Source organism: Paenibacillus sp. S-12 (assembly GCF_030363895.1).
Taxonomy (GTDB): domain Bacteria; phylum Bacillota; class Bacilli; order Paenibacillales; family Paenibacillaceae; genus Paenibacillus_B; species Paenibacillus_B alvei.
Genome location: NZ_JASIUF010000022.1, coordinates 1 through 57,671 on the forward strand (window position 1 = coordinate 1; position 57,671 = coordinate 57,671).

At 48.9% G+C, this 57,671-nt stretch carries 55 protein-coding genes and 1 riboswitch (1 of these 56 running past the window's edge); of the genes, 3 read left to right on the top strand and 52 right to left on the bottom strand.

The window, feature by feature from the left end:
* The coding region (locus NO352_RS20030; protein WP_289356627.1) for a hypothetical protein at positions 1 to 235 on the top strand (235 nt) is incomplete at its 5' end.
* 224 nt (positions 236 to 459) lie between these two features.
* On the opposite strand, the gene murA is transcribed toward NO352_RS20030, so the two are convergent.
* From murA to NO352_RS20100, 14 genes are all read right to left on the bottom strand, one after another.
* On the bottom strand, positions 460 to 1,788 hold the full coding sequence (gene murA / locus NO352_RS20035; protein ID WP_289356764.1) for a UDP-N-acetylglucosamine 1-carboxyvinyltransferase: 1,329 nt from the start codon (positions 1,786 to 1,788) through the stop codon (positions 460 to 462).
* A 296-nt stretch (positions 1,789 to 2,084) separates the two neighbouring features.
* Positions 2,085 to 2,345: a DUF1146 family protein gene (locus tag NO352_RS20040; RefSeq protein ID WP_289356628.1), complete on the bottom strand. Its 261-nt coding sequence runs from the start codon at positions 2,343 to 2,345 to the stop codon at positions 2,085 to 2,087.
* 12 nt (positions 2,346 to 2,357) lie between these two features.
* Positions 2,358 to 5,240, bottom strand: a complete 2,883-nt coding sequence (locus tag NO352_RS20045; protein WP_289356629.1) for a S8 family serine peptidase — start codon at positions 5,238 to 5,240, stop codon at positions 2,358 to 2,360.
* A 383-nt stretch (positions 5,241 to 5,623) separates the two neighbouring features.
* Positions 5,624 to 7,177 carry an NADH-quinone oxidoreductase subunit N gene (locus tag NO352_RS20050; protein ID WP_289356630.1) on the bottom strand — a complete coding sequence of 518 codons (1,554 nt, stop codon included), beginning with the start codon at positions 7,175 to 7,177 and terminating at the stop codon, positions 5,624 to 5,626.
* 4 nt (positions 7,178 to 7,181) lie between these two features.
* Positions 7,182 to 8,792: a complex I subunit 4 family protein gene (locus NO352_RS20055; protein WP_005544801.1), complete on the bottom strand. Its 1,611-nt coding sequence runs from the start codon at positions 8,790 to 8,792 to the stop codon at positions 7,182 to 7,184.
* A complete protein-coding gene (nuoL, locus tag NO352_RS20060) occupies positions 8,793 to 10,691 on the bottom strand; it encodes an NADH-quinone oxidoreductase subunit L (RefSeq protein ID WP_289356631.1) in 1,899 nt (632 codons plus the stop codon).
* 20 nt (positions 10,692 to 10,711) lie between these two features.
* Positions 10,712 to 11,023, bottom strand: a complete 312-nt coding sequence (nuoK, locus tag NO352_RS20065; RefSeq protein ID WP_021257164.1) for an NADH-quinone oxidoreductase subunit NuoK — start codon at positions 11,021 to 11,023, stop codon at positions 10,712 to 10,714.
* Positions 11,020 to 11,547: an NADH-quinone oxidoreductase subunit J gene (locus tag NO352_RS20070; protein WP_005544805.1), complete on the bottom strand. Its 528-nt coding sequence runs from the start codon at positions 11,545 to 11,547 to the stop codon at positions 11,020 to 11,022. Before NO352_RS20070 ends, nuoK begins: the two co-directional genes overlap by 4 nt.
* Entirely contained in the window at positions 11,540 to 11,992 is a 453-nt protein-coding gene (nuoI, locus tag NO352_RS20075) for an NADH-quinone oxidoreductase subunit NuoI (RefSeq protein ID WP_005544806.1), read from the bottom strand. Before nuoI ends, NO352_RS20070 begins: the two co-directional genes overlap by 8 nt.
* Positions 11,993 to 12,008: 16 nt before the next feature.
* The gene (nuoH, locus tag NO352_RS20080; RefSeq protein WP_005544807.1) at positions 12,009 to 13,019 is read right to left on the bottom strand and encodes an NADH-quinone oxidoreductase subunit NuoH; all 1,011 of its coding nucleotides are present in this window, start codon (positions 13,017 to 13,019) and stop codon (positions 12,009 to 12,011) included.
* Positions 13,019 to 14,119 carry an NADH-quinone oxidoreductase subunit D gene (locus tag NO352_RS20085; protein ID WP_005544808.1) on the bottom strand — a complete coding sequence of 367 codons (1,101 nt, stop codon included), beginning with the start codon at positions 14,117 to 14,119 and terminating at the stop codon, positions 13,019 to 13,021. Before NO352_RS20085 ends, nuoH begins: the two co-directional genes overlap by 1 nt.
* Before the next feature lie 6 nt (positions 14,120 to 14,125).
* Positions 14,126 to 15,250: an NADH-quinone oxidoreductase subunit C gene (locus tag NO352_RS20090; RefSeq protein ID WP_289356632.1), complete on the bottom strand. Its 1,125-nt coding sequence runs from the start codon at positions 15,248 to 15,250 to the stop codon at positions 14,126 to 14,128.
* A complete protein-coding gene (locus NO352_RS20095; protein ID WP_005544815.1) occupies positions 15,247 to 15,765 on the bottom strand; it encodes a NuoB/complex I 20 kDa subunit family protein in 519 nt (172 codons plus the stop codon). The genes NO352_RS20090 and NO352_RS20095 overlap by 4 nt, the downstream gene beginning before the upstream one ends.
* Complete coding sequence (locus tag NO352_RS20100) at positions 15,750 to 16,121, bottom strand: NADH-quinone oxidoreductase subunit A (RefSeq protein WP_005544817.1); 372 nt, start codon at positions 16,119 to 16,121, stop codon at positions 15,750 to 15,752. The genes NO352_RS20095 and NO352_RS20100 overlap by 16 nt, the downstream gene beginning before the upstream one ends.
* 631 nt (positions 16,122 to 16,752) lie before the next feature.
* On the opposite strand from NO352_RS20100, the gene NO352_RS20105 reads away from it, so the two are divergent.
* The gene (locus NO352_RS20105) at positions 16,753 to 17,406 is read left to right on the top strand and encodes an SDR family NAD(P)-dependent oxidoreductase (protein WP_289356633.1); all 654 of its coding nucleotides are present in this window, start codon (positions 16,753 to 16,755) and stop codon (positions 17,404 to 17,406) included.
* A gap of 73 nt (positions 17,407 to 17,479) precedes the next feature.
* Here the strand turns inward: NO352_RS20105 and NO352_RS20110 are convergent, their stop codons facing one another.
* The 22 genes from NO352_RS20110 to ychF form a co-directional block, all read right to left on the bottom strand.
* Complete coding sequence (locus NO352_RS20110) at positions 17,480 to 17,896, bottom strand: F0F1 ATP synthase subunit epsilon (RefSeq protein ID WP_005544821.1); 417 nt, start codon at positions 17,894 to 17,896, stop codon at positions 17,480 to 17,482.
* Between the two features lie 66 nt (positions 17,897 to 17,962).
* A complete protein-coding gene (atpD, locus tag NO352_RS20115; RefSeq protein ID WP_163978466.1) occupies positions 17,963 to 19,369 on the bottom strand; it encodes a F0F1 ATP synthase subunit beta in 1,407 nt (468 codons plus the stop codon).
* 35 nt (positions 19,370 to 19,404) lie between these two features.
* Positions 19,405 to 20,265 carry an ATP synthase F1 subunit gamma gene (atpG, locus tag NO352_RS20120; protein WP_040735686.1) on the bottom strand — a complete coding sequence of 287 codons (861 nt, stop codon included), beginning with the start codon at positions 20,263 to 20,265 and terminating at the stop codon, positions 19,405 to 19,407.
* A gap of 103 nt (positions 20,266 to 20,368) precedes the next feature.
* Positions 20,369 to 21,883, bottom strand: coding sequence for a F0F1 ATP synthase subunit alpha (gene atpA, locus NO352_RS20125; RefSeq protein ID WP_005544827.1), 1,515 nt, complete (start codon positions 21,881 to 21,883; stop codon positions 20,369 to 20,371).
* Between the two features lie 78 nt (positions 21,884 to 21,961).
* Positions 21,962 to 22,510 (bottom strand): F0F1 ATP synthase subunit delta, encoded by a 549-nt coding sequence (locus NO352_RS20130; RefSeq protein ID WP_005544829.1) that lies wholly within the window; start codon positions 22,508 to 22,510, stop codon positions 21,962 to 21,964.
* Positions 22,507 to 22,992 carry a F0F1 ATP synthase subunit B gene (gene atpF, locus NO352_RS20135; RefSeq protein ID WP_005544831.1) on the bottom strand — a complete coding sequence of 162 codons (486 nt, stop codon included), beginning with the start codon at positions 22,990 to 22,992 and terminating at the stop codon, positions 22,507 to 22,509. The genes NO352_RS20130 and atpF overlap by 4 nt, the downstream gene beginning before the upstream one ends.
* Before the next feature lie 90 nt (positions 22,993 to 23,082).
* Complete coding sequence (gene atpE, locus NO352_RS20140) at positions 23,083 to 23,295, bottom strand: F0F1 ATP synthase subunit C (RefSeq protein WP_005544835.1); 213 nt, start codon at positions 23,293 to 23,295, stop codon at positions 23,083 to 23,085.
* A 100-nt stretch (positions 23,296 to 23,395) separates the two neighbouring features.
* The gene (gene atpB / locus NO352_RS20145; protein WP_005544837.1) at positions 23,396 to 24,181 is read right to left on the bottom strand and encodes a F0F1 ATP synthase subunit A; all 786 of its coding nucleotides are present in this window, start codon (positions 24,179 to 24,181) and stop codon (positions 23,396 to 23,398) included.
* Positions 24,182 to 24,211: 30 nt separating this feature from the next.
* A complete protein-coding gene (locus NO352_RS20150) occupies positions 24,212 to 24,592 on the bottom strand; it encodes an ATP synthase subunit I (RefSeq protein WP_005544840.1) in 381 nt (126 codons plus the stop codon).
* On the bottom strand, positions 24,585 to 24,818 hold the full coding sequence (locus NO352_RS20155; protein ID WP_005544842.1) for an AtpZ/AtpI family protein: 234 nt from the start codon (positions 24,816 to 24,818) through the stop codon (positions 24,585 to 24,587). Before NO352_RS20155 ends, NO352_RS20150 begins: the two co-directional genes overlap by 8 nt.
* Positions 24,819 to 24,993: 175 nt before the next feature.
* The gene (gene wecB / locus NO352_RS20160) at positions 24,994 to 26,148 is read right to left on the bottom strand and encodes a non-hydrolyzing UDP-N-acetylglucosamine 2-epimerase (protein WP_005544844.1); all 1,155 of its coding nucleotides are present in this window, start codon (positions 26,146 to 26,148) and stop codon (positions 24,994 to 24,996) included.
* A gap of 306 nt (positions 26,149 to 26,454) precedes the next feature.
* Positions 26,455 to 27,084 (bottom strand): uracil phosphoribosyltransferase, encoded by a 630-nt coding sequence (gene upp, locus NO352_RS20165; RefSeq protein WP_021258913.1) that lies wholly within the window; start codon positions 27,082 to 27,084, stop codon positions 26,455 to 26,457.
* 457 nt (positions 27,085 to 27,541) lie between these two features.
* Positions 27,542 to 28,792, bottom strand: a complete 1,251-nt coding sequence (locus NO352_RS20170; protein WP_289356634.1) for a serine hydroxymethyltransferase — start codon at positions 28,790 to 28,792, stop codon at positions 27,542 to 27,544.
* 153 nt (positions 28,793 to 28,945) lie between these two features.
* Positions 28,946 to 29,569 carry a TIGR01440 family protein gene (locus NO352_RS20175; protein WP_005544849.1) on the bottom strand — a complete coding sequence of 208 codons (624 nt, stop codon included), beginning with the start codon at positions 29,567 to 29,569 and terminating at the stop codon, positions 28,946 to 28,948.
* Positions 29,570 to 29,591: 22 nt separating this feature from the next.
* Positions 29,592 to 30,050, bottom strand: coding sequence for a ribose 5-phosphate isomerase B (gene rpiB, locus NO352_RS20180; protein WP_005544851.1), 459 nt, complete (start codon positions 30,048 to 30,050; stop codon positions 29,592 to 29,594).
* Positions 30,051 to 30,234: 184 nt separating this feature from the next.
* A riboswitch (ZMP/ZTP riboswitch) is annotated at positions 30,235 to 30,315 on the bottom strand.
* Positions 30,316 to 30,437: 122 nt separating this feature from the next.
* Entirely contained in the window at positions 30,438 to 31,016 is a 579-nt protein-coding gene (locus NO352_RS20185; RefSeq protein ID WP_268599085.1) for a low molecular weight protein arginine phosphatase, read from the bottom strand.
* An 85-nt stretch (positions 31,017 to 31,101) separates the two neighbouring features.
* Positions 31,102 to 31,668: a manganese efflux pump MntP gene (locus NO352_RS20190; RefSeq protein WP_005544858.1), complete on the bottom strand. Its 567-nt coding sequence runs from the start codon at positions 31,666 to 31,668 to the stop codon at positions 31,102 to 31,104.
* A gap of 201 nt (positions 31,669 to 31,869) precedes the next feature.
* Positions 31,870 to 33,192, bottom strand: a complete 1,323-nt coding sequence (locus tag NO352_RS20195) for an L-threonylcarbamoyladenylate synthase (RefSeq protein WP_289356635.1) — start codon at positions 33,190 to 33,192, stop codon at positions 31,870 to 31,872.
* Between the two features lie 294 nt (positions 33,193 to 33,486).
* On the bottom strand, positions 33,487 to 34,269 hold the full coding sequence (gene spoIIR, locus NO352_RS20200) for a stage II sporulation protein R (RefSeq protein ID WP_289356636.1): 783 nt from the start codon (positions 34,267 to 34,269) through the stop codon (positions 33,487 to 33,489).
* Positions 34,270 to 34,534: 265 nt separating this feature from the next.
* Positions 34,535 to 35,485, bottom strand: coding sequence for a peptide chain release factor N(5)-glutamine methyltransferase (gene prmC, locus NO352_RS20205; protein WP_268599083.1), 951 nt, complete (start codon positions 35,483 to 35,485; stop codon positions 34,535 to 34,537).
* Positions 35,482 to 36,555, bottom strand: coding sequence for a peptide chain release factor 1 (prfA, locus tag NO352_RS20210; protein ID WP_040735690.1), 1,074 nt, complete (start codon positions 36,553 to 36,555; stop codon positions 35,482 to 35,484). The genes prmC and prfA overlap by 4 nt, the downstream gene beginning before the upstream one ends.
* 190 nt (positions 36,556 to 36,745) lie before the next feature.
* Positions 36,746 to 37,846, bottom strand: coding sequence for a redox-regulated ATPase YchF (ychF, locus tag NO352_RS20215; protein WP_005544868.1), 1,101 nt, complete (start codon positions 37,844 to 37,846; stop codon positions 36,746 to 36,748).
* A gap of 345 nt (positions 37,847 to 38,191) precedes the next feature.
* Here ychF and NO352_RS20220 point away from each other — a divergent pair, with 345 nt between their 5' ends.
* Positions 38,192 to 38,335 carry a hypothetical protein gene (locus tag NO352_RS20220; protein WP_262866488.1) on the top strand — a complete coding sequence of 48 codons (144 nt, stop codon included), beginning with the start codon at positions 38,192 to 38,194 and terminating at the stop codon, positions 38,333 to 38,335.
* 122 nt (positions 38,336 to 38,457) lie between these two features.
* Here the strand turns inward: NO352_RS20220 and NO352_RS20225 are convergent, their stop codons facing one another.
* From NO352_RS20225 to cls, 16 genes are all read right to left on the bottom strand, one after another.
* Positions 38,458 to 39,636, bottom strand: a complete 1,179-nt coding sequence (locus NO352_RS20225; RefSeq protein ID WP_289356637.1) for a hypothetical protein — start codon at positions 39,634 to 39,636, stop codon at positions 38,458 to 38,460.
* A 352-nt stretch (positions 39,637 to 39,988) separates the two neighbouring features.
* On the bottom strand, positions 39,989 to 41,341 hold the full coding sequence (locus tag NO352_RS20230) for a sodium-dependent transporter (protein WP_005544875.1): 1,353 nt from the start codon (positions 41,339 to 41,341) through the stop codon (positions 39,989 to 39,991).
* A 249-nt stretch (positions 41,342 to 41,590) separates the two neighbouring features.
* Complete coding sequence (locus tag NO352_RS20235; protein ID WP_193372989.1) at positions 41,591 to 42,406, bottom strand: carbohydrate ABC transporter permease; 816 nt, start codon at positions 42,404 to 42,406, stop codon at positions 41,591 to 41,593.
* Positions 42,407 to 42,490: 84 nt separating this feature from the next.
* Positions 42,491 to 43,384 carry a carbohydrate ABC transporter permease gene (locus NO352_RS20240; RefSeq protein WP_289356638.1) on the bottom strand — a complete coding sequence of 298 codons (894 nt, stop codon included), beginning with the start codon at positions 43,382 to 43,384 and terminating at the stop codon, positions 42,491 to 42,493.
* 125 nt (positions 43,385 to 43,509) lie between these two features.
* Entirely contained in the window at positions 43,510 to 44,883 is a 1,374-nt protein-coding gene (locus tag NO352_RS20245; protein WP_289356639.1) for an ABC transporter substrate-binding protein, read from the bottom strand.
* Positions 44,884 to 45,143: 260 nt separating this feature from the next.
* On the bottom strand, positions 45,144 to 45,971 hold the full coding sequence (locus tag NO352_RS20250; protein WP_005544886.1) for an energy-coupling factor transporter transmembrane component T family protein: 828 nt from the start codon (positions 45,969 to 45,971) through the stop codon (positions 45,144 to 45,146).
* Positions 45,964 to 47,676 carry an ABC transporter ATP-binding protein gene (locus tag NO352_RS20255; RefSeq protein WP_289356640.1) on the bottom strand — a complete coding sequence of 571 codons (1,713 nt, stop codon included), beginning with the start codon at positions 47,674 to 47,676 and terminating at the stop codon, positions 45,964 to 45,966. Before NO352_RS20255 ends, NO352_RS20250 begins: the two co-directional genes overlap by 8 nt.
* Before the next feature lie 38 nt (positions 47,677 to 47,714).
* Complete coding sequence (locus tag NO352_RS20260) at positions 47,715 to 48,278, bottom strand: ECF-type riboflavin transporter substrate-binding protein (RefSeq protein ID WP_005544889.1); 564 nt, start codon at positions 48,276 to 48,278, stop codon at positions 47,715 to 47,717.
* A gap of 299 nt (positions 48,279 to 48,577) precedes the next feature.
* Positions 48,578 to 49,630, bottom strand: a complete 1,053-nt coding sequence (fni, locus tag NO352_RS20265) for a type 2 isopentenyl-diphosphate Delta-isomerase (protein WP_289356641.1) — start codon at positions 49,628 to 49,630, stop codon at positions 48,578 to 48,580.
* Positions 49,631 to 49,750: 120 nt separating this feature from the next.
* Positions 49,751 to 50,629 (bottom strand): L-serine ammonia-lyase, iron-sulfur-dependent, subunit alpha, encoded by an 879-nt coding sequence (gene sdaAA / locus NO352_RS20270; RefSeq protein WP_005544892.1) that lies wholly within the window; start codon positions 50,627 to 50,629, stop codon positions 49,751 to 49,753.
* 28 nt (positions 50,630 to 50,657) lie between these two features.
* Positions 50,658 to 51,320 carry an L-serine ammonia-lyase, iron-sulfur-dependent subunit beta gene (gene sdaAB / locus NO352_RS20275; protein WP_005544894.1) on the bottom strand — a complete coding sequence of 221 codons (663 nt, stop codon included), beginning with the start codon at positions 51,318 to 51,320 and terminating at the stop codon, positions 50,658 to 50,660.
* Between the two features lie 415 nt (positions 51,321 to 51,735).
* Positions 51,736 to 52,671, bottom strand: coding sequence for an arginase (rocF, locus tag NO352_RS20280; protein ID WP_289356642.1), 936 nt, complete (start codon positions 52,669 to 52,671; stop codon positions 51,736 to 51,738).
* A gap of 166 nt (positions 52,672 to 52,837) precedes the next feature.
* On the bottom strand, positions 52,838 to 54,046 hold the full coding sequence (locus NO352_RS20285) for an ornithine--oxo-acid transaminase (RefSeq protein ID WP_268599079.1): 1,209 nt from the start codon (positions 54,044 to 54,046) through the stop codon (positions 52,838 to 52,840).
* A gap of 158 nt (positions 54,047 to 54,204) precedes the next feature.
* Positions 54,205 to 55,422, bottom strand: a complete 1,218-nt coding sequence (locus NO352_RS20290) for an MFS transporter (RefSeq protein ID WP_289356643.1) — start codon at positions 55,420 to 55,422, stop codon at positions 54,205 to 54,207.
* 158 nt (positions 55,423 to 55,580) lie between these two features.
* On the bottom strand, positions 55,581 to 56,435 hold the full coding sequence (locus NO352_RS20295) for an ABC transporter ATP-binding protein (protein WP_171416117.1): 855 nt from the start codon (positions 56,433 to 56,435) through the stop codon (positions 55,581 to 55,583).
* Positions 56,436 to 56,557: 122 nt separating this feature from the next.
* Positions 56,558 to 57,671 carry the 3' portion of a cardiolipin synthase gene (gene cls / locus NO352_RS20300; protein WP_268599077.1) on the bottom strand. Its footprint extends 398 nt past the window's final position, so the window shows 1,114 of its 1,512 coding nt (coding positions 399-1,512); the start codon falls outside the window, past its right edge; it ends in the stop codon at positions 56,558 to 56,560.

Below are 57,671 nucleotides of genomic sequence, written 5' to 3' on the forward strand. Positions count from 1 at the left end.
CCTTTTTTATAATGGAAAAACTGAAGAGCAAGTGGGCATGCCCCATCGCCCCCTGCCGCGAAAGCCCAGGCGCGGCTTCAGCCAGCGGGCGAGCCGTCGCGCCTGCGCGTTCAACATCGGCTGCATTGCCATCCGACTCTCTCCTCCTCTCCTACGGAAGAACCCTCTCTTCATTTCTAGCATTTCACAAATAGAGCAGAGTCAATCCTCTTTCTTCTACCCTATGCTTTTTTGAGAGAGGACAGAACCGGATAACCATTTATCTATCGTTTGCATTTAGAAAGGATCCCAGACTTTAAGGGAAACAAACCTTTTCCTTTAGAATTATGTATCCTATATGCAAAAAAGCCTCCTCTTTATGAGGCGGCTTTTTGTCTAGTCGGTACACCATTTGTATCGATGCTATTGTCTATATATAATCCAGATGGAGGCTCCTTCTCTAGCCTTCTCGACATAGGCTTACGCCCAAGTTGGCTGAGTTTGGAAAACACCTTCTACCTTCTCTTCTTTCGTTTCTTGTGGCTTTTCCGTCATATTCACACGATAGATGTCCGCTCCAAGCGCAGACAATTTCTCCGCCAAGTGCACATAACCGCGATCAATATGCTGAACGCCCCCAACTTCTGTCGTGCCTTCAGCAATCAAGCCTGCACAGATCAGCGCTGCACCAGCACGTAGGTCAGTTGCCGTTACCTTAGCACCTTTCAGCTTCGCTGGTCCTGTTACCACAGAAGTACGTCCTTCAACCTTAATATTGGCATTCATCAGGTTGAACTCATCCACATGCATGAAGCGGTTTTCGAATACCGTTTCCGTAACAACAGATGTTCCTTCCGCTGCAAGCAGCAATGCCATCATCTGCGACTGCATGTCTGTTGGAAATCCAGGGTATGGAAGCGTCTTGACATCTACAGCCTTCAGCGGCTGTTCCGCGCGTACGCGAATGCCATTCTCATCCGGCTCGATTGTAATGCCCATCTCTTCCATCTTCGCAATAACGGGGCCAAGGTGATCCGCAATTGCACCTTCCACATACACATCTCCGCCTGTCATCGCAGCAGCAACCATATAAGTTCCCGCTTCGACGCGATCAGGGATTACTGTATGCTCAGCACCTTGCAGATGATCCACACCTTCAATGCGAATAACGCCTGTTCCTGCTCCGCGAACGACTGCTCCCATCTTGTTCAGATAGTTCGCCAAGTCGACGATTTCCGGCTCACGAGCTGCATTTTCAATAATTGTCGTACCTTCGGCCAATGTAGCCGCCATCATAATATTTTCCGTCGCACCGACACTCGCAACATCCAAGTAAATCTTAGCGCCCTTCAGTCGGCCGTCCACTTTCGCTTCAATATATCCTTGTCCGAGACCAATAACCGCACCCATGGCTTCAAAGCCTTTCAAATGCTGATCGATCGGACGAGTTCCAATAGCGCATCCGCCAGGCAAAGAAATACGCGCCTGTCCTGCGCGAGCCAGCAACGGGCCCATGACGAGGAACGATGCTCGCATCTTACGCACCAACTCATATGGAGCTTCATAGGAATGAAGGTTCTCCGCATTCACATGAATAGTTTCGTTGGAATATGTAAGGCTTGCACCTAATTTTTCCAGTACATTGTGTATCGTTTTCACATCGTCAAGTGGAGGTGCATCGCAAATAACGCTAACGCCTTTTTCTCCCAGTAACGAAGCAGCGATGATCGGAAGCACAGAATTCTTCGCGCCACTAACACGCACTGTACCCATCAATCGGTTGCCTCCGCGGACGATAAATTTGCTCATCATGTTTCCCTCCGCGCTTTATTTCGCCCCATTATCCATATTTCTGTAAAAAATGGTACGTTCTTTTGATTTCCAAACTACATCATACCACTGCATCACAGCTATGGACAAGCGATATTTTTCGATAGACCCTTCCACATTTTCCTTGGGGCTATCATCCAGTGTTGACATCTTCATTCGATGTTATTCGACAAGTGCTTAAACCCTTGTCGGACGGGGCCTCATCATGTAAACATAACGGTTTGAACCCCGTCGGTGTACCGCCGTCCATTTCCTCTTAACCATTCCTGAATGATTCAAAACAAAAAACGTAATGATTGTGTCCAACTCCAATAATCGACAAAAAAATGAGCCACTGCTCGGCCGACTATAATGGCTAATAGTAAATGAACCATTTTGCCTTGTGGGCTATGCGGGTGCCGAATGAACAAATCAATTTTTACGTTTTGCAGTGCCCACCATGCAAGTGCAATGCACAGCAATGTAATTATCATTTGAACAGCACCGCTCCAACCTACAGACGAGGTGACCTGTGTCCATGTTTCATTTCCGCCCACTTTAACCCCTCCTTACGTTTTCTTGTCCATGGCAACGAGGAGCATCGCTGCAAACTCAGCCCGTGTCGCTTCGCGATTTGGCTCGAACGTATTCCCTTTATAACCGCGAACATATCCCTTGCGTTTCATCTCAGCCAGCATAGGAGCTGCCCAATGCCCTACAGAGACATCTGCAAATGGAGGAGCACTAATCACCCCTGCCTTGAGGTGCAAGGCATTCCCTATCATCACCGCCATCTCTGAGCGTTTCACCTTTTGATCTGGTGCAAAGCGCTGGCCGCCGACGCCTCCAGCAATGCCTGCACTCGTAACCCGCGAAACTGCTGAATAAGCCCAATGCTTTGAAGTCACGTCCTTAAAAGATGGCGACTGCTTCCCCTTAGAGCTGAGCTTGAACGCATTTGCCATGATCGAAGCCGCCTCCGCTCGTGTGATAGGACGATCCGGTCCAAACTCCGCTTCAGGATAGCCGTTAATCCAGCCTGCCTTGACCGCACGAACGATCGAATCCTTAGCCCAATGTTGACCAATATCACGGAAGCCAGCTACTAGCGGCTCAGCCTTTACAGACAAGGAATAGAATTGCGTATCAAACTTATCACTGGTCGTCAATCGTACGTAGTACGTACTTGGTTCTAACTGAGTGCCTATCTCGAGAGAGGTCTCACCCAATCGATTGCGTGCGGAGGCAATCACCTTCTGTTCCCTTGAAAGAACAGACATTGTCACCACACGGTTAGAAGGTACATTCACTACCCGGAAACGGCCGTACGTCTGCTCCTTCACATTCCATTGGAACCAATCAACATCAGTATCCTCATGAAAGACCCCTTTATATTCCGTTCCTTCACTCATGGTGATAGCCTCATACACCTTATCATTCGGTTCATTTGAATCCGTAAATTGCGTCACATAATCGATATGCAGCTTATATTCTCCTGCTACGGCTTCCGGTCGTGCGGTTACCGCATTCTGTACCAAAATATAATACTTGCCCGCAGGTAAATCAGGAAGAACAACCGACTCAGCCTGACCTTCTTTCTGTTCATCTACCCAGCGTGTATCCATATGCGAGCCACGAATCTCCATTGCTGGATCAATACGAACAGTGTCCGTATCCAGTTTCAACCGAAGTGTTGCCTTCGTCGGCAGTTGAATCGAGTACCAATCGAAGTCAGATGCATGACTGAATGTGCCTACAATATCCTGTGTCCGAGCAGGAAGTGCAAAGGCTTGAAACTGCTTATCATTCGGCTCGAACGGATCCTCATAAATAAGGAAACATGACGATAATTTGTATGCGACCGCAGCACCCGCATCCTCTGCGTAAAATCGGAAGACATTCTTTCCCTTCTTCACGGGAACAGCTAGCGGCTTATTGCTAGAGTAGCTATAAGCCTTACCTGTACGGTTATTGCCAGCAAAATGTGTAATTCCGATTTTACTTGATCCTTGAATTCGCTGCAGATTCAGCTCTAGAGTTCCATCATAGGGAGCATCAACAACGAACCAATTATCCTTCTTCTTTCCGTTTATTTCTGCCGCCAGCGAAGTGTCTATCGGGAACACTCTCGCCTTTTCGCGACTCGTATTCGTTCCGAATGGATCTTGCTCTATTGGCGTTAATAAGGCTTGGTCTGCACGAAGCATTCCATAGCCGCTAAGCTCGTCCCAGCCTTTCGCCTCGATATCCTTCGCTGTTTTCCGCAAATGCTGGCGAATTTGATATGGTTTCAGCTCAGGGTATTGGCTCCACAGCAATGCCGCTACTCCTGCCACTTGAGGAGCAGCCATCGAGGTTCCTTCTTCAGCAGCATAGCCCCCGCCTAATGCGGTCGTAAACACATGCCACGGCGCAACAAGATCTACCTCCGGACCAGTGTTTGAACGCGGCTCCACCCGCTGGTGATTGTTATTGCCGCCGATGGCGAGCACCGTAGGATAAGCGGCTGGATATTTAACCGCAATTTTCTCTCCATAGCGAGTACCGTCGTTACCAGTAGCTGCAATGAGCAGAACCCCCTTCTGCTCAGCATAATTCACAATTTCCTCCATGTATTTCGAGTAGCGATAGAGTCCGACTGACATGACCACGATTTTGGCGCCATGATCAACAGCATATAAAATCCCGGCCCCTAATTTATCCTCATCGCCATATCCCCTAGCATCGAGTGCTTTGATCGGCATTATTTTAGCTGACCATACAATTCCGGTTGTACCTTTACTATTATTGCCGATAGCCGCAATAACCCCGGCAACACTGGTGCCATGACCGTTATCATCTTGAGGGATGCCCGAATCCAGCAGGTTAATCCCCTTCACTAAGTTTGGCTTCAAATCCGGGTGGTTAAAGTCGACCCCCGTGTCGACAAGCGCAATTGTCGTAGACAGATTGCTCCGTGTCCGTCCCCACGCCGCTTCGATCCCTATCTGCTGCAAATAATGCTGCTGGCTATATAAGGTATCATTCGGCTTTACAACTGACTGCAGCGTATGAACCGTGTGATTCGGTTCGATGTATTCAATATCATTCGATCGCTTCGCATCGCGCAGCCAAGCATCCGGCTGCTCTGATTCCTTAGGACGAACGACCATGATCCCTACTGATTTCTGCTCTGACTCCACAATACTACGACGCAAAATTGCGTCATCCTGTGATCCTTGCTTCCACTTCATAATCCATGAGACGGCTTTCTCGTCACGCTGTTCATTGATGACAAGATTCGCAGTTGGTACAAGTGCCGCAGCTTCCCAACTGTGCTGTGCTGCCTCATTCAATCCACTTACCTCGTACATCGGCGAGATCGCTTGACGCATGCCTGACGATTCTAGCAGCAGCATGCTGGAAAGTACTATGATGGTGCCGGTCACGACGACGCGAGGCAATCGTTTCATAATGAATCCCATCCTCTTCTTGTTCCGAAGGCCTGTGCTAGAGGTTTATGAACGTACGATTCACTGGAAGAAAGAAAATTGGAATCATTCCGCGATCATATCTCCTGACCTCTATCCTTGCTCTTTATTTACGACTATGAATGAGATAAAGACAGACATCGTTTGGCGTTGTCTCCATCCATACAGACACAATATAACTTTACACGTTAAACGTTATAAAGTTTCGCCGTGGGGGCATTCTTTCCTTTTCAGATCGGTCAATTTGAGTCCGTAGTCCTACATGTAATAAAAAAGAATCGAAGCCTCTTCATAAACAGAGGCTTCGATTCTTCAATAACATGGAAAGTCGCTTTGCCATCAACCCAATGAATCGTTGTTCCTGATCACATACGGATCAGCAAGTCTGCTCCAATGGAGAAGACTTGTTGAATCGCCTTAACTACAAAACCTGGGAACACGCCGAGCAGCAGCACGAAAAGTACGCACAATGCGATGACAACTCGTTGTGTCATTGAAATTCGTACCTCATCCTCATTCCCTGCCCGCATGTACATCTGGCGGATAAAGCCGAAGTAGAAGTAGAAAGAGATAACACCTGTAACCATCATCAATATAGCGAGCCATACCGTATGACCGGCGGCTGCGCCGAATATGATGTACAGCTTACCCATGAAACCAGCCGTAATTGGAATCCCTGCAAGGGACAGCACGAGCACTGTCATCGCTACGGCAAGCCATGGTGAACGATAATACAAGCCAGCATATCCCTTCATCTCGTCATGTCCTGCTGAACGTTCGATCACCGTATGGACTGCGAAGGCACCAATCGTCGTGAATAAGTATGCCAGCAAGTAGAATAGGAACTCCGAGAAATTCGACGAATGCCACGAACCATCCAGCATATCCAATCCGATTGGTACAAGCAAGTAACCTGCATTCGCAATACCAGACAAGGCAAGAAGCCGCTTTACATTCGACTGTTTGAGCGCCATTGTCGTTCCGATAACCATCGACACTGCTGCCAGAACTAAGAGAATAGTGGCAAAGTCGTGATAGATGATCATATCCTTGTTGACGCCCAAACCAAAGTACAGACTGTAGAAGATGCGGAATAGAATTGCCAAGCTGGCACCTTTGGAGACAACCGCCAAGAAGGCTGCAACCGGTGTTGGCGCACCTGCATATACATCCGGTGACCAGGCATGGAATGGAGCTGCTGCCACCTTAAACCCGAAGCCTACCAGCATAAGCAGAAAGCTCACATAAATAAGTGGCTCAAAGGCATGCACATGATCCGACAGCCCTCTGGCAATCGCTCCAAGCTGCGTGCTTCCGGTTATGCCATAAACGAATGACATGCCGTATAAAATAAATGCGGACGCAACACTTCCCAATACCGCATATTTGAATGCACCCTCTGATGACTTGCGGTCATTTTTCTTAATTCCAACAAGAATGTAGGATGTGATGCTTATGAGTTCAAGACCAACATAGAGCGTGATGAGATCCCCTGAAGAAGCCATCATCATCGCCCCAAGTGTAGCTGGCAGCAGCAAATAGTAATATTCGCCGCGATTTGAGATTTCATTTTCCCGTATATTTCCGATACTCATCAGCAGGATGAGTCCCGTTGCAGTAAGGAATACGATTTTAAGCAATAATGCAAAATCGTCTATGCGATAGCTTTGATTGAGCAGCTGCACAGCCCGGGCCGCTTCCTCTGAGAGATATACCCGTTGATACAGCTTCCATATAACTAAGCCGAGCGAAATCAGAACGCCCAGCAGGGACAGCCCCCCGATAATATCCCGATTTACACGACGGGGCAGCGCCAAATCAATGAGCGAGATCACAATCGCTGCAATAACAAGCGTCAGCTCAGGTGCAAGCAGTGCGAGATCGCCCAATTGCAGCAGTTTAACTGTAGTCGCATCCATGGGCCTACCCCCTCACCTTGAATAATTCGATGACGTGCTCGACGCCACTATCAATCGGTGCCGTAACGAACGACGGGAACAATCCGATTAAGATAATGCACGCTGTCAGTACCATAATCGGCACGGCTTCGACAAGCCTTGCATCCTTTAAGCCTGCATAGCGCTCATCTCTCGGACCATAAGAGATAGCCAGTACCCCGCGAAGCACATATACACTACTTAAAATAATGCCAAGCGCTGCGAGTATGGCAGCCCACTTCATCGTTTCGAACAGCCCAAGCAAGGAGAGAAGCTCCGCTACGAATCCGGACAAGCCTGGCAAACCAAGCGAAGCCAAGCCTGACAACAGAAGAATACCGCATAAGAACGGCATGCTCTTTGCTAAGCCACCCAACTCGTCGATTCTCGTAGTTCCCGTTCTTTCTAACAATGCACCAACAAGCAGGAAGAACAGCGCCGAGATGAATCCATGCGATACCATCTGTACTACAGCACCCTGCAGCCCGATATCATTCATTGCCGCAATACCAAGCAGGACGAAGCCCATATGGCTAATACTCGAGTAAGCCAAAATTAATCTAAATTCCTTTTGTACAAAGGCGAGTATAGCCCCATATAGCACATTGATAACGCCTAGCACAGCCAGAAGCACTGACCATGTTGCAGTCTCATGCGGAAGCAAGGCAGTTCCGAACTGTACAAGCCCGTATGCCCCCATCTTCAGCAATATTCCGGAGTGCAGCATGACAACTGGTGCCGGAGCTTCTGCGTGCACACGCAGCATCCAAGTATGGAATGGAAATATCGGGAGCTTTACGCCAAAAGCAACAATAAGTAAGAAAAAGACAAAGGTTCGCATACTTTCGGACAAGTATACCCCGCTCTGCTCCTGATTGATAAATGATGCTGCATCGTTAATGTTTTTCAAAATGACATCAAGATTGCCGGAATACACGTAATGGCCATTGATAGCCATATCCGGGTTAGGTGCAAAGCCTGCAGTCACCGTCAATATAATGAAAGCCACCAAGAGAAGCGCGGATCCGAGACCATTGTACAGCAGGAATTGGTTTGCGGCCTTCTCGCGATGCATATAGCCCCAAATCCCAATAAGGAAATAAGTCGGCACCAGTGTCCATTCAAAGAACATGAAAAATAAGAACAGATCGCGTGCCATAAAGACGCCAAGCATACCGACTTCAAGCAGCAGGAATAGAATAAAATACGACTTCCAGCGCTTCTTCACGTATAGGGATGCAAATGCTGCCATTGAAGCTACGATCGTTGTCATTACAACGAGTGGAAGCGATAGCGAATCAATTGATAAATGATACTGTATCGTGAATGCCCATGAGCTCAGTCCCTCAATCAATTCGGAATTGAGCGGGATGGAAATCCATGAATGTTGCTCCACCAAGCTCTTGCCTTGTTCCAGCGCATCATAATTGCCATAAATGACAAGCGCCAGCAAAAGCGGCACGAATGTCGTCACAATGCCCGTTACTTGAATCGAACGTGTTCGTTCTTGGGGAATGCACAATAATACGATTACCCCAAGCAAAGGCGAGAAGGTCAGCAGCGTTAGCAGCGGCATCGAAGAAAGAACATTCAGCATCTACCAGAACCTCCTTCCAAGTGCCAGTACGAGCAGAATCATTCCGACAAAGCCAAACAGGGACACTAATCCATAGGTTTGAAGCTGGCCACTTTGCAATCGCAGCGACGTTCTGCCGATACCGACCGTAAACCATGTGACCAAGCGAACCAAGCCATCAATGATCCATTTATCAATCGCCTTTAGGAATAGCCCTATGCCAGTAAGAGAACGTACAAATACAATGTGATACAGTTCATCCACATAATATTTGTTGGCAAGCAAACGATAGAGCGGTGCTGCCGTTTGCTCGAGCGTATCTTGACGCTTGCGGCCAGGGCCGTACATAACATAACCAAGTCCAATACCCAATACACCGATAAGCGCCGATACTATCATCACCATCACATTCGCGTGTTCAGCCGCTTCCTCCCCAGTCAACCATGAGCCGAAACTGCCGCCAAACGGAGTGTTAATGAAACCAGCAACGATAGCCAGTATACTGAGCACGATCAAAGGCATCGTCATGGATAATGGTGATTCATGAATCTTGGATGCATCGCTATCTGCCGATGTCTCACCTGTAAATACAAGGAAAAACAAACGTGCCATATAAAATGCAGTAAAGAATGCAGCTATTACACCAACAATAAATAATAGCCAATTATTTTGCTCCCAAGCTGCTGTCAAGATCGCATCCTTGGACCAAAAGCCGGACAATGGAGGAATACCGGACAGAGCCAGTGCTCCAATACCGAATGTCCAAGCGGTAACCTTCATGTTGCGGCCAATGCCGCCCATCTTGAAAATATCCTGTGTATGTACAGCATGAATGACGCTACCCGCTCCAAGGAACAGAAGCGCCTTGAAAAAGGCGTGCGTAAACAAGTGGAACATACCTGCCGTTACCGCTCCGAGACCGAGCGCCATCATCATGTAGCCAAGCTGGCTAACCGTCGAGTATGCCAGAATACGCTTCAAGTCTCGCTGCGCGATTGCAATCGTTGCTGCGAAGATCGCTGTAAAGCCCCCCACACTTGCAACAATCGTCATCGCCGTAGGAGACATGTGGAAAATATCAAATGTCCGTGCAACCAGATACACACCTGCTGCTACCATCGTAGCCGCATGGATAAGAGCTGAGATCGGTGTCGGCCCTTCCATCGCATCCGGAAGCCATGTATGCAGCGGGAACTGACCCGACTTACCTACCGCCCCAACAAATATGAGAGACGCAATCCAAGTCGTCAGGCCGGCAGAAATGCCGCTCTGTGCTAGCGAATCTGCATTGCTGAACACATTGCTTATGGATGTAAAATCAAGCGCGTGGTTTGGCATATGCCAGAACAGAAGCAGTAGCGCAATGAATAAACCAACATCCCCTATCCGTGTGACGATAAACGCCTTCTTTGCGGCCACACGTGCAGCCGGGCGCTCATACCAGAACCCAACGAGCAGGAATGAGCACACACCAACAAGCTCCCAAAAGATATAGAGCTGCAGCAGATTTGGAGACAGTACAAGCCCCAACATCGAGCTGGTAAAAAGCGCAATGTACGCATAGAACACCGTTTGCCGCTCATCACCATGCATATACCCTTTGGAATATATATTTACTAGCAAACTGACCAGCGTCACAATGACGAGCATAAGTGCGTTCAAGTTCGTCACATCGAATCCAAACTCTAGACGAAAGTCACCAAAGCGAATCCAATCGAAGCTTCGGGTGTAGTCTTCCATCGTGCTGGACACCCGCTCCCATAGGAGGAGCGCAGACAGTACGAACGCAGCAAGAGAGCTGATGACGCCGAGCAGAACGGCTGCGCCTTTCATCTGACGGCCAAATGCCGTCAGCATGAGGAACGCGAGCAGCGGAATGACCGGGATAGCCCATGCGAATTGCGAAAAGACGGATTCCATTGTCGTATCCTCCCTACCGATTATCTCTTCAAGTCGTCAAATTCGTCCACGTTGGCCGTTCCGCGATTCCGGTACAACGCGATAAGGATGGCGACACCGATTGCCGCTTCCGCAGCTGCAATCGCAATTGTAAAGAGAGAGAAAATTTGCCCCTTCAGGCTCGGTACGACCCCGTATTTCGAAAAGGCAATCAAATTCAGGTTCGCTGCATTAAGCATTAGCTCAATGGATAACAGTACGATAACCGCGTTGCGCTTGGTAAGTACCCCATATAAACCGATGCAGAACAAAATAGCGGCAAGTGTCAGAAAGGAAGCAAGCATCGTGCTCAAGATTCATCCGCCTCCTTTTTAGCCAGCACGATCGCCCCGATAAAGGCGACCGTCAGCAGAACCGACAGCAGCTCGAACGGAATGACATGCTCCGTAAACATCTGTTTCCCGATATTCAGCGTATTGTCCTGTGCAAGTTCAGCATCTTGGTGCACTGGGAATTCAGAGCTGCGAATGGAGAAGAACAACACTCCGAACAATGCAATACAGCCGATTGCTGCCAGCGTTTCCTTCCACGGCTTAACAAATGCCTCATCCTGCTTATCGTGCCGGGTCATCATAATACCAAATATCATTAGAATTGATATGGCGCCCGTATAGACGAGCACCTGCACGAAAGCAACAAACTCGGCATCAAGCAAAATATACATTCCTGCCAGTCCTAAGAAGGAAAAGGCAATGGATATCACCATATGTACAACCTTTGAAAAATTGAGCATCAACACAGCACCAGAAATAATGCAGATAGCCAGCACGAAGAAGACAACTGTCTCCCCTGTCCATTCCAAGGAAAAGTTAAACACTTTTCTTCGCGCCCCCCTTCGGCATGGCGGAGTTGTTCTCTTGACGAATGTTGACATTGTTGTCGTTCAGCCAATTCAAATTTTTGAACAGATCATCACGGCTGTATGTCGCCAATTCAAAATTGTTCGTCATGACTATCGCTTCAGTCGGACATACTTCCGTGCATAGATCACACAAAATGCAAATTTCAAAGTTAATATCGTATGTGTCGATCACTTTGCCCTTCTTCTCCGGATCCGGATTCGGTTTACCTATCAACGAAATGCATTCCGTTGGACAGATACGGGCACATTGATTGCATACGATACACTTATCAGGATCGAAATGCTGTATGCCGCGAAACCGATCGGGCATCTCTAGCGGAACATCCGGGTATTTGTAGGTGACCTTCTTCGACGTCATCGCCTTCCAAGTAACGCCCAGACCCTTCAACAGTCCTTTCACGGATCTCACCCCTAGCCTATTTGTTGAAAATTTCGATGTATATCGCCGTCAAGAAGACGTTAAGCAGGGCAAGCGGCAGCAGCACCTTCCACCCAAAGCCCATCAATTGATCCACGCGTATGCGAGGCATCGTTGCACGTAGCCAGAATAGGAAGAAGACGCAGAACGAGAATTTCAGGATGAACCACAGCAGCCCCGGTATGAAGTCGAGGAACGGGAGCGGTGGATGCCAGCCGCCTAAAAACAAGACCGTCGTCAGTGCTGAAAGTGCGAATACATACACATATTCCGCCAACATGAAGAAGGCGAATCGGAAACCGCTATATTCAACGTGGTAACCCGCAACAAGCTCTGATTCTGCCTCAGGCAAATCAAATGGGGTACGATTCAACTCAGATACCCCAGCGATAATAAAGACAATGAATCCGATGATTTGCGGGATAAAGTTCCATTCCCAAAAATAGTTGCCTTGCCCTTCTACTATGGTACGCAAGCTGAGCGATCCGTTCAACATGATAATACCAGCTACTGAAATAACGAGAGGTATTTCATAGCTTATCATTTGCGCCGCTGAGCGCATACCGCCGAGCAGAGAGTATTTGTTGTTGGACGCCCATCCTCCTAAAATAATACCAATCGTAGAGATGCTGGACAATGCAGCATAATATAACAATCCGACATTCAGATCGGCAAAGCCTAAGTTAGCGGCATAAGGAATTGTCGCTATAACGGCAAATGCCGGTACATACGTGATGACTGGAGCCATGATGAATAGTGCTTTATCAGCCTTGCGAGGTATTGTGTCTTCCTTAAGCAGTAGTTTCAAAATATCAGCAACCGTCTGCAGCAATCCAAGCGGACCTACTCGTGTAGGGCCATGACGCAGCTGCATCCAGCCTATGACTTTGCGTTCGAAGTAAATCGCATAGGTTACGAAGCCTAGGACAACGAGTAGAAGAACAACTCCCCATGCGATGAAAATTAGTCCATTCTGCCACGTGAGTGTTTGATTCAACAAGTCCCCCACTAGCAATCCACCTCCCCGACGACGATGTCAATCCCGCCCAATATGGTAATCAGGTTCGTCATCGTTTCGCCTACGAGCAGCTTCGGCAGTATTTGCAAATTCACAAAAGACGGACGTCGGAACTTCAGCCGGAATGGCTCCGCCTTGCCCTTAGATACGATGTAGCAGCCAATTTCTCCGCGCGGCGATTCGATCCGTGCATATACCTCACCCGCAGGCGGCCGTATGACACGAGGGACTTTGCCCATTGTTTCTCCTTCGCTCGGAAATTGCTCTACAGCCTGCTCCAGAATACGCAAGCTCTGCTTCAGCTCTTCCAGACGGATGACATAGCGATCATAGCAGTCTCCTACTTTGCCCAGCGGGACATCGAATTCGAAGCGATCGTACAGGCTGTAAGGCTCATTTTTGCGCAAATCCCAGTTTACGCCCGTACAGCGCAGATTGGCGCCGCTAAGCCCGTAGGCGATCGCGGTCTCTGCATCGTAAGTGCCGACTCCCTTAATACGGGATAAAAATATTTCATTGCCGCTTACAAGCCGATCGTATTCATCCATGCGCTTTTTCATATAAGGCAGAAACTCACGTACTTTATCGATCCAGCCCGGAGGAGCATCCCACTTTACCCCGCCGACACGCATATAGTTGTACGTAAGTCTAGCACCGCACAATTCATTGAATAGATCGATGATGATCTCACGATCACGGAATGCGTACAGGAATGGGCTCATCGCACCGATATCAAGCAAATACGTGCCCCACCACACAAGATGACTGGCTACACGCTGAAGCTCCATCACGATAAGACGCATAAATTCGGCCTTCTCAGGAATCTCCAACTGCATCATCTTCTCTACCGCATGAACCAGTACATAATTGTTGGTCATGGCAGAGACATAATCCATACGGTCTGTATAAGGAATAATCTGTGTATAATTCAAGCTTTCCGCAAGCTTCTCCGTACCGCGATGCAGGTAACCCATTACTGGAGTTGCTTCCGTAATGACCTCACCGTCCAGCTTGACGACGATGCGGAATACACCGTGCGTACTCGGGTGCTGCGGCCCAACATTAAGCAGCAATTCTTCTGTGCGAATCACGGGTGGTTACACCTCCGAATCTAACGGCACATAATCTTTGCGCAGCGGGTGTCCAACCCAATCATCCGGCATCATGATGCGGCGCAAGTCGGGATGTCCCGGAAAATCAATGCCCAGCAAATCGTATACTTCACGCTCATTCCAGTCCGCTGTTGGCCATATTGGCGTTACCGATGCGATGGAAGGCGCCTCGCGATCTGTCTTAACACGAACAGCAACCTCTGCTCTCGTGTTCAAATTAATGAGGTGATAGATGACTTCTAAATGTGTCTCCTGGTCGGTGCCGGATAAATTACGCAAATAGTCACATGACCAATCTCCGTGCTTACGAAGGAGATCGGCAGCCGCTAACCAATGTTCATTTTTTACCGTTACCGTAGGCAAATGATCGTTCATCTCATTGATAAATGCTTCCTCAACCGCTTCTTCTGCGATTTCCGTCTTCAGCAAGGCAACGAGCTGATCAAGGACAGGCTGCTTGGGTGAAGGCTCTTTCGGCTTAGGCGGTTCTTCATCTGCCTTTACCCGAGGAGCGCGTGCAGGCCGTTCTGGTTTCTCAGCGGCATCACCAGCACCTTCTTCTCTCACGTGCGCTCGTGGTGGACGCGCTGCTGCAGGTTCTGCTCCTGTAGAAGCTTCTCCGCCGCCTTCTGCCGACTTCGCTCGCGCTGCTCGCGCCTCAGCAGCCGCCTGTATTCGTGCTGCCTTCTCTTCTTCCGTCAATGGCGCACGCTTCGGCTTCTCTGTTTCCGCTGTGACGGAAACCTCCTTCGTAGCGTCGGTATGGCCTTCGGTTTCAGCAGCCGCAGGAACGGGCTTCGATTCCAGTTGTATGTCTTGTTCCTTCTGGACTTCTTTTTTCTCATCAGTCTTTTCAGTCTCCAGCTTCTGCTCTGGTGCTGTAGGATCAGGCTTCACACCCGAAGCAGCCTGATCTGGCGATTGAGATTCTTGAATCTGCTCACTAGCCTGCTTTTCTAACTTTTCTTCAAATACAGAATCTTTTGCATCCGGGTTGGATTCATGGCCTGTTGCTGTACTCGAGATTGAGTCTGTATCCGACACTTGCTTCTCATGTTGTTCAGAGGGTAGTTCTCCTGCAGTCTTGTCCTTCTCTTGCTCCTCACTCATCGATTTGTCACCCGCTTTCCGGTTTTCGCCTCATAGCGGATCTTTTCTTGAAGCTTGTTGATTCCATAAATTAGTGCTGCAGGATTTGGCGGACAGCCCGGGATATAGACATCCACCGGTACAATCTGATCCACACCCTTCACCACAGCATAAGACTTGACATATGGCCCTCCGGCAGTAGCGCAGGAACCCATCGCTATAACCCATTTCGGCTCCGGCATTTGATCGTAAAGTCTGCGAAGCAATGGTCCCATCTTCTTCGTAACGGTACCTGCTACGATCATTACGTCTGATTGACGGGGCGAAGTGCGAAAAATAACGCCGAAGCGATCCAGATCGTAATGGGAAGCCCCAGTGCCCATCATTTCGATTGCGCAGCAGGCAAGACCGAACGTAAGCGGCCACAATGAATTGCTTCGGGCCCATGCCTTCAATTGTTCAAGCGTGCCAAAGAACACATTGCGTTCCAACTCTTGACGTTCTTCCGGCGTAATTGATTCTAAAGTGAGTCCCATTGAAGCACCTTCTTTTTCCAGGCATAAATTAGTCCAACCAACAGCAATCCGACGAAAATTAACATTTCGACAAGTGCAAACAACCCTAGCTGATTGTATGCAACCGCCCATGGGTACAAGAAAACGGTTTCGACATCAAAAATGACAAACATGAGTGCAAACAAATAGTACCGTACGTTGAATCGAACTTGTCCGACACCAACAGGCTCGTTACCGCTTTCATAAGTCGTTTGCTTCATGTCTGTCGGCTTCTTCGGCCTAAGCCATCTCCCTACCGTCAGTGCGACAACCGGCAATAAAATACCGAGTGCAATAAAAATGGCCACAATGACGTAATTGTTGATGTACTGTTCCAAAGGTCATCCCCCTCCGCCGCAGCATCTGCCATTTTGCAAAAAAATAGAGAATTTTGTAATAAACCCGCCACAATTATAACAAAACCTACCAACCCCGTCTATGCAATTCCTGCCACCTTTTGTACATCTTTTCGAAAGTTGTTCGGTTTTGGTTATATACATATTCACATAAGGAGGACGATAGAAGATGACTAGTGAATGTTTTATGAACATCAGGAATGGATAAAAAGAGAGGAATATCGTACTGGAGGCCAAAAAAGGACAAAAAAAGAGAGCTGCGATCCGGTCACAGCTCACGGAGGATGAGGAAACTACCTACAATTAACCAACCTACTGAAAATCAAAAGAACCAAGAAGAAGGATATTTCACTTGGTGTGAATGTTCAAGAAGTAGCCTTCCCGAACGTACACTTGATGAGGTTAACTTGATAACCTCCACCTGAGAATGATTATCAATATTAACTGTCTTCATTATAAACAGACCCCTTACATGCGTCAAGCAATAAAATGATATTTTCTAAAATATTTTTGTGGCTTCATTGCGATGTGTGAAAAATGGTTTTGAACTCTGCAGCCTGTTCAGTTTACAATATCCATACATCGGATCATACAACAAGGGGTTGAACGACTTATGACACAACCGATGATTTGGATCGTCGGCGCCGGTTGCGGCATCGGACTTGGCATTGCCAAGTCATTTGGACAGCGTGGTTACCTTCCGATTCTCATTACACGAGATAAGGAGACGCTTGAACAAATGAAAGACATTCTGTACGACATGAATATCGAAGCGACTGGCACTGTCGCACTTACTAGCGACGAAACTGCCCTTCGTAAAGCACTGACAGCACTAGAATCCGAACACGGTACACCCGAGGTCGTCATATATAACGCATCTGCTCATGCACCTGGGCTTCCATCTGAAGTGCAGCCTTCTGATATGATTGAAGACTTCAAGGTGAATGTTGTCGGGGCGCTTACGACTGCTCAGTGCGTTCTCCCGGGCATGAAGACTCGAGGCACAGGCTCTTACCTACTGACTGGCGGGGGACAAGCACTGTACCCTACAGCAGCACTAGCATCGCTTGGCATTGGAAAGTCTGGTCTGCGCAGTCTAGCTTACAGCCTGCATGATGAGTTTAAGCAGTGCGGTTTATACGCCGGTACATTGACCGTCTGCGGCTTTGTTCAGCCTAATACCTCCTTTGACCCGCAATTGGTCGGTGAAGCCTTCTACAGCATGCATACGAAGCGTTCTGAAGCTGAGGTTATGTTAAAGCCATAATTTATATTCTTATGAAAAAAAGAGCTGTTCCACCAACCCGAGAGGTTCTGGAACAGCTCTTCTTCTATTTATATTACCATTCTTTTTGTGAGACTTTAATCCGCGTCACGGCGCGTTGGAGCGACAATTCCGCACGACGGAAGTCCAGGGAATCCTGCTTGCTCCGTGCAGCCATCGCCAGACGTTGCTCCGCCCGGGCCTTGGCTGCCTTGGCACGTTCCACATCGATGTCTTCCGGCATTTCCGCGCTTTCTGCCAGTACAACGACTTTGTCTTTACGTACTTCGACAAATCCGCCATGTACCGCAATCCAATGCTCCTTGCCGCCTTCCTTGATCTTCATCGGACCAATACGAAGCGGCGTAACCATTGGAATATGGTTCGCCAAAATACCGAGATCTCCTTCGACGCCCTTGACGCTAATCATGTCCACCTGCTGTTCGAACACTTTGTGCTCCGGTGTAACGATTTCCAACAAAAAGGTGCTCAACTGAGGTTTCCTCCTTCCGTTCTGTCCTTGCCTTAGCAACAGACAGCCCGTTTCACGTCAAGCCGCTTACAGCGTCTTTGCTTTTTCCACAGCTTCTTCGATCGTACCAACGTACAAGAAAGCTGCTTCTGGAAGGTCGTCATGCTTGCCGTCCAGAATTTCCTTGAAGCTGCGTACTGTTTCTTTAACAGGCACGTACTTACCGCTAATGCCTGTAAATTGTTCCGCAACGTGGAACGGTTGGGACAAGAAGCGTTGAATTTTGCGCGCACGCGCAACCGTCAACTTATCTTCTTCGGATAACTCGTCCATACCAAGGATTGCGATAATATCTTGAAGTTCTTTATAGCGCTGCAAGAGGCGTTTAACGCCTTGTGCGACATGATAGTGCTCTTCGCCTACAATATCTGGTGCCAAGATTCGGGATGAGGATGCAAGCGGATCAACCGCAGGGAAGATACCCATCTCGGAAATTTTACGCTCCAAGTTCGTCGTTGCATCCAAGTGTGCAAACGTCGTAGCTGGAGCCGGGTCTGTGTAGTCATCCGCAGGAACGTAGATTGCCTGGATGGATGTAACAGAACCTTTTTTCGTAGAAGTAATCCGTTCTTGCAACTGACCCATTTCTGTAGCCAATGTAGGTTGGTAACCTACCGCGGAAGGCATGCGGCCGAGCAAGGCGGATACTTCGGAACCCGCTTGTGTAAAGCGGAAAATGTTATCGATGAACAAGAGAACGTCCTTGCCTTCTTCATCACGGAAATGTTCAGCCATAGTCAGACCCGTCAAAGCAACACGCAAACGTGCTCCTGGAGGCTCGTTCATCTGACCGAAAACCATCGCCGTTTTGCTGATAACGCCGGATTCTCTCATTTCATGGTACAAGTCATTACCTTCGCGCGTACGCTCGCCGACACCCGCAAATACGGAAATACCGCCGTGCTCCTGCGCGATGTTGTTGATCAGCTCTTGGATCGTTACCGTCTTACCTACGCCGGCACCGCCGAACAGACCGATCTTACCGCCCTTCACATACGGAGCCAGCAAGTCGATAACTTTGATCCCTGTTTCGAGAATTTCCGCTTGCGTGGAAAGTTCGTCGAATTTAGGAGCTTCTTTATGAATCGGGCTAACTGTCTCTTTTACAACGTCGCCCGCATTATCAATTGCTTCTCCAAGCACGTTGAATACACGACCCAACGTCGCTTCGCCTACCGGTACTGTAATTGGAGCGCCAAGATCTGTCGCTTCCATGCCGCGAATCAAGCCGTCTGTAGAAGACATCGCAACGCAGCGAACTACGTTGTCACCCAAGTGAACCGATGCTTCCAACGTCAAGTTGATGTCAGGCGCGCCGGCAGTTGTCGACTTCTGCTCAATCTTGATCGCGTTCAAAATTTCAGGCAGTTGTCCACGTTCGAACTCAATGTCGACAACCGGACCCATTACGCTAATCACGCGTCCTTTACTCATCTCGTTCCCTCCTACTGTCAAACATGCATTTCCGATTAAGCCTGAGCGTTTGCCCCTGCTACGATTTCCGAAATTTCCTGCGTAATCGCCGCTTGGCGTGCACGGTTGTACACAAGCGTCAGCGAGCTGATCATCTTCGTTGCGTTCTTCGTCGCATTACCCATCGCGGTCATCTGCGCACCGAACTCACTTGCCTTCGCATCGAGGAGCGCACTGTAAATGAGTGTCTCTGCATACTTCGGCAACAATTGCCCGAGCACTTCTTCAGCAGAAGGCTCATATTCATACGATGTTACTGGTCCGTTAAACGCTTCATCATCAAGCGGCAAGAGTTTTTTCTCTACCGGCACCTGTGTGATTGCGTTCACGAATTCGTTATAAAACAGAATCAGTTCATCATACTTGTGCTCTTCGAAATATTTCACGGCGTTGTATGCGATAGACTTAATATCTGCAAATGTAGGCGTATCCGGCAACTCCGTAACAGCCTCCACGATATTAAATCCTCTCCTGCGGAAGTAATCACGACCCTTGCGTCCGATGACGAATAATACGATATCATCCTTCGTCAGCTTGTTTTCCTGCATCGTCACCATGACCTTACGAAGCACGTTGGCATTGTAGCCGCCCTTCAAGCCACCGTCGGACGTGATAACAAGATATCCTGTCTTCTTCACAGGACGCTTCTCTAGCATCGGGTGGGAAATCCCTTGCGTACCAGCCGCAATGCTGGAGACGACCTCCTTCAGCTTATCCGCATAAGGACGAGCTGCCTCAGCCTTCGATTGTGCGCGGCGAAGCTTCGCCGCACCAACCATCTCCATTGCCTTCGTGATCTGCTTCGTGCTCTGCACGCTCTTGATCTGGCGCTTAATCTCGAGAATTCCTTTAGCCACTTCCATCTCACCTGCCTTTAGCGCTTTGCGCAGGGCAAAGCGGACTTCTTCGAATGCGCACCGGGAGCCCTGAGGCTTCCGGGCTGCAGTCAACTTCTATCTATTACACCGACACGGCGAAGCTCTTTTTGAATTTCGTTACCGCTTCAACCAGTGCGTCTTCGTTTTCTTTTACCAGATCTTTCGTATCGCGGATCGATTGGTAGATGCTGTCTTGGTTACTTGCCAAGTAAGCATGGAATTCATTCTCGAAGCGTTGAATATCTTGCACCGGAATATCATCCAGGTGCCCCCTCGTCGCTATATACAAGCTGACAACTTGCTTCTCTACTGGAAGCGGCTGGTTGACACCTTGCTTCAGAATTTCCATCAAGCGCTCACCACGGTTCAAGCGAGCAAGCGTTGATTTATCCAAATCGGATCCGAATTGGGAGAAGGCTTGCAATTCACGATATTGTGCCAAATCGAGACGAAGTGTACCTGCTACCTTCTTCATCGCCTTGATCTGTGCGGAACCACCGACACGAGATACGGAAATACCTACGTTAATCGCTGGACGTTGACCGGAATAGAACAAGTCAGCTTCCAAGAAAATTTGACCGTCGGTAATCGAGATTACGTTAGTCGGAATATAAGCCGATACGTCAGATGCTTGAGTTTCGATAAATGGCAATGCGGTCAATGAACCGCCGCCTTTCTCGTCGCTCAGCTTCGCAGCGCGCTCCAGCAAGCGGGAGTGCAAGTAGAATACGTCACCAGGATATGCCTCACGGCCTGGAGGACGGCGAAGGAGCAAGGACAATTCGCGGTAAGCCGCGGCTTGCTTCGACAAGTCATCATAGATCACGAGCACGTGCTCGCCTTTGTACATGAAGTACTCACCCATGGAGACGCCTGCATATGGAGCCAAGAACAGAAGCGGTGCTGGCTCTGATGCCGATGCTGTTACCACGATTGTGTACTCCAATGCGCCATGACGACGAAGTGTTTCTACAACTTGTGCAACTGTAGATTGCTTTTGACCGATTGCGACGTAAATACATTTCACGCCGTTGCCTTTTTGGTTAATGATCGTATCGATTGCGATCGTTGTCTTACCTGTTTGACGGTCGCCGATGATCAGCTCGCGCTGACCGCGGCCGATTGGTACCATCGAGTCAATCGCTTTAATACCTGTTTGCATTGGCTCATGTACCGATTTACGGTCGATAACGCCTGGTGCATTGGATTCGACTGGACGGAACTCCGTCGTAGCGATTGGACCTTTGCCGTCTACTGGCTGGCCGAGTGGATTGACAACGCGGCCAAGCAGCGCTTCACCGACAGGAACCTCCATGATGCGTCCTGTGCGTTTCACTTGGTCACCTTCGCGAATGTCTTTGTAAGGTCCAAGAATTACGATACCGACGTTATTCTCCTCCAAGTTGAGGGCCATACCCATAACGCCGTTAGAGAATTCGAGCAACTCGCCGGACATACATTGCTCTAGTCCGTGTACACGGGCAATACCGTCACCAACATTAATGACCGTACCGACTTCCGCCACTTCGATTTCCGATTTATATTGTTCGATTTGACTTTTAATCAGTGTACTGATTTCATCAGGTCTGATGCTCAACTCGCTTCACCCCATTCTTCCGTGCTAAATAGTTGATGAGTGTTCAAAAACGGACTTCTTGAACATTCTCGATAAGAATTACTGCGCTTGCAATTTCAATGATCTATTTAGGCGTTCCAACTTGCCGGACAAGCTGCCGTCATACAGGTGATCCCGAATGCGGACTTGCAAGCCTCCGATTACGGATGCGTCAACAACGTTATGAACGCGAATCGTCTTGCCTAGTTTCTGACCGAATTCAGCAGCAACAGCTTCCTTCTCCGATTCATCAAGCGGATAAGCGGATGTCACTGTTGCATCCAGGATGCCGAGCGCTTCACCAGCAATGCGTACATAGCTGTCTGCTATCTCGCGCAGTGCGTCAATACGTCCACGTTCGATAAGCAGCTGAACCATGTTGAGCAAAATATCAGACACATGACCGTCCAGTACTTTGCCAAGTACAGCGGACTTCTCGGCATGACCGATATTCGGCGACGTCAGAATAAGGTACAATTCATGATTGGCTTTCACCAATTCCGCAGTTTCCTTCAACTGCTGTTCCGTTTCCGAGACCAGTTGACGCTCCTGAGCAAGTTCGAACAACGCTTTGGCATAACGCTTGGCGATTACGATGTTCTGGCTCATTGTTTGCCTCCTACCTCTTTCAGGTATTGGCCGACCAATTGCTCTTGATCTTTCTCGTCAACTTGCTTCTCCAAGATCTTCGATGCGATTGCTACGGACATGTTGCCCACTTCTTCGCGAAGAGCTGCAACTGCCTTGTTCTTCTCGCTCTCGATATCGCGAGCTGCTTCTTCCTTCAGACGAACAGCCTCGCTCTTCGCTCCGCCGATAATCTCGTCTGCTTGACGAACGCTCGTTTGTTTCGCTTGCTCGATGATGTCGTACGCATCTTTGCGCGCTGTAGCAAGAGCTTCCTTCTGTTCTTCTACGTATACTTGTGCCTGTGAACGGCTATTCGCCGCTTCATCCAATTGCTGCTGCACGAGCTCGCGGCGTTTCTCCATCACGTCGAACAATGGTCCGAACGCGTACTTTTGAAGTAAGAAATATAGGATTAAGAAAGCAAGGATCGCCCACACGAAATTTTCCCAAACAAAACTCACTACAGTCACTCCTTTCCGTTAACATGACGTGCTAACAAAACGAAGGCGCGGATGGCATCGGCCTTCCCCGCCAAACCGTTTGTCTATTCATTAAGAGAACATTGCCAAGAACGCGATAACTGTAGCTGCGAGTGGAATAACCTCGACGATACCAACACCGATAAACATTGTCGTTTGCAACATGTTACGAGCTTCTGGTTGACGTGCAATCGACTCAACTGTGCGGCTAACGATCATACCGTTACCAAGACCTGCGCCCAAAGCGCCCAAACCTACTGCAATTGCTGCTGCTAACATACCCATTAGAAAAGTCCTCCTCAAAATTCATGTATTTATTGAATTGCTTTGTTTATATGTCTCACCCGAAGTTGCCCATAATCAGTATGGGACTCGGCAGAGTTTGTTAATGTTCTTCATGTACAGATGCCTGCGCGATGTATACCATTGTCAACATCGTAAAGATGAAGGCTTGGAGCGCGCCGATAAATATACTGAAGCCTTGCCATGCCGCGAGGAACGGTAGACCGAATACCCCTGCTCCAATGAGTGTGGATATCAGTACCTCACCCGCGAAAATGTTCGCGTACAACCGGATACCAAGCGCAATTGGCTTCGCCAAGTTCTCCACGATGTTCAGTGGAAGAAAGATTGGGAATGGCTCAACGTAGTGCTTCAAGTAGTGCTTCCGATTGTTCTTGAGGCCTAGGAAGTTCACGATAACGAAGACCATGAACGCCAGACCGAATGTTACGGATACGTCAGCCGTTGGCGACTTATACCACAACAAATGGACGTGTTCAGGTTTACCCTTAGCTGCAAGTTCGTCAAATGCCGCCTGACTAGTTGCTACAATCTCGTGACCGAAGATAGACACCGGATGATGCGCTTCGGTAATGATTGCGAATGGCAAACCTAGTACGTTGGATACGAAAATAAACAAGATAAGCGTCATCCCTAATGAGATGAATGCCTTGCCCTTCTTCAGCGGCATCGCACTACCGATAATGCCTTGTACGAACTCCACAACCCACTCCAAGAAATTCTGCATCTTGGAAGGCTTTTCAACCGAAAGATTGCGAACAGCGAGCCGGGCAATAATAAAGGTAATGATTCCGCTAAGGAGTAGCGTGAAGATGATGGACAAATCCAAGTGCAGTCCCATAACCTCGATAATCGGTGCTGAGTGCATAAATGTGTTCACCCCTTTCCAATAGACTGCTTACGCTTTCTTTCTGCTTGCCCAAATTATACTTACGAAAATCGACAATAACTGAGTAATAAAAAATCCGACAATTGTCGCCACAAGGGATATGTGCTGTTCGAACTTAATGGCGAACATGACTGCCAAGAGTACAATGCACATACGAGTTACAAATCCAAAGCTGTACCGTCTCTTCTCCTGGCTAGCAGCCATCTCTGCAATCTGTCTAACTTTGATAGACAAATAGTGAGCATAGACAAGCCCTGCCGTTGTTCCTAATATCAATCCGGCAGTGTATGGCCGATATTCCGGCGCTGCTGCCCAACCAAGTAGGAACGCCGACAGCAAGAGGAACGTCACTCTCGTAACGGCACGAACCATGGAAGTCATATCATTCATTTTGTTCCCCCATGAACTTCTTTACTAAGTAGATGATGTTGACGATGCCAAGGCACAGCCCGACAATACTTCCGACTCCCATCCAGAGCTTGGACCCATCCAAAGCATTGGCAATCCACTTCCCCGCGTAAAAGCCTAAGAGTATATACAAGGCAAGCAAGACACCCGCTCCACTGATGGAGAGGGCAACCAGCCATAGGCGATCGTTACGATTCGACATTTTCATAGCCTATAATTCCCATTCATTTTACTTAAATTTACGAGTCTTTGTCAATTGATAAAAACCGCGTAACAACAAGGATGAAAACGATACACATTCGCTTTCAAAGCTCCGAAAATCCGCGTAAACCGTACAGTATCACTGTATGCTGGTGCCTTCCCTCATAGAAGAGTGCCATCTATCAATTTGTGAACTTTGTGTGAAAAGGTTCAGGACGTTCTTCCAGAACTCCAAAACTGTGAAGAATCGCACTGACGATCCGCTGCGACGCTTTGCCATCGCCGTATGGATTTGCAGCCTTGCTCATCCGTGCATACGTCGTTTCATCCGACAGGAGCGCCTTCGCTCGCGCATATACTTTCTCCTCATCCGTGCCGACCAATTCCAGCGTGCCTGCGTCGATTCCTTCCGGTCGTTCGGTAGTTTCGCGGAGGACGAGCACAGGTATGCCAAATGACGGCGCTTCCTCCTGAAGACCGCCTGAATCGGTAAGGATGAGGTGCGTGTGTGGATAGAAATTGTGAAGGTCTACCACGTCAAGCGGGTCAATCAGCTTAATGCGCGGATGATCTCCCAGCATCTCATGAGCCGGTTCACGTACAGCCGGACTTGGATGAACCGGATATACGATCGCAATATCTTCGAATTCGTCCGCAATGCGGCGAACGGCACGGAAAATGTTACGGTGCGGCTCTCCCTGTGATTCGCGGCGATGTGCAGTCATCAATACAAGCCGCTTGCCTTGCGCCCAATCGAGCACCTCATGCTTGTAATCGGATCGTACTGTATATTGAAACACATCTGTAACCGTGTTGCCTGTGACAAATATCGATGCATCTTGCTTATTTTCTTTACGCAAATTGCTAGCCGACCAATCGGTAGGCGCAAAGTGCAAATCAGCCAAAACGCCTGTCAATTGACGGTTCATTTCTTCTGGAAACGGAGAAAGCTTGTTCCATGTACGAAGTCCCGCCTCCACGTGCCCTACCTTAATCTGCTGCATGAATGCCGCGTAGCTGGCAAGGAACGTCGTCAATGTGTCACCATGTACAAGTACAATATCTGGCTTCGCTTCTTGCAAAACAGGCTCCAGTCCCTGAAGGACACGCACAGAAATATCATTTAGCGTCTGGCGAGCCTGCATAATATCCAGATCATAATCTGGTTTAATATTGAACACATCGAGCACCTGGTCCAACATCTGACGATGTTGGGCCGTGACGCATACGATGGATTCGATGTGTTCCGGATGCTTCTGTAATTCCAAAATGAGCGGCGCCATCTTGATTGCTTCTGGACGTACACCGAACACCGTCATTACTTTCACTTTGGACATAGTCTTATCCTCCGTCTTTCTTCTTGCATAATAGTCAATACATTGTTTGCTCTAAAATCATTTTTTTGACTTCAAAAAGATACTTTTCAGCACCGAGAAGGTTGCAAGAACTCGAAGCCGAGCTTCCGAAGCGAGTTTTGCCGAGCAAAACTTGTAAGGAGCAGCAGAGTGCAGACAAAGACTACATGAGCAGCTAAAATGTTCCCGCAGGAAACATACTTCGTAAGCATAAGCTCTTCGAGAGTGAATGCAAGATTCGATGCCGAATTGCCTCTTGAATTCCTTCGTGATCAAAAGCGAATTCTTCTACTTCGTGCCGAACAAACGGTCGCCGGCATCGCCCAATCCTGGAACAATATAGCCGTGATCGTCCAGACGCTCGTCCAATGCTGCCAGATAAATGTCGATGTCAGGATGTGCTTCCTGAACGGCCTTCACACCTTCCGGCGCTGCAATCAAGCACATCAATTTAATTTGCGAGCAGCTGCGCTTCTTCAATACATCGATAGCCGCAATCGCGGAACCGCCTGTAGCAAGCATTGGATCAATGACAATCAGTTGACGTTCTGTTACATCGGTAGGAAGCTTCGTATAGTATTCAACGGGTTGAAGTGTCTCAGGATCACGGAACAGCCCTACGTGCCCAATTTTCGCACCTGGAATCAGCTTAACAACGCCTTCTACCATTCCAAGCCCTGCACGCAGTATTGGAATCAAGCCCAGCATGCGTCCAGCGATCATTTTGCTCTCTGTTTCTGCAACAGGCGTTTCCACTGTCACTGTTTGCAAAGGCAATTCACGAGTAATCTCGTACGCCATCAAGGTTGCTACTTCGTCCACGAGCTCGCGGAAGTCTTTCGTTGTTGTCTTCTTGTCTCGAATCAATGTCAATTTGTGTTGAATCAAAGGATGATCGCAAATGACCAATTTACCCATATTTCGTGTCCCTCCGCCTTTTACTCTCTCGTTGCTGTCGATCTCATACGTGATGAATTGAACTGATATTCCTGCTTTCAACAGCCGTGTCGCTCTAGCATCTCCGGCTTCATCAACGCTAAACAGGCTTTATTATAACATTCCGCGCTTATCCCTGCACGTATTGCGGGCACTTTTGAGGTATTTTTCACATTTCCGACGAACTCGGCACAAAAGAGCACACTGTACTATTTCTAAGCATGTTGGGGTCTGCTTATACATGTTCATCCCGCCGAACATTGGAAATTGTCGATTATCCGCCCTGAAGTTCCTCGATCCATGGCCCGAATAATGTATCGTAAGCGCCTGAGCTTCTCCCCCATTCTACACCTACAAAAAAAGAGCAGGTCATCTACAACGAGAGATTACCTGCTCCGTCCTTCTTATGATCAAAGAAAAGGCCCATTAACCACGAGTCTTAGTATTTCAAAGTTGAGTACAGCGGGAATTGAGCTGTCAAATCGCTGACCATTCCACGCGCCTTGCTCAATACAGCTTCATCTTGAGGCTGCTTCAATGTCATGGCAATGACTTGGCCGATGACACGCATTGCTGCTTCATCCATGCCTCTGGACGTTGCGGCTGGTGTTCCGATACGAATGCCGCTTGTAATGAACGGGCTAGTCGGGTCGAATGGTATTGCATTCTTGTTGACGGTAATGCCTACAGAATCCAGCACCTTCTCCGCATCCTTGCCTGTGATATTGATATTGCGCGTATCAATCAGCATCAGATGGTTGTCTGTACCGCCAGATACAATCGTCAAACCTTCTTCAACCAACGTAGATGCCAATACCTGTGCGTTCTTGATCACTTGCTCTGCATACTGCTTAAAGGACGGCTGCAATGCTTCGCCAAGGGCAACAGCCTTGGAGGCAATAACGTGCATGAGAGGGCCGCCTTGCGTACCTGGGAATACAGCCTTATCGATCGCTTGAGCCCAGGCTTGACGGCACATGATCATACCACCACGCGGACCGCGCAATGTTTTGTGCGTTGTCGTCGTAACGAAATGGGCATGAGGCACTGGACTTGGATGAAGTCCTGCTGCAACCAAACCAGCAATATGCGCCATATCTACCATGAACAGAGCGCCTACATCGTTAGCGATTTGGCCAAGTGCTTCAAAATCAATGATGCGTGGATAAGCGCTCGCGCCAGCCACGATCATCTTTGGACGATGCTTGAAAGCAGCTTTGCGTACTTTATCATAATCGATGCGGAAAGTGTCTTCTTCTACACCGTATGCCACGAAGTTGTACAACAAGCCTGATGCGTTCACGGGGCTTCCATGAGTTAAATGTCCGCCATGCGCCAAGTCCATGCCAAGCACAGTGTCCCCAGGCTTCAACGCTGCCAAATACACAGCCATGTTCGCCTGCGCACCAGAGTGAGGCTGTACGTTGACGTGTTCAGCACCAAACAGCTCCTTCGCACGATTGCGCGCGATGTCTTCCAAAATATCGACATGCTCACAGCCGCCATAGTAACGTTTGCCTGGATAGCCTTCCGCATATTTGTTCGTCAGAACCGTTCCCATCGCTTCCATAACCGCCTCACTGACGATATTTTCAGAAGCAATCAGTTCGATATTGTTGCGCTGACGCTGCAACTCCAAGTCCATTGCCATCAACACTTCAGGATCTGCTTGTCGTAAATGATCTACCATTGGCATAGCCCTCCCACATTTTAATTCCCTTATTGCAATGTATGACAAACGCATCTGCGTTAAGGTTCAATCGTAACCGTGATTCAACATAAAGCGACGAGTTCCCCAATTCGCCGCCACACCTAGCAAGCAAGCTACTAAGCAGTTCTGCGACTATTCACAAGAAGACAATCCTTCTTCTGCTGGAAGCTGGTATACAGCACGTTCGCCGCCTATAAGCTTCGGCCGCGTCTTCGCCATATTGACTCGGGCCTTGCCGATATAACGAACCTCTGTCCGCAAGGGTACAGCCACTCGTCTCAAATGCATGCCGATCAAGGTCTCGCCGATATCGATGCCGGCATGAGCCTCTAGTTCCTCTGCCAAACATGCATCCGGCAAATGACGGTAAGCATACGCCGCCATTGAGCCCCCCGCTTTCCGCACAGGCACCGCAGACACTTCCAGCAACCCGAATCTCTCCAGCGTACGACGCTCAACAACAAGCGCACGGTTCAAATGTTCACAGCATTGAATAGCAACCTCGAGGCCATAGCTTGATCGGAGTACACTGAGTCCGGCAAATATCGCCTGAGCGGTATCCGACGCACCAGATGTCCCAATGCGCGCGCCTGCTACCTCACTCGTACTGCAGCCAATCACGACGATCTGACCTGGCTTCAGCCCTGCCTCCCGAACGAGAGCATGTGCAGCAGCTTCCGCTTGCTCGCGAACCTGCTCCATTTTCAAGAATGACGTTGCCGGGCCTTGATGTTCGTTCTTCTCGATCTCAATCATACTGCCCATTCACCTCCACCCATTACGCTTGCGGGTGATATTTATGTTCTACGTCTGCAACTTTGCGAAGACGTCCAATATGGCGTTCCCCTTGACTGAATTCCGTACCCAGCCATACGCGTACAATCTCTTCAGCCAATCCGGGCCCAATAACGCGCTCACCCATAGCAAGCACATTCGTATCATTATGCTCTCTTGTTGCCTTGGCTGAGAATAAATCATGAACAAGCGCGCAGCGGACGCCTGGAACCTTATTTGCTGCGATGGACATGCCAATTCCAGTACCGCATATGAGCACGCCGCGATCTGCCTCGCCTGAAGCAACCATTTCCGCAACCGGTACCGCATAATCCGGATAATCTACTGATGTTGTGCAATCGCACCCTACATCAACGACTTCATGACCCAGTTCCTTTATGACTCGAACAATTCCTTCCTTCAGTCGTACGCCAGCATGGTCTGCACCAATGGCAATTTTCATCGTCGTACCCTCCATCCGTTGTCTACAAATGTAACTTCCGTCCATGTTACCATGCTCGGTATGCTACAGGTTTATTATAACGAATTTCCCGCAGCTTGGACGAGCCATTTGCACGCTGCCTCCAGTGTAACATGTCTCCATCATTGAAAAAAAGAGCATAGCACGGCTGTTCTTCCGCACACTGCTCTTCTGCCCAGGCGACCGGCCGTATTCTCCGATGCTCCACCGTGGTTCCCCACTTCCGTCGCCAGTTACATCGGATCTGCTATATCTAGTTCGATCATAATGGATGTCACAACCGATTGCAACCGTTATTTTCCTGCAGCATCCGTTCCTTGTCTATCTGCTATGCATACCTTCATCCTTGCCTGACCTTCTATCTGCACATCATTGTAGCTTGTCCAGCAATCTTGCAAGGGCAGCTTGAATTTCTGCCGCTGTTATTCGGTACTGCTCCAAAGAACCGCCATAAGGATCGGCTACATCCATAGTCGGCACACGGCTCTGCAGCTCAGCAAGCTGCACAAGCTCCTCCTCGGTAGGAGCTTGTCCCATAGCAAGCTTTAACTGGATATCCGCGGCCAAGGATTGAAGCTGTTGATATTGTTCCTGATCTTGTTCCGGATCACTCACATACTCCTTCAAAGCGAATGTCTTGTTGTGCGCACTTGGGAACTGCTGAAGGACATGGCGCTTATGGCTCGTCGTCAATGTCAATATTAAATCTGCCCACTGCACGCGTTTTTCGTCCAATACAGCGGAACGGAACTCATGGTGATTGCCAATATCCTGTTCCTCCAGCACAGCAGCAGCGTGCTGTGACATTGGCGTACCGTCCCATGCGGCAACACCCGCTGACTGAACATGCATTTCCAAGCCTCGTTCCTCCGCCATATGCTTCAGCATCGCTTCTGCAATGGGACTCCGGCATGTGTTGCCTGTACATACAAATAAAATGCGTATCACCCAACACCCCTCCCTTTAAGACCTATCTATAGGGTCGTGCATCTCCATCATTCTCATTCCTGCCTCTTGCTATATTTTCTACCCGCTAAAAGGGAAGCAAAAACAGAATGCCAAATGTCAACAGAACTGCTCCGCCTGCAGCCTCCCCATACTCACCAAATTGTTTCCCAGCATGGTGGCCCAGCAGCAGACCTATAATGGACATCGCCCCACCGAATAAACCGAAGGCTACTATCGTCATGAACAAATCAGATCCGAACATACCTAACGAAATGCCAACAGAGAAGGAATCTACACTAACACTAAGTGCAAACAGCAGCATTCCCCATACTGTCGATGTATTTATCATTTGTGAGGATTCGCCTTTCAGCGAGCTATAAATCATGTGTCCGCCCAGCATAATCAGGAGACCTCCCGCCGCCCAAGTCGTCACTTCACCAAGCAGCATGCTCATATACATGCCTGTAGCGACACCAGCCAGCGGCATTAATACATGGAACAATGCGATAACCCCGCTAATGCGAACCGCATCTCTCCGGCGAACCCCTCTCATACCAATGCCTAGACATAGTGAAAAGGCATCTGAGCCTAAAGCTGCCGCCATCAAAAAAATAGTGATCCATTGGCCGATTGGCGCTGCCGTATCCCACATCGCCCCCACTCCTCGTCCCATAGCGTCTGTTCCAGCGTATGCGGACAAGGAGAGATTCATGCCTAGCAGCTAGTTGTACGAAATCGCTTATAGCCTGCTGCACAATCAAGCTTCATTACCAAACATTATGGAAATATCAAGCAAGAGAAACCTTGTTCCTCCTAACCTGCAATTCAGACATCAGAAATACTAGGCATACACCTATTCACACCACATGACCCGATGACCCGCCGCCTTCATCATGCGGTTCATCACTGCAAGACCGATACCTTCTGTGCTGCAAGCTTCTGCCAGCATATAAGTCGCACCTGCTTCATCGAAATGCCGCAGCGCGTCATACAACAGAGAAGCTGCCTCTTCCAAGGCATGAACACTGCCGATCGATGCGACAACATCAGCCCGATACTGCGCCGCATGCTCCTTGAAGGCGAGCACCCCCGTCGTCTCTCCACGCTGCTTTGCTTCATCAAGCTTGCGTTGAATACAGTCGATAACCCGCTCCTCAGAAGTACCCTGCACAATTTGCAGCTGCCCTTTGGGCGCGTAATGAGTATATTTCATACCAGGTGAACGCGGTGCATTCATTTGATCAGCATTCGCCTGAGGTTTATGCTTCGCTGTATCTTGAGAAACAAGCGTCTTATCATGACTCAAATCTGCTCTAGCTTTGGCAGAACTCGTATTCTGATTCAACAAAGACGTTCTCCGCGACTCTTCATCTGCTTGAGCAGATGCTGGGGATTGCGGAACCTTCGACTTGATCATTCCTCCGTTAGGATCGACAGCTGGATCAATGGTTACTTCTGACGCAACCTCCTGCAGCATCGCCGTTGTAATCCCACCTGGACGGAGTACATGTACACGGCTGCCGATTAATTCAACCACGGTCGACTCTACTCCTACACCTGTAGCCCCGCCATCGACAATTGCGTCGATACGTCCATCCAAATCCTCGTGCACATGCTCTGCTCGAGTCGGACTTGGGCGTCCTGAGCGATTGGCGCTTGGAGCAGCCACCGGGCATCCAGAAGCCCGAATAAGGGCCAATGCCGTATCATGGCCGGGCATCCGTACACCTACCGTATCCAGTCCCGCAGTCACACGGGGTGATACTGCTCCAGGCCGTACAGGCAGCACAATCGTAAGTGGCCCCGGCCAAAATTGATCCATAAGGCGCGCTGCGGTATCACTGTATGGCAGAACCAGTTCCTCAAGCTGTGACAGGTCTGCAATATGAACGATTAACGGATTGTCAGACGGACGCCCCTTTGCAGTAAATATACATTCTACAGCCTTCGTATCGCGGGCATCTGCCCCTAGCCCATATACCGTTTCCGTCGGAAAGGCAACAGTACCTCCAGCAGCTAGTATGGCCGCACCATCTGTTATTCCTTCTTGCTGTTCGAGCGGCATATCATCTGATATCAACCACCACTTCGTATGCAGTTGATGAGCGCAACCTTTTTCCGAGGTAGCTGCTCTTCGATTCTTTTCCCGTTCATGTCGAATATTCATCGCGTACATTCCTTACCTCATATAAAGTAAAGCATCACTCTCCCTCTCCCATCTTGCTCGATATGGCCGACGGGGAGCAACGCAAGAAAGATGCCAAAGGAGCTTCGGCATCTTCGTAATTTAAGATTTCACACGTATTCAAGCGTATTCGCATCTATTCGATCTTTTCTATTTTCCACATAGAACTGTATTCATTATTCTTTAGTTGTACCATAATGGCGCCGACACGTCCAGAAGAGCGGCATCCAAAAGACCGTCCGTATTTCTCCCCACTTCTCTAATCGCTTGTCAAACAACCATTTATCATCCGAAAATTGCGCCGAATATGGAGCCTATGAAATGAAATAATGACTCCAGTGCTTCCCATAGAAAGAATTTAACTTCTGTCCCGCCCGTTTCACCAGTGGATTGAGATTGTGCGCCTGTGGAATTCTTAGCATCAACCGTAACCGATTCCCCAACCGAAGATGATGAAGACTTGTCTTTCTCTCCACCCTTGGTTGAGGCAGTCTCATCAGAGTTCCTTTTATTCACTTGGGCCTGAGCTGTATTTCCATCAACGAAGCAAAGCGGCGGGAACAAAACACACCACCAATTTTGTCCGCTTCCCTCTCCAAGAGTAACGAGCAGTGCTTCATACAGGCCAGCAGGATATACCTCGCCACCATACCACTTTGCCGGGAATGATACTTCACCAAGCTTCACCTTGGCTCCGTATGCCAGCCCTTCTTCGCCCAGCACTCGTTCTGCCGTCTGCTTCAGATCATCGATATGGGCAGCAATGAGCTTGCGGGCTTCCTCACGAGTAGATGGCTTTTCCTCCGTCTTCAGCCAGCCATTCATTTGCTCCACGATCCGATCACGAACTGTGCGCTTCACGCGTTGATCATTGTCCGAATCCGAGTTCGCCAATATACGCAGCCGAATCGCATCCTCGGGGATATGATCCTGTTTCTCTATCATTTGCTTTTGAATTGTTTCATTTCCACCATCAACAGCCGCCGCACGGCCATTATCCCAACGCATCAAAGCTCCCGTTGCCAATACAGCAATCGCGAGACCGAGTACGAACACGCGTACATTCATGTTCATCCTGCTCCTTGTGAGGTTGGGCGCGCCTCTTGTCTATCAGTATGTCCGTGAGCAGGATCCTTAAACCTAGCAAAGATACATTTTTTGATAGATATATAGATTTGTTCCGTTCTTCCCTCCGAAAATAAAAAAAGGCCGCCCTATCACAGACAGATTCTCTCTGCAAGATAGAACAGCTCTAACGGATTTTCTCTTCTTGAGGGTACAATCCAAATTGCTAACCAGATCTATGGCTGACTACGCATGCATCCCCCACTCACTACTCCATAGTCCGAATTCCAATTACATGACGCTCGATGCCAGCCAGATCAGGTACAATGATCAGCTTCTCATTATAACCTGCATGTGCAAGCAGGGCAGCTACATCTCTCGCTTGTCCTTGGCCTACCTCGAACCCAATTAGACGAGGCGCCTTGCTAAGCGTAGTCAGCATTCCAACAAGACGACGATACGGGTCAAGTCCATCCGCACCGCCATCAAGCGCCGTATGCGGCTCATAGTCACGAACCTCACGCATAAGTCCCGCAATATCATCCGCTGGAATGTAAGGCGGATTGGACACTAGGATGTCCATTTCGCATCCAGCGAACGGATTCAACAAATCCCCTTGATGCCACAACATGCGCTCCGCAACACCTAACCGCTCTGCGTTGCTCTTCGCAACCGCAAGCGCCGCTGGCGAGATATCCCCTGCACTTACGCGCCAATGAGGCCGTTCATGTGCAAGTGCACAGGCAATTGCGCCGCTGCCTGTGCCGATATCCACAACACGAAGCTGTGCTTCTAACGGCCACAGTCGATCAGCCTCAGCAAGCACAGCTTCAACGAGAAGCTCAGTCTCTGGACGTGGGATAAGCACATCCGATGTCACTTCAAACGACAGCCCATAGAAATAGGCCTCCCCCATAATATATTGGGTCGGCTCGCCCGTTGACCGACGCGATATTGCCTCTTCGAATACAGAAACTGCGTCTTCAGGCAGCTGTTCCGTTAGTGCAACCAAATAAGCCGTGCGCTCCATGCCCAGTACATGACGAAGCAGAAGCTCGGCATGATGACCAGCATCATCGACCCCATTTTCCGCTAAAAAAGAAGAAGCCTGCACCCAGGCTTCTCTTATCGTTGCCGGCCATGCGAGGCGATATGAAGCGTTGTTCGCCGCATTGTTCAGCTGAACACGCTCCCCATTTCGTTCGCAAGACTCACTCATGCTTGATTCTCCCTCTCCAGCAGCTCCGCTTGTTCTGTCAGCGTAAGCGCTTGGATAAGCTCTTCCACATCACCGTTCATAATTTGATCGAGCTTATGAAGAGTTAAGCCGATGCGGTGATCCGTTACACGGCTTTGCGGATAGTTATACGTCCGAATCCGTTCACTGCGATCTCCTGTCCCTACCTTGCTCTTACGCTCGCCAGCATACTTGGCTTCTTCCTCTTGACGCTTAATTTCATAGATGCGGGCACGCAACACCTGCAATGCCTTCGCCTTATTATCGTTCTGAGACTTGCCATCCTGACACGTAGCCATGATTCCCGTCGGAATATGCGTTACACGCACTGCCGACTTCGTCGTGTTGACGGACTGACCGCCAGCACCAGAGGAACAGAAAGTATCGACACGAATATCTTTATCGAAAATTTCAACTTCCACTTCATCTACCTCTGGCATTACAGCTACCGTAGAAGTAGAAGTATGAATACGTCCGCCAGACTCGGTTGCCGGAATACGCTGAACACGATGGGCGCCGCTCTCATACTTCAGCTTGCTATAAGCTCCCTTACCGGATACGGAGAAGATAACCTCCTTGAATCCGCCCAAGTCGCTAATATTGGCTTCCATCAGCTCTGTGCGCCAGCCCTGCGAATCCGCATAGCGCGTGTACATGCGGTACAAATCAGAAGCGAAGAGCGCTGCTTCATCACCGCCTGCCGCCCCGCGAATTTCCACGATAACGTTCTTGTCGTCATTCGGATCCTTCGGCAGCAGCAAAATGCGAATTCGCTCCTCAAGCTCTGTTTGACGCGCGCTTAGCTCCTCGATTTCCATCTTCACCATTTCGCGCATTTCATCGTCAAGTTTCTCTTGCATCATCGTTTTCGCAGCATCAAGCTCGCTAAGGACATTTTTATATTCCATAAATGCTTCATAAGCTGGCTGTAGATCGGATTGCTCCTTCGAATATTCGCGAAGCTTCTTCGGGTCATTCGCCACATCCGGGTCACACAGCAGCTCACTCAGCTTCTCATAACGATCCGCAAGGGATTGCAGTCTATCCAACATCATACACGCTCACCTCTCTTCTCTGATTCAATACTACCACGTATATTCACGTATATTCATGAACCTTGATTTGCGCAATCGCAGTTCGTGCTTTCTCGTAGGGATGATCGCGCTCATCGCGCAACCATTTTTATGCTTCGCCCTGCTTTGAGCTGGGCAAATGATCTTCACGTCCATTCGTGCAGGAATCCTACACGTTGAAACGGAAATGCATAACGTCTCCGTCTTGAACAACGTACTCCTTGCCTTCCAATCTTAGCTTGCCTTGCTCCTTCACCGCATTCATCGAGCCGCCAGCAACCAGATCATCATAGGATACAACTTCTGCACGGATAAATCCACGCTCGAAGTCGGAGTGAATAACACCTGCCGCTTGTGGCGCCTTCATGCCTTTGCGAATCGTCCATGCACGCACTTCCTGAACACCTGCTGTAAAGTAAGTGTACAGTCCAAGCAAGCGATACGCAGCCTTAATCAAGCGATTCAAGCCGGATTCATCCAACCCAAGCTCCTCAAGGAACATTTCCTTGTCTTCACCTTCAAGTTCAGCAATCTCAGCTTCTACCTTCGCGCTAATTGGCACTACCTCCGCATTTTCAGCTGCGGCAAAGTCGCGTACCTGCTGGACATACGGATTGCTGTCCGCATCCTTCACACCATCTTCGCTTACGTTGGCCGCGTACAAGACCGGCTTCATCGTGAGCAAGTGCATATCGCGAACGAGTACCTTCTCTTCATCACTCAGTTCCAAACTGCGAGCAGGCTTATCATCGTACAAAGCCTCTTTAAGGCGTTCCAATACTGCTGCCTCTGCCGCATATTTCTTGTCGCCGCTCTTCATGTTCTTCTTCGTACGGTCAAGACGCTTCTCAACCGATTCCAAATCAGCTAGAACTAGCTCTAAATTAATCGTTTGAATATCGCTAACTGGATCTACTTTCCCGTCAACGTGTGTAATATTCTCATCCTCAAAGCAGCGGACCACGTGTACGATCGCATCTACTTCACGAATGTGGGCCAAGAACTTGTTCCCAAGTCCTTCCCCCTTGCTCGCACCGCGAACCAATCCAGCAATATCAACGAATTCAAATGCCGTTGGAACTGTACGGTTCGGAACAACCAGCTCTGTCAACTTCACTAAACGCTCATCTGGAACCTCAACCACACCAACGTTAGGATCAATCGTACAGAACGGATAGTTCGCCGACTCTGCCCCCGCTTGCGTAATCGCATTGAACAACGTCGATTTGCCGACGTTAGGCAACCCAACAATACCAGCTTTTAATGCCATTTATAAGTACAACTCCCTTAGAACATATATTTGAATAACCATTGTTTCGAATATCACCTTCGTACTTACCCTTGATCTATCAATTGAACATACTGCACAACTTCACTCGCAATAAAAAAATGCAAAAATTCCTTAACCATTATAACCAACAACGCAAAAAAAACCTAGTCATCGACTAGATTTTTTCCGTATTGTCAACATTTGCTCACTTCAAGAGGCAGAATGGTTCCCTTTCTCCCCTTTCCTTCTCGGATAAGGAGACTATCCACCGAACATACTACTGTTGTAACCTTATCCAACATCCAACTGGAAGTAATGATTATAAGCAAAGTGAGGGACATTTACATGGAGAACAAGTCACATCGCGGCAATTATAAGGGAACAACAGCAATGAAAGCGAAAAATCAAGATATGGCCTTCGTCAACGATACAATTGAAGACGCCAAATCAGTGACACCTTTCTCAGAAAAAAAGAAAAAGACGGACTAGTTCCGTCTTGCCAGTTCAATGATCCCATTCCCTATTCAATAGATTAGGCGCCCAATTGCCTTGCAACCAATACGATGTTATACGGAAGCAAGCTAGCCCGGCAAGCATTCTTCTATGGTTGCTTATGTGACGAATCGATAAAGAGAACGAATCGTCATTCCCGCTCCATAACGTTCTGCGTTTGGCATTTCAACTTGATTTTGCAAGCATATTTTGATCACACGAGCAGCTGCAGGATGGATCGACATCGTTCCATCTTCCTGCTTCTGCATAATGGCTGTCCCCTGTTCTGATGTCTGGAACAATGAGTACAGCATTCCATCTGCAACCAGCATCGGGCTGTTCCAATTCCATTGCAGCCATTCCTCATCCCACTGCACAGTGGACTCGCCAATCTCCCACACCACCTGACGTGAGCGCCGCTGATGAGCCGATATCGTCTTCTCCAGCGCTTCCTTCCAAAAAGCAGCACGTTCATCCAGCGTAGCACCCGCACTCAATGAGAGACAAGCTGCTTGCGCACATACCGCCGCTATAGCCCCATCTGCCCAAGGGAATTGAATACGATCAAGTCGCGGCAGTGTACACCCGGAAATAAGTCTGCTCATCTCCAGATGTCCGATTGACTCAGGAGCTGTTACAGCAATGCATACGGCGCGAATTGCTTCATGAAGCTCATCGTCTTGATGCTGTCCAAACGCAATGGAGGGGTTGAATGGCTTACCGATACGACGCCGATAGTCTGCCAACGCGAGCAAACCATTAAGACGCACACGCGCTGTACTTCCGTGAAGAGCAGCTTCCTGGAGCGTATTTTCAACAGCTTCATCCGTCCATTGCAGCAAATGCAGGACATAAACCGCCTGGACTGCAGCCATCTCATCTTCTTTTACCAGAGACGTCCAATCTTCATACCGTTGGCGAAGCATCTGGATCCAGTGTTGCTTTACCTGATAGGCAATCTCTCTTGACTCGCAATCACCAGCATGACGATAGTGGTATGGCGTTACTCCAAACGGAAGATGGTTGTCCATTACCGAGCGCAGCACCTGCGCAATCCCATTCAATATGGATGCCTTCGCAACCGACTTATAACGAACCGTCAAAATATCCAGAAGCGGCTCAATCAACGCACAAACTTCCGCATGAACGCCATTCTCCAAGCACAGCTCCTCGAATAAGGCTTGAGCTGCCTCCGCCGACTGCTCCATCGATCCGTTCTCCATGACACAGAGCAATTCCGGCACATTGTCTTCTGAGCCGAATGCATATACCAATCCTGCCCCATTGGCCATGCCCATATTCTCTACGCCTCCATAAGCCGCCTGACATAGGGGCCCCGTGGTTTTAATTTCCATTATAGCACCAGATGTCAACTTTGGAACGGATTTATCGAAAAATGTCGAAAAATGAACACAGAAGCGACAAACGAACCTTACATACAAGTGTATGTAAGACAGCATATTCATAAGTGTTTCAAATCATCACTGATTGGTGAATGAATATATAGCATGACATTCTCCCCCATTAGATGAATAGGCATTAAAAGACAACGCCCCAGAAGGCACAGCGAGCCATCTGGGGCGTTGTTCGGCACATAAGCCTTCTTTTAAGTAACGAGCAAAATTCCCGCATTGATCAAAAGTAATACTGTTACACTAAGCCGATCGACGACAAGAAAATCAAAATAATGAGCACGGGAGCGATAATGCGCATTGTGAACATCCAAACACTTCTCCACGCAGGTGAAAGGCCCGTTTCCTCGCCTGATTGCTTCCATGCGTAGCCAACCAGCAGTGTCACGAACAAGCCCCCGAGCGGCAGCATCACATTAGAAGTGAGGAAATCGATCCACTGGAAGAAGTTGCGGCCTCCCAGCATCGCCTCTTCCCATACGCCTCCAGCTGACAGCGTACATGGAAGTCCAATGACATACATTGCAGCAATCACGTAGGTGGTTGCCTTGCCGCGTCCAAGATTGTATCGACGCATAATATAGGCAACTGGCACTTCGGTCAAAGCCAAGCACGATGTCACAGCCGCAATCGCAAGCAGCAAGAAGAATAAGCCGCCAAACAAGGAACCGTAAGGCATCGAGGCAAACGCTGCAGGCAAAGCAACGAATACAAGCCCTGGCCCTGAATCCGGCTCAATTCCAAATGTAAATATCGTAGGAAAAATAATTAATCCTGCAATCAGCGCGTACACCAGGTCGCCCGCCCCGACTGCGGCAGTGGCGAGCGGCAGCGATTGATGCTTGTCCACATAAGCGCCATATGTCAGCATGGCTCCCATGCCAAGCGACAAGGAGAAGAAAGCAAGTCCCAATGCCATCAGTGCCGAATGGAAGGTCAACTGTGAAAAGTCCGGTTTCAGGAAGTAAGAGATCCCTTCTGCAGCGCCATCCAGCGTTAACGTTCGCACCATCATAATTAATAGAATGATGAGCAGGCCCGGTATAACAATCTTGTTAAATTTCTCGATGCCTCCAGATATTCCACGAGCAATAACGAATCCACTCAAGGCCAGCACGACGATCTGCCAAATGATCGGCATGGTTCCTCCCGTAAAGCTCTTGAAGTGCTCTGCATAATCATTGCTTTGGAACAGCACTCCAGTTACCGACTCCATTGCATACTGAAGCGTCCATCCAGCAATGGTGCTGTAATACGTCATTATCAGGAATGCTGCCAATACGGCGATGAAGCCAAGCACTCCCCACCCTCTTTTTCCTGATAATGTGGTAAAGGCTGAAACGGCATCACCGCGTCCGCCACGTCCAACAGCTAACTCCCCCAAAAGAACGGGCAGGCCCACGATCAAGAGACAGGCGATGAATAGCAGGAAGAATGCCCCGCCGCCATTTTGCCCGGTAACGTAAGGGAACTTCCACATGTTGCCGAGTCCAACTGAGCTACCGATAGCAGCCAATATGAATCCTGCTGAGCTGAATTGCTCTGACTTATTTACCTTTTGAGGAACCTTCTGAGAATGTTTTTTTGACATCTAACGTATGCCACTCCTTCTTTCCTGCTGTATTTACTAGGGTGCCCCAAGGACTGAGATAAACTCCATTTTATTCAATAATGCGCTCCGAATCGAATGTAATATTTCTCAATTCTTCAATCTGCTAACATGAACAGAGATCCTCACCGTATGATTTGAACGAAAAAAGGCGCTCTCTGCACTGTATAAAAAGTGCAAAAGAACGCCTTTGAACATCGTATCAATTCACAGCTTAGATTAAAAAGTACCTTACTTAATTCCCGAGTGCATAAAGCTGCTAATAAATTTGCGCTGAAACAATAAAAATCCGATAATAAGCGGCCCTACGACAAGCAAAGTCGCTGCGCTTACCTCCGCCCATTGCGCACCCGTCTCGAACGATTGGGCGAACATCGCAAGTCCGACAGTAAGCGGTCGATTTTCTACAGAGTTCGTAACGATAAGCGGCCAAAGGAAGTTGTTCCACTGGTAGCTGACCGACACGACCGCGAATGAGATATATACAGGGGCTGACAAAGGTACGAAGATACGCCACAAAATACCCAAGCGAGAGCAGCCTTCCACCATCGCTGCTTCCTCCAGCTCAAGCGGCAGCTGCTTGAACGTCTGGCGCAGCAGGAATATTCCGAACGCAGAGGCGAAGTAAGGCAGCATAATGCCCAGCTTCGTATCCAGCAAGCCAAATTCTTTTAATACATGATAGTTAGAGAAGATAAGGACATCTGCTGGTACCATCAACTGTACCAAGAACAGCATAAACACGGCATCCTTCCCGAAAAAGCGAATCCGTGCGAATGCATAGGCAGCCAGCGTTAGGCTGAGAAGCTGTACAAGCAGCACACCGCCTGCAATGGTGAAGGTGTTCAAGTAATATTGGGCAAATGGAGCCCCTTCCCATACCTTGGCAAAGTTAGCAAGTGTCCAGTCCCATGACCAGAAAGAATTCATACCTGCATCCTTGGGACGGAAAGCCGTCCATAACATCCATATGAGCGGCACAAGCCATACGATGCTGACCACAAGCATAATCGCATGCCACAGCCATTGCTTCATTCGGCGCTTCATCTTTTCAATTTTCAAGGCTCGATCCGATATAGGCAGCCTACGGGCAGCGTGTGTTCCAACTGAATTTTCCATCAGGCGCCTCCTTTATTGATAATGGATCTTGCGATCCCAACCGAAAAATTGTAAGGATGACAGCACAAGCAGCAGGGCGATCATAATTACAGTCATGGTCGCGGCCATGCCCTGATCGTAGAAGCTGAATGCCGTGTCATAGATATGGTACAGAAGTAGGCTGCTAGCATTGTCCGGCCCGCCCTTTGTCATAATCCACAGATGATCCACAAGCTTGAACGCATTTGTTAAAGCAACGACTGCCACGAACAACGTGGTCGGCATCGTAAGCGGAATCGTAATCCGTGTGGTCACCTTCCACGTGCCAATACCGTCTACAGAAGCCGATTCATACAAATCCTTCGGAATATTCTGTAATCCAGCCAAGTAGAAAATCATGAAGTATCCGGCTTCCTTCCAGATCATCATCACAATCATTGCCCACATGACTGTATCAGGCTGACCGAGCACATTCATTTCCGTCGTCTGTCCGACCCACTTCGCAAGCTGCGCCAGCAGACCATATTGAGGTGTATATATAAACAGCCAAATGTTCGCTACCGCGATCATTGGAATCATATTCGGATAGAAGAATGCCACGCGGGAGAAGGAACGTCCCGCAATTGCCTTATCAGCGAAAAGAGCCATGATGAATGCGAGCGCCATGGAAGTAGGCACCGTGCCGATAGCGAACCAGATATTATTGCTGAATACTTTTTGGAATACGGGATCTTGAAACAATGCAGTAAAGTTATCAAGTCCCACAAAGATCGGCACCGGTGTAGCCAGGTCGGATTGATATAAGCTGAGCCAGGCTGTCTTCAGCATCGGATAATAGGTAAAGAGCATAAGGAACAACAGCGATGGGAGCAGTAGCCCCCAAGCCAATGCATTGCGTGATAGGCGTTCTTTCCATTTGGCGGTCATCCTCCTGACCTCCTTCTCAAATAAATTAACGTAAACTCATGATGCATAAATCTATAAATCGGCAGGACATAAGCCCTGCCGATACAGTACACTCGTAAGGCATACAATTGCAGCTTGCGCGTGTATTACTTATTGAACGGCTTCAATGCGCGATCTGCTTCTTCCTGTGCCTTCTTCAGAGCGGATGCTGGATCTGTCGTCCCCGTCAGCACCGCCTGAACCTGATCCGTCAACGCCTTGGATACTTTGCCGTTATTGTGCGTAGACAATTCCGCATAGGCATGCTCCAATTGATCGCGTGCAACAACTGCCTGCGGGAATTCGGCAGCGTACTTCTTCATGACATCCGTATCATAAGCCGACTTGCGAACCCCAACATAACCCGTATCGATGCTCCATTGCGCCGCTTGCTCCGGCTCTGTCATGAACTTAATGAATTCCCATGCCGCTGCTTGTTTCTTCGGATCGATGTCCTTAAAGATATATAAGTTCCCGCCGCCTGTTGGAGAACCGTATTGTTTGTTCATTGGCAGGAAAGCAACACCGAAGTCGAACTTGGCATTATTTTTTACATTTGTCAGGTTGCCTGTCGTATGAATCATCATAGCTGTCTTTTGCTCTAAGAAGTCTGTAGGAACCGTTGCCCATTCCACTATGCCCTCCGGCATAACCTTATGTTTCTTGGACAGGTCTTGCCAGTATTGAAGTGCTTCCACGTTCTGTGGTGTATCGAAGAAGACTTTTTTTCCGTCTTGGGACATGAGGTTTCCTTTTGAATCTGCCATGTTCTGCAAAGAGAACAGTTGGAACATCCAATAGGCGAAGCCGGAACCCGGTACCTCAATACCTTGGCGACCGTCTTTTTTCAGCTTTGTTGCATACTCTGTAAGCTCGGCCCATGTTTTCGGCGGCTGATCCGGGTTCAGACCGGCTTCCTTAAAAGCATCCTTGTTGTAATAAAGAACGATAGTACTGCGTTGGAAAGGGATGCTGTACGTCTTGCCTTCCACTTGTGAGTTCGCCAGGAATGCTGGATAAAAATCATCAAGAAAGCCCTTGCCTTCCTTCGCAATGAAATCATTAAGCGGAATAATTGCATTCGTATCCAGCATACTGAACAGTTCAGTAGACAGCATCACCGCTACGTCCGGCGGTTGCTTCGCTTGAATGCCTGCTTGAATTTTTGTTGTCGTATCAGCATAGCTTCCTGTATATACGGGTTTCACGGTAATGTTCGGGTGCTTCTCTGTGAACTTCTTCGTCATCTCCTCAACCACCTTGGTCAGTGGCCCGCCAACTGCGATTGGATAATAGAATGTTAATTCAACATTCTCATCCTTATTCGAAGATGCATGATCAGTCGGAGCTGTTGCCGTCCCCTCCTGCGCCGTTCCTTTTTGAGGCGTCCGTGTTTCTCCTGCTGTTCCAGACTGGCCGCAGCCGACCAGCAGCGTAAAGCACATAAACAGAAGCAGCATCCACTTCGCGCGCATTTGCATATTCCGTATTCTCCCCTTTTCCAATATCGTCCTTATTCAGATGGTATGTCTCACACCACCCTTTCATACCTTAACCTTGCTCTAGCAAGAGAGTGTTAATTCCATATAAAGATTTCGTTAATGATAGATTTCCAGCTGCCAGCAGCAATAAAAAAACACCCTCCCAGGTACTCAAGTAGATAGCACGCATCTTCATGCATGATATCTATCCTAAATACCCAAGAGGGTGTCTATTTCATTTTCATGTATTCATAGCTTATTTAAAATGGATACCAAAACGTCCCAAACCCCTGCATCCGCCATACAATAGCGGCTACAAGCACCAATACACTAACGAAGACTACAATATAATCCTCACGCTGCCACTCTGTAGCGGAGAACCATGTTCGCTTCGAATGCTTTCCGAAGCCACGCAAATCCATCGCATTTGATATCGTCTCAATACGTTGCAAGGAAGATAGGACAAGCGGTGTCGTAATCGATACAAAGTGCTTGAGCCGCTGTATGATTGTACCCTCACCTTTGCCAAATCCAAGTCCACGTGCCTGCATCGCATTCGATATATGACGGAATTCCGCCTGCAGATCTGGAATATAGCGGAACGCAATGCTGAACGCGTAGGCAATCTTATACGGAACACCAATCCGATTCAAACTGCTGGCCAATCGTGTCGGATGAGTCGTATAGATGAATAGTACGGTTATCGGCATAAGAGACATGTACTTCATGGATAACGTAAATACATAAATCAACGTTTCAAGCGTCAAAACATTATACCCCAAGTCCAGCAGCACGGTTGTCGTGCCTGTTACCTTGCTGCCATAAGCCGGTGTTATTACCAAGCTGAATAAGGAATTAAATATATTAAATAAGATCATGAGCCAGACAAGCAGCCGAATTCGCTTCCACGGCAGCTGCGCATTAATTAATAGGACAAGTCCAATTCCAAACAAGGGTACGAAAATACGCAAATCTTGAAATAAAAATACGATCACTGTCCACACAGCCAACACGAGCATCTTCGCTGCTCCGTCCATACGATGGAACAGCGTATCTCGTTCAATATAGAGCATGCCAGACTTACTCATGTCGCTTCACCTGCTTCTCATGATCGATGAATTTGCGTACGAGCACTTCTGGCTCGCCCACCCCGGTCATACGCGCAAGTGTGCTTAGAGAAGTTTCTTTCACATTGGCGCGCGCAATGGCCTCCATGTGGGTCAATACATGCGCCGTATCCCCAACAGCAATCAGTTCTCCATTGCATAGAACTGCTGCACGCTCCGTATACTCTAAAGCCAAATGCATGTCATGGGTAATGAACAGGAACGACATGCCGCTGTCTGCGAGCTCTGAAATAAAGCTCATGAATTCCGTATAATGCTTATAATCCTGACCTGCCGTTGGCTCGTCCAAGATCATCAGCTGCGGCTTCATCGCCAATATCGACGCAATAGTTACCCGCTTCTTTTGCCCATAGCTAAGCGCAGATATCGGCCATTCCCGATATCCATACAGGCCGCATATACGCAGCGTCTCCTCCACACGCTCCATAACCTCATTTTCCTTCATGCCGCGCATGCGGAGTCCGAAAGCCACTTCTTCACGGATCATCGGCTGTGTAATCATATGGTTTGGATTTTGCATCACATATCCGATATGCCCGCCTCGACGCCGTATCGACCACGATCGGATATCTTCCCCATTCAGCTTGATTGTGCCAGTCGTAGGCGCAGCTATCCCCGTTAACAAATGAGACAATGTCGATTTGCCCGCACCGTTGTTCCCGAGCAGCGCAACCCGCTCGCCAGCTCCAATCGTCAGCGAGACGCCCCGAATGACTTCTCGTTCTCCGTCGTAGGAGAAACGCACATTGTCCATTTCCAGCATGACAGGCCGCTCTCCACTGCGTGAAGCCTCACTGGCCGTACCTACCCAAGCGGACAGGCGCTCCTTCGCCTCTGTATTGGCGCTTATCGCCATAAGGGAAGAGGGCTTGTCCTCTGGCTTGCATTCATATCCGGCATATTTCAACGCAGAGACGTATAAGGGCTCCCTTAACCCATGCTCATTCATGATTGAGGAAGCTAGTATCTCATCAGGCGTTCCAATCTTCACAATACGCCCCTCTGACATCAAGATAATGCGATCAACATGCTGTTCCAGCACATCCTCGACCCGATGCTCGATGATGATGATTGTTTTATTCGTTTCCTGATGAATTTGCTCCATTAGCTCGATCGCTTGCTTGCCACTGGCCGGATCCAGATTCGCAAGCGGCTCATCGAACAGCAAAATATCCGCATCCATCGACAGGACGCCAGCTAGCGATACGCGCTGCTTTTGCCCACCTGACAGCTCATGCGGACTATGATCGATATAGGGTAGCATGTCCACAACATCTAGTGCTTTGGACACCTTGGGCTTCATATCAGAAGTTTTCATGCAATCATTTTCAAAGGCGAATGCTACGTCCTCCCCGACAGACAAGCCAATGAACTGGCCGTCTTGATCTTGCAGGATCGTCCCCACACTGCGGCTAATCTCAAAAATACTAAGCTCAGTAGGGCGCTTCCCCTTGAGTGTATAATCTCCGGTTATTGTCCCACTATACGTAAAAGGAATTAGCCCATTCATGCAATGGGCCAATGTCGATTTGCCGCAGCCGCTAGGGCCGGCAATTAGTATTTTTTCTCCCGGATAAATGTCCAGGTTCACATTACGCAATGTCGGCTCAGACAAGCTGCGGTATTGAAAGCTAAAATCTCGAAACGAGATAAGCGGTTCTTTCATTGAATCAATAGCTCCTGTCTTCAATCTTGGGCTTTGCATTATTTTTGCACTCGCAAATTCGAGTTGTGACGGTTCATTTGAAGCAACGCCAGCACAGCTAGCAATCCGAGCACCAAGTGAACGCCGATATTCGCCAGCGTAGAAGCCGTGAACTGCACCCACATTTTATCTGCCGGCTCTCCGAATAAATACACGTCCAATAGGCTGGACACGCCAAAGCCTACAGCCAATGCGAGTGACCCGATAATCGCCAAGGATGCGATGCTTCCCTTCGAGGAGCGCCCTTCCTTGATGTTGAACGATGAGTTCAAGTAGACAATCCCCATGCCGAAGCCCGAAATGGCAGATCCAAGCACCCATGTCCACCAGATTGTACCGCCGCCCCAAGTCAAATCAGTAATGATATGCCCAATGGCTCCACTCAAAAATCCAACAATCGGTCCAAACATGGCCCCGAAAATGGTCAGAATGGCAATAGCCGGGCGTAATCCCGTCTGCGGCACTACTGGAATTGTGACTGTGCTTAGCAAGCCGTACAGTGCTGCCCCGATGCCGATGGCGACTACCGTTTTGGTGTTAAAGTCGAAAATTGATTGCTTCATCCTTATGCAACCCTTCCTTCTCACTCAAATAGGTATCGACGCTCGCCCGTTCGAGAGGTGGCCTCATCACGATTTATTAAATCCGAACGTTAGATTGTGATTCCAATCATAATATAAAGTATTTTCCATAGTATGGATACAGGTTTTATTTTCCAAAACCGAGTTTTTCTAGCCTTTTCTATCGAAAACTAGAGATTTCAGGGAGAAACCATATCTTTTAACTATAAAAGCAATAGATATAACGATTTTATTCTGTTTATCCCGATTTATGCCGATCCGGTAGTGATTCAATGAGATGATTACGGCTTGCGAACCAAACGATCCGTCTGCCGCAATTCATCGATTGTTCGCGCCCCGATGCCGAACATCGTAATGCGCAGCTCAGCCTCTACTTGAGCAAGCACTTCGTCCACCGCTTCCTCGGAATCCGCTGCTGCAGCTAGCAACGACCGTCCGAAGCCCGCCAATTGAGCGCCAAGCGCAATCGATTTCGCCGCATCAACCCCCGTATGTAATCCACCGCTGGCGATAATCGGTTGATTCGGCAGCACCTTGTGCACCTGCTGCAGGCTGTCTGCTGTCGGAATCCCCCAATCCGCGAAGGCTTCTGCGGCGCGCTGCATGACCACATTGCGGGCTCGCTGCTTCTCAACCTGACTCCATGACGTTCCGCCTGCACCTGCAACGTCTATGAAGGCAACCCCGACATCTGCTAACTGCTTCGCTGTATCCGGCGCAATGCCCCAACCGACTTCTTTCACGCCGACTGGTACGTCCAACTCATGGCATAGCTGCTCGATACGGCGAAGCAGACCAGAGAAATTGACATCCCCCTCAGGCTGGAACACCTCTTGCATCGCATTCAAATGCAAAATAAGCCCGTCCGCCTCGACGAGCTCCACCGCACGGCGGCACTGCTCAACCCCCATACCCACATTAAGCTGAACGGCACCGATATTGGAGTATAACGGTATCGTCGGTGCGAGGTCGCGGATTCGGAACGTGCTCACGACCTCGGGATTCTCTACCGCCGCTCGTACAGAGCCAACCCCCATTGCCCAGCCCCGAGCTTCCGCAACTGCAGCTAGTCTGCGATTGATTGGCGCCGCATGGCTGCTTCCTCCCGTCATCGAGCTGATGAGCAGCGGCGTACGAACCTCCTTGCCAAGCCATTCCGTTCTGAGCTCGATCTCCCGAAAGTCAACTTCGGGCAGTGCCTGATGGATGAAACGATATCTCTCCAGCCCTGTCGTTATTCCTACTCCGCTCACTGGCTGTTCAAGGCATATTCGAATATGTTCTGTCTTGCGCTGCTCGGTCAACGATGCCGCATCTGGCTGACGTTCCCGCATGGGCGCACCTCCTTACCGAATCGTATGTGCGATCTATGGCCGTTGATACTCGTTCCATCTTTCAGTTTCTTTCCTGCCGCTAAGCGCGGCAGCAATACTGTGTCTATCATTTATGCTTGCTTATTTAGACTCTTCGCCAAAAATCTGTCGCTTCAACCGTTCTCCTGTAGGGGTAACAGCCAGTCCTCCGCGTGCTGTTTCCCTCATCGTGGACGGCATCGTCTGCCCAATGCGGAACATCGCTTCGATGACCTCATCGCAAGGGATTACACTTTCAACCCCCGCCAACGCCATATCTGCTGCAACCATCGCGATCGCAGCTCCCATAGCATTGCGCTTTACGCATGGCACTTCTACAAGCCCGGCTACTGGATCGCAGACAAGCCCGAGCATATTCTTCAGCGCGATTGCCATCGCATGCGCCGATTGGCTAGGAGTTCCTCCGGCCAGTTCGGCAATCGCCGCCGCAGCCATGCCAGCTGCAGAACCAACCTCAGCCTGACAGCCGCCTGCCGCACCGCTGATCGATGCATTGTTCGCGACAACGAGACCGAATGCCCCAGATGTGAACAAGTATTCTACCATCTGTTCACGAGAAGGATTGAGCTTATCCTTTAAGGCAAATAACGTCCCTGGAACAACCCCCGCTGAACCTGCAGTCGGTGTTGCACAAATAAGCCCCATCGCGGCATTAACTTCATTCGTTGCCACTGCTTTACTAACAGCATCCAGTAATGTATCTCCACAGAGAGACTTGCCGGATTGGATATACTGCTGCAGCTTCACTGCATCTCCTCCCGTAAGCCCGGAATGGGAACGAACACCAGCGAGACCACGCTCTACAGCCTGCTCCATCACATCCAAGTTGCGCATCATTTGCTCAATCACCTTTTCGCGCGAGCATTGGCGCACTTCCATTTCCTGCTCAATCATCACATCGGCGATTTTGCACTGCCGTTCTTCAGTTATTGCGATTAATTCCGCCACATTGCGAAACATAATTTACCCTCCTTCCTTACGATAAGCTTTAGTCTTCCATTCGAAGCACACGATTTACTCCAGGAAGTTCTCGAATCTGCTGCAGGATAGATTCTGCAATCGCCTCATCTGTCTCTATGACCATGAGCGCCATCTTGCCCTTCTCCTTGCGGCTTACTTCCATATGCCCGATATTGACCTGCTCCCCGCTCAAAATATTAGTGACACCTGCAATGACTCCATACCGATCATGGTTCATGACGAGAATCGCAGGACACTGGCCCGACAGCTTCAATTTGAAACCGTCCAGCTCCGTAATTTCTACCTTCCCACCGCCAATCGAGATGCCGACTACCTCCATCTCATCATGCTCATCAGACATCCGAATCTTAGCGGTATTCGGGTGCTCCGGCACGGCATCTTCTGGTGTAATGATGACTTCTATGCTTGCTTCTTCCGCATATTTCAACGAATCCGGCAGTCTTGCATCATTCGTATCATAATCGAGTACACCAGCAACAATCGCTACATCTGTTGCATGCCCCCGATAAGTTTCAGCGAATGAACCGTATAGGGAAATGTGAACCCGCTTCGGCGGTCTGCCGAAAATACTGCGGGCCAATCGTCCAATCTTCGCCGCTCCCGCTGTATGCGAGCTGGATGGCCCCACCATGATTGGACCAATAATGTCAAAAACACTGCGATATTTCATCGCGCTTCCCCCTTTGTCGACATCCCCTTCTCATTGTGCACACGCTTGGTCACGATATATCTGTACATACTCTCAGCGCATGAGCAGCAGGTTCGGAGACTTTTGGTAAGTTCTCTGATACTTCCCACCCGGCTGCTATGCGCTTCGATAACTGTCGTATCTATTCGTGTCAGGATTCGATTATACTTTTATATTGTACGCAATCGCAATCGCTTTCTCTACGGCTAAAGTCGTCCAACACGTTTTTGTGCAATCCCATCCTAGCAGGGCTTGAGCAGGATGACAACCCTGCAGCAATATTATTTTCCTGTAATATGATGTAAGCTACTATTCATTATTCATTCAAATCTTCTTACGATGATTGCATATAAGCAAAATGGAGCTTCAAAATGCTTTTGAATCCATTGAGCTGAAACTATAGGATACGATCCCCGAGCAATGTTCCGATCAGATCGAGTGCAAGTCTTGCCGTGCGGTTATCCGTATCCAGCGAAGGATTCACCTCCACGAACTCTGCAGATGTTACGATGCCGGATTCATGAAGCAACTCTAACGCAAGATGGGCTTCCCGATAGCTGACTCCGCCTCGCACAGGCGTACCTGTACCAGGCGCCTCAATCGGATCAAGACTGTCTACGTCAAAACTTAAATGAACACCGTCTGTGCCGTCGCTTGCTATTCGGATAGCCTCCTGCATCACATGAAGCATCCCATATCGATCGATATCGTGCATTGTGAAACAGGCGATCCCCTGCTCACGAATATAAGAACGCTCTCCAGGATCTAAATCGCGAGATCCTACTAGCACAACATTTTTCGGATCTAAATGATTGCCCGGCCATTTCCATTTGCCTTCGGTCAAGCTTCCACGGCCTAAAGCAACAGCTAATGACATTCCGTGCACATTTCCTGACGGACTTGTATCTTCCGTGTTCAAATCAGCGTGTGCGTCGAACCAGATCACGCCAAGCTTGTGATATTGCTGTGTAAGTCCCCCTAAAGTTCCAATCGCAATTGCATGATCCCCGCCCAACACAAGCGGAAAACGCCCTGATTCTACAACTGCCTGAACCTGCTCAGCAAGAGCGTCACTCATGGCAATGACCTCTGGCACATACTTCGCCTTCCCTGCAGTGACGGACAACGCTGGCGCCTCTGCTTTGGCAGCAGCTATACAGTTCACTTCCCGCTCCTCGTCTACTGCAAGTCCTAATTGATTAAGATGCCGAACAAGCCCAGACTGCATCAGGCATTCAGGGCCACGCTCCGCGCCTCGTCTTCCAGCTCCTAGACCAAATGGTACTTGAATAATAGATAATGGTACATTCATCTGTCTCTCTTGTGATGTCATACTGATCGCTCCCTTCGATATGACAATTCCGACAAATTCACCTGCTCCTCTATCTATGCTGCTGTATACCCTAGTCGATTGCCTTCAATTTTTAAATTTATAGGGGTGACTACATCTCTACATTACGCTTATATATCCGGCTTTCAAATACCTCATCTGTAAAATGTCACGTAGTTGTCGCTCTAACAGTCAACACGCTGCGGATTCGTTCAATCGCCCAATCCAACTGCTCCTCCGTAATAACTAACGGTGGAGCGAAACGAATTACTGTTCCGTGAGTTTCCTTACATAGCAGTCCTAGGCGCATGAGGGCTTCACAATACAAGCGAGCGTCCTCTGTCAGCTCCATCCCAATGAGCAAGCCACGGCCGCGGATCTCCTTCACGATTGAACTGGAGATACCAGTCAGCTTCTTCTGGAAGTAAGCTCCCATCCGATCAGCTCGCTCTGCCATTTCCTCCTCTTCAAGCACGGTAAGTGCAGCAGAAGCAACCGCGCAGGCAAGTGGATTGCCGCCGAAGGTGGAGCCGTGCGAACCGGGCTCGAACACAGATAAAATCGGTTCATCTGCCGCGACAGCCGATATCGGAAGCACTCCGCCGCCAAGCGCTTTGCCCATAATGTACATATCCGGCACTACCTGCTCCCAATCGCAAGCGAACCGTCTTCCCGTGCGGCCGAATCCGGTTTGAATCTCATCTGCAATGAACAGCACATTATGGCGAGTACAAATTTCACGGACTTTGCGCAAATAGCCCACGGGCGGCATGACAATTCCATTCTCCCCCTGAATCGGTTCCACAAGGAATGCAGCCGTATTGGCTGTTATGGCACCCTCCAACGCTTCGGCATCGCCGTATGGGATAATCGTGAAGCCTGGTGTGAATGGTCCGAAGTCGTCTTTGTATTCTTCACTAGAGGAGAACGAAGTGACTGTAATCGTTCGACCATGGAAGTTGCCTTCACATACGATAATATTCGCTTGATCATGCGGTACGCCCTTTTGTCTATACGCCCAGCGCCGAGCTGCCTTAAGAGCAGTTTCAACAGCCTCTGCCCCTGTGTTCATCGGCAGTATCTTGGACTTGCCCGTATATGCAGCAAGCTGCTCGCTTAATCGTGACAATGGCTCGCTGTGAAAGGCACGCGAGCAGAGCGTCAATTGATTGGCTTGATCCACAAGTGCTTCTATCAGCTTCGGGTGGCGATGTCCATGGTTCAAGGCCGAGTAAGCGCTTAACATATCCATATAGCGGCGCCCCTCCGGATCCTCAACCCATACTCCCTCCGCCTTCGAAATGACGACAGGAAGCGGATGATAGTTCCTCGCTCCGAATCGTTCCGCTGTCTGAATAATTTCCTCTGACCGTTTCATGTTCCGTCCTCCTCTGTCCTCAATTACGTTACTTCCCTACATCCTATTCCACAAGGGGTGTACACTCTCCTTTTCTTTAGCAGAAAAAATTCCCATGATATTCCTTCTACCGGAACAGCTGGGAACCCTTCTGCATAAGACTTATTTACGATAATTTATCACGATGCCGACGTCTCAGTGTCTTGCTTGTGCTTGGCTGCCGAGTCAAATGAATGAAACACACCATAGAAAAGAATAAATAGCGACAGCCCGCTGAATATAAGCACCATGTAAGGCAAGCCGATTGTATCTAAACTAAACCCTGCAGCGAGAAGCACAACTTGGAACAGGACTCTGTCCAGCATTGTGCGGAATGAGAAAAATCGACCGTGCAGTTCCTTCGGAATCGACTTTTGGAAATAGGTTGACAGCAGCGGGAAGAAGAATCCTGCAGCCAAACCAAATAGAGCAAACGCCACAATCGTCATCCACTTCACATGAGCAAAGAACAACAGCGCTTGTGCGCCTGCGATAATGAATGAGAGGGTAAATAATTGCTTGAGCAAATCACGCTGCCCGGAAATGCGCTTCACGAAGAATGCGGCCAATATAAAGGCAATGCCTTCTGCGGCATAGAGCCAGCCCTTAATTTGCGAATCTTGATGCATTTCACTAATATTGATGACCATCAAGTTGAAGCTTCCAATGAAGAACCCCGGAATAATAGACAAGCCTAGCGCCGTAAGGGCAACCGGCATCCCCTTCAGCATAGGAACAATCTCCTTGAACCCACCGCCTTGCTTCTCCTTGCGATTTAGATTGCGTTTCTGTTCTCCCCCTTCATCGATATCGAGGAAGTAAGTGGAGACAAGGAGAAGTCCATAAGCAACCAATGAAGCGGTATATAAGGCAGACAAGCTCATAACAGACAGCATCATGCCAGCTGCAACCGTTCCGATGATGCGGGCAATTGTAGAGGCGTTCATATGAATCCCGTTCAATGCGATCAGATCTTTGTCCTGTACGATTAACGGGATGACCGACTGCAGGGCCGGGAAGTAAAAAGCAGCCGATATTTGCAAGCAAATCGCAAATAAAATCATCCACCATACCGAGCTTTGCGCAATGGCGAGAAACATAAAGCATACACTCGCCATCCGTCCAATACCCGCCCATATGAGGACATTCTTTTTCCGATGTGAATCAATTACCTTGCCTGCATAGGGGCCGATAAGCACACCTGCCAGCAGACCTGTAAATAAGATCAAAGACTTCATGAAATCTGACGGCACATGATGCTGCATAAATTCCAGATTCGCGATAATGGATGTCCAAAGTCCAAGCCCAGCAACAAATTCGCCGCAGAGCACGATCCATACGTTACGATTGCTCCACAAAAGAGATTCCCTCCGATAACCATATGTCATAATTGGTAGAGTAAATATAGAAATTGGAAAATGAAGGGGGAATAAGCGGGCAAAAAAAGCTGCTTGGCAAAGCCAAACAGCTCCTATTATGATTCCCGTTCACTTCATAGTGGGTTATATTAGCTTCTTTACACAGCATTCGATTGCAGCAGTGTGTTCGCTACACATTCATCCTTGCGCTCGCACCGTTCACCACAAACGCGCCCCTTGCCGCGCGGCACGCACATTGGCGTTCCAAACAGCGGGTCATCGCACACGATACATTCCATACAGAATACGTCTCTTACCATGTCAACCGTAAGCACATCTTCCGGAGCCCCTTGCGAATGGATCCCCTTATTGCGCACCGCTATAATATGATCAGCATAACGGCATGCGAGATTCAAGTCATGAAGAACCATCACGATGGTACGGCCTTCATTCCGATTCAAATCGTACAGCAAGTCGAGTATCTCAATTTGATGACTCAAGTCCAAATACGTCGTCGGTTCATCCAACAGGACAATGTCCGTATTTTGCGCAAGCGTCATTGCGATCCAAGCTCGTTGTCGCTGACCGCCAGACAAGGCATCTACTGGCCGATCAGCCAAATTCTCAAGACCTGTCACCTTCAATGCATGGCGCACAAGCCGTTCATCCTCTTCTGACCACTGCTTCAGCCACGTCTGATACGGATAACGTCCCTGCTTCACAAGCTGATGCACTGTCAGGCCTTCCGGAGCTGATGGTCCTTGGGGCAAGATCGCCATCTTACGCGCAACTTCCCTCGTTCCGGTACGATGAATATCCTTGCCATCCAGCAGGACTGTTCCACGATTCGGCTTCAGCAAACGGGCGAGCGAGCGGAGCAGTGTCGACTTGCCGCATCCGTTGCTGCCAATCAGCACCGTAATCTTTCCTTCAGGTATACTAACCGTTAAATCTTCTATTATAGAGGTTTCCCCATACGATAACGTAAGAGATCGTGTGTTCAATACAGACATGATCGTTCCTCCTGCATTCCATGGATAATGAAAATCGTTCTCAAAAGGAGTTCTCCCTAATCATGCCACAAACCAGACATAGAGTCAATCTATTCCATCCGCTACTGTAAAGCCAATATGGCTTACAGAAGCGGTGAAAATAAGCGTGCTGCTGACTCAAGGAAGCGTGTTAACACTTTTTTGCGAGCGAACTGTTCCTCCACGATAGGAGCAGCGGACTGAAGATCCAGCTCAAACTCCTCTACGAGTTGATGAACACTCTCTGTACGCAGCAGCAGTGCATTGACCTCAAAGTTCAAATGAAAGCTGCGCATATCCATATTTGCAGTTCCGATCGTTGCCATCTTTCCATCTACAATAATAAGCTTCGAATGAAGAAATCCCTTTTCATACTCGTAAATGCGTACTCCCGCTTCCATAAGTCCAGGGAAGTAGGAATGCGACGCAAGAAATGGCAGCCACTTATCCGGCTTTGCCGGGAACAGGAGCTTAACGTCGACGCCAGACAACGCTGCAACACGGAGCGCTGTAAAAATATCCTCATCCGGGATAAAGTAAGGCGTCGCGATCCAAATTGATTTTTTCGCCGAGGTCACCATGGAAAAGAATACATTCTTCATCGTCTTGAATTCTTGATCCGGGCCGCTTGCAATCATCTGCACAGCTCCTGAGGCTGACTCAGTTGGCTTCGGCATCAAATATTCCGGATCATACAGCTTGCGCCCTGTCGTATGTGCCCAATCCTGCAGAAATATGATCTGAAGTGTCTTGACGGCTTCTCCCCGTACAATCATATGGGTATCGCGCCAGAAGCCATAGGTCTTGCTGCGGCTTAAATACTCATCTCCTACATTCAGACCGCCAATGAAAGCTACATTGCCATCAACAACTACGATTTTGCGGTGGTTCCGATAATTCACTCGATTCGAGAACAATGGAAATTTCACACCGCCGAATACAGCGACTTCAACCCCTGCGCTGCGCAAATCAGCCAGAAACATCTTCGGCAGATGCATACTTCCAACTGCATCTACCATGAAGCGCACCTTGACTCCCGCAGCCGCCTTGTCAATCAAGACCCGCTTAATCGTTCTTCCAATCTCGTCATCCCGGTATATGTAATATTCCATATGAATATGATGTCTTGCTTTATTCAATTCCGTAAGCAGTGCAGAGAATGTCTCTTCTCCGTTATTCAAAATCCGCGTATCGGTGCCGAATGAGATTGGGCTCTTG

Bases quoted from the DNA above. Each gene is read 5' to 3' on its own strand.
- murA (WP_289356764.1), bottom strand. From the start codon at position 1,788: ATGAGCAAATTTATCGTCCGCGGAGGCAACCGATTGATGGGTACAGTG.
- NO352_RS20045 (WP_289356629.1), bottom strand. From the start codon at position 5,240: ATGAAACGATTGCCTCGCGTCGTCGTGACCGGCACCATCATAGTACTT.
- NO352_RS20050 (WP_289356630.1), bottom strand. From the start codon at position 7,177: ATGGATGCGACTACAGTTAAACTGCTGCAATTGGGCGATCTCGCACTG.
- NO352_RS20055 (WP_005544801.1), bottom strand. From the start codon at position 8,792: ATGCTGAATGTTCTTTCTTCGATGCCGCTGCTAACGCTGCTGACCTTC.
- nuoL (WP_289356631.1), bottom strand. From the start codon at position 10,691: ATGGAATCCGTCTTTTCGCAATTCGCATGGGCTATCCCGGTCATTCCG.
- NO352_RS20090 (WP_289356632.1), bottom strand. From the start codon at position 15,250: ATGAGTGAGGAGCAAGAGAAGGACAAGACTGCAGGAGAACTACCCTCT.
- NO352_RS20095 (WP_005544815.1), bottom strand. From the start codon at position 15,765: ATGGGACTCACTTTAGAATCAATTACGCCGGAAGAACGTCAAGAGTTG.
- NO352_RS20105 (WP_289356633.1), top strand. From the start codon at position 16,753: ATGACACAACCGATGATTTGGATCGTCGGCGCCGGTTGCGGCATCGGA.
- atpD (WP_163978466.1), bottom strand. From the start codon at position 19,369: ATGAGTAAAGGACGCGTGATTAGCGTAATGGGTCCGGTTGTCGACATT.
- NO352_RS20130 (WP_005544829.1), bottom strand. From the start codon at position 22,510: ATGAGCCAGAACATCGTAATCGCCAAGCGTTATGCCAAAGCGTTGTTC.
- atpE (WP_005544835.1), bottom strand. From the start codon at position 23,295: ATGGGTATGTTAGCAGCAGCAATTGCAGTAGGTTTGGGCGCTTTGGGC.
- atpB (WP_005544837.1), bottom strand. From the start codon at position 24,181: ATGCACTCAGCACCGATTATCGAGGTTATGGGACTGCACTTGGATTTG.
- NO352_RS20150 (WP_005544840.1), bottom strand. From the start codon at position 24,592: ATGAATGATATGACTTCCATGGTTCGTGCCGTTACGAGAGTGACGTTC.
- NO352_RS20155 (WP_005544842.1), bottom strand. From the start codon at position 24,818: ATGAAAATGTCGAATCGTAACGATCGCCTATGGCTGGTTGCCCTCTCC.
- wecB (WP_005544844.1), bottom strand. From the start codon at position 26,148: ATGTCCAAAGTGAAAGTAATGACGGTGTTCGGTGTACGTCCAGAAGCA.
- upp (WP_021258913.1), bottom strand. From the start codon at position 27,084: ATGGGTAAATTGGTCATTTGCGATCATCCTTTGATTCAACACAAATTG.
- NO352_RS20170 (WP_289356634.1), bottom strand. From the start codon at position 28,792: ATGGTAGATCATTTACGACAAGCAGATCCTGAAGTGTTGATGGCAATG.
- NO352_RS20175 (WP_005544849.1), bottom strand. From the start codon at position 29,569: ATGATTGAGATCGAGAAGAACGAACATCAAGGCCCGGCAACGTCATTC.
- rpiB (WP_005544851.1), bottom strand. From the start codon at position 30,050: ATGAAAATTGCCATTGGTGCAGACCATGCTGGCGTACGACTGAAGGAA.
- NO352_RS20190 (WP_005544858.1), bottom strand. From the start codon at position 31,668: ATGTGGGATACGGCAGCGCCAATCGGCCAATGGATCACTATTTTTTTG.
- NO352_RS20195 (WP_289356635.1), bottom strand. From the start codon at position 33,192: ATGTACGCGATGAATATTCGACATGAACGGGAAAAGAATCGAAGAGCA.
- spoIIR (WP_289356636.1), bottom strand. From the start codon at position 34,269: ATGAATGTACGCGTGTTCGTACTCGGTCTCGCGATTGCTGTATTGGCA.
- prmC (WP_268599083.1), bottom strand. From the start codon at position 35,485: ATGAGTGAGTCTTGCGAACGAAATGGGGAGCGTGTTCAGCTGAACAAT.
- prfA (WP_040735690.1), bottom strand. From the start codon at position 36,555: ATGTTGGATAGACTGCAATCCCTTGCGGATCGTTATGAGAAGCTGAGT.
- ychF (WP_005544868.1), bottom strand. From the start codon at position 37,846: ATGGCATTAAAAGCTGGTATTGTTGGGTTGCCTAACGTCGGCAAATCG.
- NO352_RS20220 (WP_262866488.1), top strand. From the start codon at position 38,192: ATGGAGAACAAGTCACATCGCGGCAATTATAAGGGAACAACAGCAATG.
- NO352_RS20225 (WP_289356637.1), bottom strand. From the start codon at position 39,636: ATGGGCATGGCCAATGGGGCAGGATTGGTATATGCATTCGGCTCAGAA.
- NO352_RS20230 (WP_005544875.1), bottom strand. From the start codon at position 41,341: ATGTCAAAAAAACATTCTCAGAAGGTTCCTCAAAAGGTAAATAAGTCA.
- NO352_RS20235 (WP_193372989.1), bottom strand. From the start codon at position 42,406: ATGAAGCGCCGAATGAAGCAATGGCTGTGGCATGCGATTATGCTTGTG.
- NO352_RS20240 (WP_289356638.1), bottom strand. From the start codon at position 43,384: ATGACCGCCAAATGGAAAGAACGCCTATCACGCAATGCATTGGCTTGG.
- NO352_RS20245 (WP_289356639.1), bottom strand. From the start codon at position 44,883: ATGCAAATGCGCGCGAAGTGGATGCTGCTTCTGTTTATGTGCTTTACG.
- NO352_RS20250 (WP_005544886.1), bottom strand. From the start codon at position 45,971: ATGAGTAAGTCTGGCATGCTCTATATTGAACGAGATACGCTGTTCCAT.
- NO352_RS20255 (WP_289356640.1), bottom strand. From the start codon at position 47,676: ATGAAAGAACCGCTTATCTCGTTTCGAGATTTTAGCTTTCAATACCGC.
- NO352_RS20260 (WP_005544889.1), bottom strand. From the start codon at position 48,278: ATGAAGCAATCAATTTTCGACTTTAACACCAAAACGGTAGTCGCCATC.
- fni (WP_289356641.1), bottom strand. From the start codon at position 49,630: ATGCGGGAACGTCAGCCAGATGCGGCATCGTTGACCGAGCAGCGCAAG.
- sdaAA (WP_005544892.1), bottom strand. From the start codon at position 50,629: ATGTTTCGCAATGTGGCGGAATTAATCGCAATAACTGAAGAACGGCAG.
- sdaAB (WP_005544894.1), bottom strand. From the start codon at position 51,320: ATGAAATATCGCAGTGTTTTTGACATTATTGGTCCAATCATGGTGGGG.
- rocF (WP_289356642.1), bottom strand. From the start codon at position 52,671: ATGACATCACAAGAGAGACAGATGAATGTACCATTATCTATTATTCAA.
- NO352_RS20285 (WP_268599079.1), bottom strand. From the start codon at position 54,046: ATGAAACGGTCAGAGGAAATTATTCAGACAGCGGAACGATTCGGAGCG.
- NO352_RS20295 (WP_171416117.1), bottom strand. From the start codon at position 56,435: ATGTCTGTATTGAACACACGATCTCTTACGTTATCGTATGGGGAAACC.